67 protein-coding genes (1 of these 67 only partly in view) are annotated in these 57,671 nt (G+C 44.0%); 1 reads left to right on the forward strand and 66 read right to left on the reverse strand.

Annotated features, from left to right (window positions below; genetic code table 11):
• From fliR to BM213_RS00550, 56 genes are all read right to left on the reverse strand, one after another.
• Positions 1-573: the 5' portion of a flagellar biosynthetic protein FliR gene (fliR, locus tag BM213_RS00275; RefSeq protein WP_091699978.1), read on the reverse strand. Its footprint begins 207 nt before the window's first position; 573 of the gene's 780 nt are visible here — the first part of the coding sequence; the start codon lies at positions 571-573; the stop codon falls past the left edge of the window.
• On the reverse strand, positions 570-839 hold the full coding sequence (gene fliQ, locus BM213_RS00280) for a flagellar biosynthesis protein FliQ (protein WP_091699979.1): 270 nt from the start codon (positions 837-839) through the stop codon (positions 570-572). Before fliQ ends, fliR begins: the two co-directional genes overlap by 4 nt.
• Before the next feature lie 14 nt (positions 840-853).
• Positions 854-1,519 carry a flagellar type III secretion system pore protein FliP gene (gene fliP, locus BM213_RS00285; protein WP_091699980.1) on the reverse strand — a complete coding sequence of 222 codons (666 nt, stop codon included), beginning with the start codon at positions 1,517-1,519 and terminating at the stop codon, positions 854-856.
• Positions 1,512-2,141, reverse strand: coding sequence for a flagella biosynthesis regulatory protein FliZ (gene fliZ / locus BM213_RS00290; RefSeq protein WP_091699981.1), 630 nt, complete (start codon positions 2,139-2,141; stop codon positions 1,512-1,514). The genes fliP and fliZ overlap by 8 nt, the downstream gene beginning before the upstream one ends.
• Before the next feature lie 12 nt (positions 2,142-2,153).
• Positions 2,154-2,513 (reverse strand): chemotaxis protein CheY, encoded by a 360-nt coding sequence (locus BM213_RS00295; protein ID WP_003394872.1) that lies wholly within the window; start codon positions 2,511-2,513, stop codon positions 2,154-2,156.
• 19 nt (positions 2,514-2,532) lie between these two features.
• The gene (gene fliY, locus BM213_RS00300) at positions 2,533-3,684 is read right to left on the reverse strand and encodes a flagellar motor switch phosphatase FliY (protein WP_091699982.1); all 1,152 of its coding nucleotides are present in this window, start codon (positions 3,682-3,684) and stop codon (positions 2,533-2,535) included.
• On the reverse strand, positions 3,674-4,672 hold the full coding sequence (gene fliM, locus BM213_RS00305; RefSeq protein WP_091699983.1) for a flagellar motor switch protein FliM: 999 nt from the start codon (positions 4,670-4,672) through the stop codon (positions 3,674-3,676). The genes fliY and fliM overlap by 11 nt, the downstream gene beginning before the upstream one ends.
• Positions 4,673-4,703: 31 nt before the next feature.
• A complete protein-coding gene (gene fliL, locus BM213_RS00310) occupies positions 4,704-5,117 on the reverse strand; it encodes a flagellar basal body-associated protein FliL (RefSeq protein WP_091699984.1) in 414 nt (137 codons plus the stop codon).
• 1 nt (position 5,118) lies between these two features.
• Entirely contained in the window at positions 5,119-5,346 is a 228-nt protein-coding gene (locus BM213_RS00315) for a flagellar FlbD family protein (protein ID WP_091699985.1), read from the reverse strand.
• A gap of 47 nt (positions 5,347-5,393) precedes the next feature.
• A complete protein-coding gene (gene flgG / locus BM213_RS00320; RefSeq protein ID WP_091699986.1) occupies positions 5,394-6,200 on the reverse strand; it encodes a flagellar basal body rod protein FlgG in 807 nt (268 codons plus the stop codon).
• A gap of 271 nt (positions 6,201-6,471) precedes the next feature.
• Entirely contained in the window at positions 6,472-6,939 is a 468-nt protein-coding gene (locus tag BM213_RS00325) for a FlgD family protein (RefSeq protein WP_091699987.1), read from the reverse strand.
• Between the two features lie 11 nt (positions 6,940-6,950).
• Positions 6,951-8,069 (reverse strand): flagellar hook-length control protein FliK, encoded by a 1,119-nt coding sequence (locus BM213_RS00330; protein ID WP_244149152.1) that lies wholly within the window; start codon positions 8,067-8,069, stop codon positions 6,951-6,953.
• 38 nt (positions 8,070-8,107) lie between these two features.
• The gene (locus BM213_RS00335; RefSeq protein WP_091699989.1) at positions 8,108-8,719 is read right to left on the reverse strand and encodes a MotE family protein; all 612 of its coding nucleotides are present in this window, start codon (positions 8,717-8,719) and stop codon (positions 8,108-8,110) included.
• Between the two features lie 6 nt (positions 8,720-8,725).
• Positions 8,726-9,169 carry a flagellar export protein FliJ gene (fliJ, locus tag BM213_RS00340; protein WP_091699990.1) on the reverse strand — a complete coding sequence of 148 codons (444 nt, stop codon included), beginning with the start codon at positions 9,167-9,169 and terminating at the stop codon, positions 8,726-8,728.
• Positions 9,170-9,176: 7 nt separating this feature from the next.
• A complete protein-coding gene (gene fliI / locus BM213_RS00345) occupies positions 9,177-10,490 on the reverse strand; it encodes a flagellar protein export ATPase FliI (RefSeq protein WP_091699991.1) in 1,314 nt (437 codons plus the stop codon).
• Complete coding sequence (gene fliH, locus BM213_RS00350; RefSeq protein WP_091699992.1) at positions 10,487-11,266, reverse strand: flagellar assembly protein FliH; 780 nt, start codon at positions 11,264-11,266, stop codon at positions 10,487-10,489. Before fliH ends, fliI begins: the two co-directional genes overlap by 4 nt.
• Positions 11,250-12,269 (reverse strand): flagellar motor switch protein FliG, encoded by a 1,020-nt coding sequence (gene fliG / locus BM213_RS00355; RefSeq protein WP_091699993.1) that lies wholly within the window; start codon positions 12,267-12,269, stop codon positions 11,250-11,252. The genes fliH and fliG overlap by 17 nt, the downstream gene beginning before the upstream one ends.
• A 13-nt stretch (positions 12,270-12,282) precedes the next feature.
• Positions 12,283-13,869 (reverse strand): flagellar basal-body MS-ring/collar protein FliF, encoded by a 1,587-nt coding sequence (gene fliF / locus BM213_RS00360; protein WP_091699994.1) that lies wholly within the window; start codon positions 13,867-13,869, stop codon positions 12,283-12,285.
• Positions 13,870-13,898: 29 nt separating this feature from the next.
• A complete protein-coding gene (gene fliE, locus BM213_RS00365) occupies positions 13,899-14,192 on the reverse strand; it encodes a flagellar hook-basal body complex protein FliE (protein ID WP_091699995.1) in 294 nt (97 codons plus the stop codon).
• A gap of 11 nt (positions 14,193-14,203) precedes the next feature.
• Positions 14,204-14,641 (reverse strand): flagellar basal body rod protein FlgC, encoded by a 438-nt coding sequence (gene flgC / locus BM213_RS00370; RefSeq protein WP_077429196.1) that lies wholly within the window; start codon positions 14,639-14,641, stop codon positions 14,204-14,206.
• 3 nt (positions 14,642-14,644) lie between these two features.
• Complete coding sequence (gene flgB / locus BM213_RS00375; protein ID WP_091699996.1) at positions 14,645-15,025, reverse strand: flagellar basal body rod protein FlgB; 381 nt, start codon at positions 15,023-15,025, stop codon at positions 14,645-14,647.
• Positions 15,026-15,193: 168 nt separating this feature from the next.
• On the reverse strand, positions 15,194-15,973 hold the full coding sequence (gene codY / locus BM213_RS00380; RefSeq protein ID WP_003394910.1) for a GTP-sensing pleiotropic transcriptional regulator CodY: 780 nt from the start codon (positions 15,971-15,973) through the stop codon (positions 15,194-15,196).
• 12 nt (positions 15,974-15,985) lie between these two features.
• Positions 15,986-17,365: an HslU--HslV peptidase ATPase subunit gene (gene hslU, locus BM213_RS00385; protein WP_091699997.1), complete on the reverse strand. Its 1,380-nt coding sequence runs from the start codon at positions 17,363-17,365 to the stop codon at positions 15,986-15,988.
• A 12-nt stretch (positions 17,366-17,377) separates the two neighbouring features.
• Entirely contained in the window at positions 17,378-17,926 is a 549-nt protein-coding gene (hslV, locus tag BM213_RS00390) for an ATP-dependent protease subunit HslV (protein WP_279625309.1), read from the reverse strand.
• A gap of 14 nt (positions 17,927-17,940) precedes the next feature.
• Entirely contained in the window at positions 17,941-18,843 is a 903-nt protein-coding gene (gene xerC, locus BM213_RS00395) for a tyrosine recombinase XerC (RefSeq protein ID WP_091699999.1), read from the reverse strand.
• 60 nt (positions 18,844-18,903) lie between these two features.
• The gene (gene trmFO / locus BM213_RS00400) at positions 18,904-20,202 is read right to left on the reverse strand and encodes an FADH(2)-oxidizing methylenetetrahydrofolate--tRNA-(uracil(54)-C(5))-methyltransferase TrmFO (protein WP_091700000.1); all 1,299 of its coding nucleotides are present in this window, start codon (positions 20,200-20,202) and stop codon (positions 18,904-18,906) included.
• A gap of 47 nt (positions 20,203-20,249) precedes the next feature.
• Positions 20,250-22,319 (reverse strand): type I DNA topoisomerase, encoded by a 2,070-nt coding sequence (gene topA / locus BM213_RS00405; protein WP_091700001.1) that lies wholly within the window; start codon positions 22,317-22,319, stop codon positions 20,250-20,252.
• A gap of 115 nt (positions 22,320-22,434) precedes the next feature.
• Entirely contained in the window at positions 22,435-23,322 is an 888-nt protein-coding gene (gene dprA, locus BM213_RS00410; RefSeq protein WP_091700002.1) for a DNA-processing protein DprA, read from the reverse strand.
• Between the two features lie 61 nt (positions 23,323-23,383).
• Entirely contained in the window at positions 23,384-24,286 is a 903-nt protein-coding gene (gene sucD, locus BM213_RS00415; RefSeq protein WP_077429205.1) for a succinate--CoA ligase subunit alpha, read from the reverse strand.
• Between the two features lie 19 nt (positions 24,287-24,305).
• The gene (gene sucC, locus BM213_RS00420) at positions 24,306-25,466 is read right to left on the reverse strand and encodes an ADP-forming succinate--CoA ligase subunit beta (protein ID WP_004891085.1); all 1,161 of its coding nucleotides are present in this window, start codon (positions 25,464-25,466) and stop codon (positions 24,306-24,308) included.
• 118 nt (positions 25,467-25,584) lie between these two features.
• Positions 25,585-25,848 (reverse strand): EscU/YscU/HrcU family type III secretion system export apparatus switch protein, encoded by a 264-nt coding sequence (locus BM213_RS00425; RefSeq protein WP_091700003.1) that lies wholly within the window; start codon positions 25,846-25,848, stop codon positions 25,585-25,587.
• The gene (locus tag BM213_RS00430; protein WP_091700004.1) at positions 25,845-27,014 is read right to left on the reverse strand and encodes a hypothetical protein; all 1,170 of its coding nucleotides are present in this window, start codon (positions 27,012-27,014) and stop codon (positions 25,845-25,847) included. The genes BM213_RS00425 and BM213_RS00430 overlap by 4 nt, the downstream gene beginning before the upstream one ends.
• A gap of 1 nt (position 27,015) precedes the next feature.
• Positions 27,016-27,786: a ribonuclease HII gene (locus BM213_RS00435; RefSeq protein WP_091700005.1), complete on the reverse strand. Its 771-nt coding sequence runs from the start codon at positions 27,784-27,786 to the stop codon at positions 27,016-27,018.
• 67 nt (positions 27,787-27,853) lie between these two features.
• Positions 27,854-28,708, reverse strand: a complete 855-nt coding sequence (gene ylqF / locus BM213_RS00440; protein ID WP_208601843.1) for a ribosome biogenesis GTPase YlqF — start codon at positions 28,706-28,708, stop codon at positions 27,854-27,856.
• 15 nt (positions 28,709-28,723) lie between these two features.
• Positions 28,724-29,275: a signal peptidase I gene (lepB, locus tag BM213_RS00445; RefSeq protein WP_091700007.1), complete on the reverse strand. Its 552-nt coding sequence runs from the start codon at positions 29,273-29,275 to the stop codon at positions 28,724-28,726.
• A 72-nt stretch (positions 29,276-29,347) separates the two neighbouring features.
• Positions 29,348-29,692, reverse strand: a complete 345-nt coding sequence (rplS, locus tag BM213_RS00450) for a 50S ribosomal protein L19 (protein WP_003394943.1) — start codon at positions 29,690-29,692, stop codon at positions 29,348-29,350.
• Between the two features lie 118 nt (positions 29,693-29,810).
• Positions 29,811-30,548 (reverse strand): tRNA (guanosine(37)-N1)-methyltransferase TrmD, encoded by a 738-nt coding sequence (trmD, locus tag BM213_RS00455; protein ID WP_003394945.1) that lies wholly within the window; start codon positions 30,546-30,548, stop codon positions 29,811-29,813.
• Positions 30,545-31,066 carry a ribosome maturation factor RimM gene (gene rimM, locus BM213_RS00460; protein WP_279625310.1) on the reverse strand — a complete coding sequence of 174 codons (522 nt, stop codon included), beginning with the start codon at positions 31,064-31,066 and terminating at the stop codon, positions 30,545-30,547. Before rimM ends, trmD begins: the two co-directional genes overlap by 4 nt.
• Positions 31,066-31,449 (reverse strand): YlqD family protein, encoded by a 384-nt coding sequence (locus BM213_RS00465; protein WP_091700009.1) that lies wholly within the window; start codon positions 31,447-31,449, stop codon positions 31,066-31,068. Before BM213_RS00465 ends, rimM begins: the two co-directional genes overlap by 1 nt.
• 48 nt (positions 31,450-31,497) lie before the next feature.
• Positions 31,498-31,725 (reverse strand): KH domain-containing protein, encoded by a 228-nt coding sequence (locus BM213_RS00470; RefSeq protein ID WP_091700010.1) that lies wholly within the window; start codon positions 31,723-31,725, stop codon positions 31,498-31,500.
• Positions 31,726-31,728: 3 nt separating this feature from the next.
• Positions 31,729-32,001: a 30S ribosomal protein S16 gene (gene rpsP, locus BM213_RS00475; RefSeq protein ID WP_003394954.1), complete on the reverse strand. Its 273-nt coding sequence runs from the start codon at positions 31,999-32,001 to the stop codon at positions 31,729-31,731.
• Between the two features lie 95 nt (positions 32,002-32,096).
• Positions 32,097-33,437, reverse strand: coding sequence for a signal recognition particle protein (gene ffh, locus BM213_RS00480; RefSeq protein WP_091700011.1), 1,341 nt, complete (start codon positions 33,435-33,437; stop codon positions 32,097-32,099).
• 12 nt (positions 33,438-33,449) lie between these two features.
• Entirely contained in the window at positions 33,450-33,782 is a 333-nt protein-coding gene (locus BM213_RS00485) for a putative DNA-binding protein (protein WP_091700012.1), read from the reverse strand.
• 71 nt (positions 33,783-33,853) lie between these two features.
• The gene (gene ftsY, locus BM213_RS00490) at positions 33,854-34,852 is read right to left on the reverse strand and encodes a signal recognition particle-docking protein FtsY (protein WP_091700013.1); all 999 of its coding nucleotides are present in this window, start codon (positions 34,850-34,852) and stop codon (positions 33,854-33,856) included.
• A gap of 6 nt (positions 34,853-34,858) precedes the next feature.
• On the reverse strand, positions 34,859-38,419 hold the full coding sequence (gene smc / locus BM213_RS00495; RefSeq protein WP_091700014.1) for a chromosome segregation protein SMC: 3,561 nt from the start codon (positions 38,417-38,419) through the stop codon (positions 34,859-34,861).
• 59 nt (positions 38,420-38,478) lie between these two features.
• A complete protein-coding gene (rnc, locus tag BM213_RS00500) occupies positions 38,479-39,195 on the reverse strand; it encodes a ribonuclease III (protein ID WP_091700015.1) in 717 nt (238 codons plus the stop codon).
• Between the two features lie 69 nt (positions 39,196-39,264).
• The gene (gene acpP, locus BM213_RS00505) at positions 39,265-39,501 is read right to left on the reverse strand and encodes an acyl carrier protein (RefSeq protein WP_003394967.1); all 237 of its coding nucleotides are present in this window, start codon (positions 39,499-39,501) and stop codon (positions 39,265-39,267) included.
• Positions 39,502-39,559: 58 nt separating this feature from the next.
• Complete coding sequence (gene fabG / locus BM213_RS00510; RefSeq protein WP_003394969.1) at positions 39,560-40,303, reverse strand: 3-oxoacyl-[acyl-carrier-protein] reductase; 744 nt, start codon at positions 40,301-40,303, stop codon at positions 39,560-39,562.
• Positions 40,300-41,241: an ACP S-malonyltransferase gene (gene fabD, locus BM213_RS00515; RefSeq protein WP_091700016.1), complete on the reverse strand. Its 942-nt coding sequence runs from the start codon at positions 41,239-41,241 to the stop codon at positions 40,300-40,302. Before fabD ends, fabG begins: the two co-directional genes overlap by 4 nt.
• 11 nt (positions 41,242-41,252) lie before the next feature.
• Positions 41,253-42,242, reverse strand: coding sequence for a phosphate acyltransferase PlsX (gene plsX, locus BM213_RS00520; RefSeq protein WP_091700051.1), 990 nt, complete (start codon positions 42,240-42,242; stop codon positions 41,253-41,255).
• The gene (fapR, locus tag BM213_RS00525) at positions 42,226-42,822 is read right to left on the reverse strand and encodes a transcription factor FapR (protein ID WP_091700017.1); all 597 of its coding nucleotides are present in this window, start codon (positions 42,820-42,822) and stop codon (positions 42,226-42,228) included. The genes plsX and fapR overlap by 17 nt, the downstream gene beginning before the upstream one ends.
• A gap of 75 nt (positions 42,823-42,897) precedes the next feature.
• Positions 42,898-44,946 (reverse strand): ATP-dependent DNA helicase RecG, encoded by a 2,049-nt coding sequence (gene recG / locus BM213_RS00530; RefSeq protein WP_091700052.1) that lies wholly within the window; start codon positions 44,944-44,946, stop codon positions 42,898-42,900.
• Entirely contained in the window at positions 44,939-45,529 is a 591-nt protein-coding gene (locus BM213_RS00535; protein WP_091700018.1) for an L-serine ammonia-lyase, iron-sulfur-dependent, subunit alpha, read from the reverse strand. The genes recG and BM213_RS00535 overlap by 8 nt, the downstream gene beginning before the upstream one ends.
• A gap of 23 nt (positions 45,530-45,552) precedes the next feature.
• A complete protein-coding gene (gene sdaAB / locus BM213_RS00540; protein WP_091700019.1) occupies positions 45,553-46,215 on the reverse strand; it encodes an L-serine ammonia-lyase, iron-sulfur-dependent subunit beta in 663 nt (220 codons plus the stop codon).
• A gap of 54 nt (positions 46,216-46,269) precedes the next feature.
• On the reverse strand, positions 46,270-47,928 hold the full coding sequence (locus BM213_RS00545) for a DAK2 domain-containing protein (protein WP_091700020.1): 1,659 nt from the start codon (positions 47,926-47,928) through the stop codon (positions 46,270-46,272).
• A 17-nt stretch (positions 47,929-47,945) separates the two neighbouring features.
• On the reverse strand, positions 47,946-48,308 hold the full coding sequence (locus tag BM213_RS00550) for an Asp23/Gls24 family envelope stress response protein (protein WP_003394986.1): 363 nt from the start codon (positions 48,306-48,308) through the stop codon (positions 47,946-47,948).
• A 220-nt stretch (positions 48,309-48,528) separates the two neighbouring features.
• Here BM213_RS00550 and rpmB point away from each other — a divergent pair, with 220 nt between their 5' ends.
• Positions 48,529-48,714, forward strand: a complete 186-nt coding sequence (gene rpmB / locus BM213_RS00555) for a 50S ribosomal protein L28 (protein WP_003394988.1) — start codon at positions 48,529-48,531, stop codon at positions 48,712-48,714.
• Between the two features lie 30 nt (positions 48,715-48,744).
• Here rpmB and spoVM read toward each other — a convergent pair whose 3' ends face one another.
• The 10 genes from spoVM to def form a co-directional block, all read right to left on the reverse strand.
• Positions 48,745-48,825, reverse strand: a complete 81-nt coding sequence (gene spoVM / locus BM213_RS00560) for a stage V sporulation protein SpoVM (protein WP_003394991.1) — start codon at positions 48,823-48,825, stop codon at positions 48,745-48,747.
• A 73-nt stretch (positions 48,826-48,898) separates the two neighbouring features.
• Positions 48,899-49,537, reverse strand: a complete 639-nt coding sequence (locus tag BM213_RS00565) for a thiamine diphosphokinase (protein WP_003394993.1) — start codon at positions 49,535-49,537, stop codon at positions 48,899-48,901.
• Between the two features lie 33 nt (positions 49,538-49,570).
• Entirely contained in the window at positions 49,571-50,227 is a 657-nt protein-coding gene (rpe, locus tag BM213_RS00570; protein ID WP_091700021.1) for a ribulose-phosphate 3-epimerase, read from the reverse strand.
• Between the two features lie 2 nt (positions 50,228-50,229).
• Positions 50,230-51,111 (reverse strand): ribosome small subunit-dependent GTPase A, encoded by an 882-nt coding sequence (gene rsgA, locus BM213_RS00575; protein ID WP_091700022.1) that lies wholly within the window; start codon positions 51,109-51,111, stop codon positions 50,230-50,232.
• A gap of 13 nt (positions 51,112-51,124) precedes the next feature.
• Positions 51,125-53,056: a Stk1 family PASTA domain-containing Ser/Thr kinase gene (gene pknB / locus BM213_RS00580; RefSeq protein ID WP_091700023.1), complete on the reverse strand. Its 1,932-nt coding sequence runs from the start codon at positions 53,054-53,056 to the stop codon at positions 51,125-51,127.
• Positions 53,057-53,062: 6 nt separating this feature from the next.
• Positions 53,063-53,812, reverse strand: a complete 750-nt coding sequence (locus BM213_RS00585) for a Stp1/IreP family PP2C-type Ser/Thr phosphatase (protein WP_091700024.1) — start codon at positions 53,810-53,812, stop codon at positions 53,063-53,065.
• A gap of 55 nt (positions 53,813-53,867) precedes the next feature.
• The gene (rlmN, locus tag BM213_RS00590) at positions 53,868-54,917 is read right to left on the reverse strand and encodes a dual-specificity RNA methyltransferase RlmN (RefSeq protein ID WP_003395004.1); all 1,050 of its coding nucleotides are present in this window, start codon (positions 54,915-54,917) and stop codon (positions 53,868-53,870) included.
• A 1-nt stretch (position 54,918) separates the two neighbouring features.
• Positions 54,919-56,259 (reverse strand): 16S rRNA (cytosine(967)-C(5))-methyltransferase RsmB, encoded by a 1,341-nt coding sequence (gene rsmB / locus BM213_RS00595; RefSeq protein WP_091700025.1) that lies wholly within the window; start codon positions 56,257-56,259, stop codon positions 54,919-54,921.
• On the reverse strand, positions 56,252-57,196 hold the full coding sequence (gene fmt, locus BM213_RS00600; protein ID WP_091700026.1) for a methionyl-tRNA formyltransferase: 945 nt from the start codon (positions 57,194-57,196) through the stop codon (positions 56,252-56,254). The genes rsmB and fmt overlap by 8 nt, the downstream gene beginning before the upstream one ends.
• Complete coding sequence (gene def / locus BM213_RS00605) at positions 57,193-57,666, reverse strand: peptide deformylase (protein WP_091700027.1); 474 nt, start codon at positions 57,664-57,666, stop codon at positions 57,193-57,195. The genes fmt and def overlap by 4 nt, the downstream gene beginning before the upstream one ends.
• Between the last annotated feature and the right edge of the window lie 5 nt (positions 57,667-57,671).

Here is a 57,671-nt window from a genome sequence, read left to right on the forward strand (position 1 = left end):
ACACCCGACAATCGGAATAGCCATTTGCAACGCAATGACAAACATCGCTTGAAATAAACGGACAACTTGTTCTGCAACGGCTCCATTCCCAAAAGGGACGAGGTGGTCAACCGGAATGAATCGATAGCTATAAAAAATACCGTCTAACAACAAATGATGTCCATTGACGGCTAACAAAAAAAATAATGCGATCGTATATAAATATTGCCCCATCAATGGGCTTTGGGCACCTGTTTGCGGATCAATGACGTTTGCAATAGCAAAACCCATTTGGAAATCAATGAGTCCACCTGCAATTTGAATCGCCGACATGATCATAAAAGCAACGAGACCGATAAGCAATCCGACAAGCACTTCTTTAATGAGCAGCATCATATACGTTCCGTCAATACTTAATGGCTCTGGATCAAGCGAAAAAAACATGAGCCAACTAATGAAAAAAGCAAAACCGATTTTATGAACATTCGGTATATTCCGATACGAAAATAGTGGCATCGTAACAAAGAAGGAAGCGACGCGCGCAAAAATAAGTAAAAAAGTCGGTATATACGTATATAGCTCCATACGTTTCATCCTACAAATTTACTTAAGTTACTAAAAATGTTGTATGCATATGAAATCATGCGTGAAAGCATCCACGGGCCGAAGAAAACAAGACCGAGCAACACAGCGACAATTTTCGGAATAAATGCTAATGTCTGTTCTTGAATTTGCGTCGTCGCTTGCAAAATGCTGACAAGTAATCCTACCGCCAACGCAAGCAACATGAGCGGTCCACATACAATCAGCACCATATACACGCCGCGTTGGGCAACTTGAATGACAAAATCGGGACTCATGTTTCCCACCTACTTTAAAAGCTTTCTAGTAACGATTTAACAACTAAATACCATCCGTCCACGAGAACAAATAATAAAATTTTAAACGGCAATGAAATCATGACCGGCGGTAACATCATCATTCCCATCGACATAAGCACACTAGCAACAATCATATCGATTACTAAAAATGGAATGAATAACATAAAACCAATTTGAAAAGCGGTTTTTAATTCGCTAATCGCAAAAGCAGGAACGAGCGCTGACATCGGAATATCTTGCACCGTTTTCGGCTGTTCAACCCCTGCATAGCTTAAAAATAACGCTAAATCTTTTTGGCGCGTATGTTTGCTCATAAACTCTTTCAGCGGTACTTCTGCCCGCTCATATGCTTCTTCTAAGTTTATTTGTTCGTCGAATAACGGCTGCAACGCCTCGCGATTAATTTGTTGAAATGTCGGTGCCATAATGAAAAATGTTAAAAATAGTGATAGCCCAATTAACACTTGGTTTGGCGGCATTTGTTGCGTTCCGAGCGCTGTTCTGACAAACGATAAGACGATCACGATGCGCGTAAACGACGTCACCATAATTAAAATGCCTGGCGCAATCGATAAGACCGTCAGCAACAATAACAGCTTCACAGATGTCGCTACATTTTCGGGCGCACTATTGTTAAAAAACTGCATCACTTCATTCATGTTGATCCCTTTCTTTTTCCAACGAGCTCATTGCTTTTTTTCGCTCATGAGCTAGCTGTTGTAGCTCTTGATTGAACAGCTGACGAAAGCGAGGTTCGCTCGTTTTTCGCTGCAAAAGCGACTGCAGCAATTTCCATACGCCCGCCGCATCAAGCATAGAGTCGAGGCGCGCTTCATGTTGCTTAAGCAGCTCTTCAATTTCTTGCTCATCGGTAATTTCCTTTAATAAGTGGATCGATTCGCCTACACCGACAACAAACACACGCCGACCAACTTTCACAATTTGAATCGTTCGATTCGTTCCTAAACTTGTCCCACCTAAATGTTGAATGAGCCCTTTTCGCTCATAAAATCGGTTTTGTTTATTTAACCATCTTAAAAGGGAATATAGTAAAAAGATAACAAAAGCCGTCGCGGCAATAAGTTTGACAAAGTCCCAAACGGCAACAGGAGACGGTTGGGCAATCGTTTCATTTGGCGCATCATTGTTCGTTTGTTGTTCCTTACATGCTTCTGGATGCTCTAAACATTCTTTCACGCTATTCGTTTGTTCTGCAAAAGCAGGGGACACTGCTTGCAGAACAACGAACGCGCACAATATGATCATGCGTATATAGCGCAATGAATTCCACCTCTAACCGAGCGTTTTGTTGATTGCTTCAATGACGCGATCTGCCTGGAACGGCTTAACGATAAAATCTTTTGCTCCTGCTTGAATCGCATCGATGACCATCGCTTGTTGCCCCATTGCAGAGCACATAATAACTTTCGCGTTGCTATCAATTTTTTTAATTTCTTTCAATGCTGTAATGCCATCCATTTCTGGCATCGTAATATCCATCGTCACTAAGTCCGGGCGAAACTCTTTATATTTTTCTACCGCCTGCGCCCCATCAGCTGCTTCCGCTACGACTTCGTGTCCGTTTTTCGTTAAAATATCTTTAATCATCATTCTCATAAATGCTGCATCATCAACAATTAAAATTCTTGCCATTCTCCGAAAACCTCCCGAATTATCGTAAATTGTTTAACCGATCGCTCTGGCTAATAATGCTTGTTACACGCACCCCGAAATTTTCATCGATAACTACCACTTCACCTTTGGCAATTAGTTTATTGTTTACTAAAATGTCAACAGGCTCACCAGCTAGTTTGTCGAGCTCAATAATCGATCCTGACGATAAGCTTAAAATATCTTGCACTGATCGCTTCGTGCGTCCAAGTTCTACCGTCACTTGCAACGGAATGTCGAGCAACATATCGAGATTGCGCGGCTCCGCTTCCGGTAGTGTTGCAGGTTCGAAGCTTGCAAAAGCAACAGGCTGGACGTTGACAGGCTGCTGCACAGCTCCTGTTCCGAAATGTTGAGGAGCCTCTTTTTGCGTTTGTTGAGCCGATGAAGGCGCTGGCTGCGTTGGTGCGGATGGCGCGGTTTGGCGTGGCTCATTCGTATTTATTGTAGCTGATGTTTGCGTATTTGTACTAGACGGATTTAATAAATTTTCAACTAATTCTTTCGCAAAATGAATCGGAAGTAACTGCATAATGTTTGAATCAATTGAGTTCCCTACTTTTAAACGGAACGATACTTTCACGAGCACATCGTCTGGCGGTAAATATTCAAACCCTTCGCCTTCTGATAAATCAAGCAAGTGCAAAGTCGGGGGAGAAATGTCAACTTTTTTACTAAAAATCGTCGACATCGATGTCGCCGCCGATCCCATCATTTGATTCATCGCTTCCTGTACAGCACTCAATTGAATTTCGTCCATAAAATCGGGTGGATTTGTGCCATCTCCCCCCATCATTAAATCTGCGATAATCGCAGCGTCAGATTGTTTAATGACAAGTAAATTTGTTCCTAAAAATCCTTCCCTATAGCTCACTTGAATCGCAACGTACGGATGCGGGAATTCTTCTGCTACACGCGCACGTTCGATGAGTGAAACGCTCGGCGTTGTAATTTCAACTTTTTGATTTAATAGCATCGATAACGCTGTCGCTGAACTACCAAACGAAATATTTCCAATTTCACCAAGTGCATCTTGCTCGATTGGTGTCAACACGTCATCAATTGACATTGTGCTAGACGGCATCGGATCTTCATCAATCCCACGCAACAACGCATCAATCTCGTCTTGAGATAACATATCGTCACTCATCATCGCCGTCTTCCCCCTTTATAACATCTAAAATTTGTACCGCTAATCGTTTGTTCATTTTTCCTGGCTGTCCGATAAACTTCGGCACATCTCCTACTTTAATCACGAGTGGATCACGTACCGTTTGATCGAGTTGAATGACATCGCCAACAGAGAGTTGCAAAAACTCTTGTACAGAAATGGTCGATGTTCCGAGCTGTGCAATCATCGGTACTTTCGTTTGTTTTAGCCGTTTTTGCAACGTTGCGACTTCTTCCGGTTCGCGCTCTTTTTTTTGCGTCTGCATCCAATAATGGACGGATAATTTCGGGATGATTGGTTCTAGCACGACGTGCGGAATACAAATATTAATCATTCCACTAATGTCGCCAATTTGCGTATTTAATGAAATGACGACAACCGTTTCATTCGGCGATACCATTTGTAAAAATTGTGGATTTACTTCGAAGTCAGTAAGCATCGGTTCCATATCAGCGACCGATTCCCACGCTTCGCGCAAGTTGCTAAACGCTTTTTCAAACAAGTTCGACATAATTTTCGTTTCGATTTCTGTTAAATTTTCAATTTTATTTAAGCTCATTCCTCTGCCACCCAATACACGATCAAGCATCGCATAAGCGATATTTGGGTTCACTTCTAACAGCACGCGCCCATCAAGTGGTGGAATTTCAAATATTGTTAAAATTGTCATTTTCGGAATGGAGCGAATAAATTCCTCATACGGCAATTGATCAGCGGATGCGACTGAAATTTGCACGTATGTGCGCAATTGAGCGGAAAAAAATGTCGTCAGCAAACGAGCGAAGTTTTCATGTATGCGCGTCAAACTGCGAATTTGATCTTTCGAAAACCGCAACGCTCGTTTAAAGTCATACACTTTCACTTTCTTCTCTGCTTCTTCCTTTTTCAATTCATCAGCGCTCATCTCTCCAGCAGATAGCGCTGCCAGCAGGGCATCAATTTCATTTTGCGACAAAACTTCCCCTGACACCGTTCTCACCTCCTACTCCTATTTATATCGTTTACTGGAGAATGAAGGAGGTTATGTAAATTTTTTCGACTTTTCCTTCTTGCATGAGTTCATTCATACGCTCCTGTAATTTTTTTTCTAAAAGCAATTTGCCTTGCTTCCCTTTAAACTGCTCTGCTGTCATTTCTGAAAGTTCCTCAATAATAATATGTTTAATCTGAAAGTCTCGCTTTTCTGCCTCTTCTTTCGCTTTCTTGCTGTCTGTTTGAACTTTAAACGCGATTTTTATAAAACTACCATCCGATAAGTTCGTCATCATTTCAGGAACATCAAACGAACTCGCGATAATTTGATCAACCGTCGGCTCCTTCGGTTCGTTATTCCCTATAAACTTCATAACAACAACAAGCGCAACGACGCTAACGAGCGTAATGACCCCCATGATGATAAACATCACTTTTAACATCTTATTGTCTTTCAACGTCGGATCCCTCCGCCTCTCTCCTTAACCCGAGCACAGAAATGTTACGATAAAACGTTTCTACTAATGACATAACATCTTCTACAGACTCCCGCACGACAAACTTTTTGCCATTCGTTAACGTAATGGTCGTGTCTGGAAACGCTTCAACTTGCTCTATGTAGATGGCGTTTAACGTGAAAGGCTTTCCATTTAGTCGCGTTAATCGAATCATTATGTATCGGGGGCAACTGCCCCCGTCCCCCCTTTATTCATTATTCATTATCTTTTCAAATTGACAAGCTCTTGTAAAATTTCATCCGACGTTGTAATAATGCGTGTATTCGCTTGGAATCCGCGTTGTGCGACAATCATTTCCGTGAATTCCTCCGCTAAGTCAACATTTGACATTTCTAACGTACCTGGGACTAGTATTCCTGCTCCGTTCTGTCCCGGAGAGGTATTAACCGCTGCACCAGAGTTTGTTGTTGGTCGATAAAGATTTTGCCCTACTTTCTCTAGTCCCTCATTGTTGTTAAATTTTGCTAAACGTATTTGCCCAGCAGTCACCAAGTTCCCTGAAGCATCCACATAACTAACTGTTCCATCTGCACCGATGCTAAAACTTTTAGCGTTTGTAGGAATGTTAATTTTTCCAACTTGTCCTATCAAATACAAGCCATCAGCATTGACAATATCCCCATTTTCATCCAAATAAAAATTTCCCGCTCTTGTATATACTGGATTAGTAACATTATTATTATTATCTACGTTTGCAAGTACAAAAAATCCATCTCCAGAAATAGCTAAGTCTAAAGCGCGACCCGTTGTCTGCAAACTACCTTGAGTATGTACTGTATCAATAGCTGATAATTGAGAACCTAGACCCACTTGTTTTGGATTAACTCCACCTTTCCCTCCTGACGCACCACTTGCTCCTGAAATTTGTTGGCTAACTAAGTCTTTAAAAATAGTACGTCCCTTTTTAAAACCATATGTGTTTACGTTGGCAATGTTATTTCCGATTACATCTAATTTTACTTGGAAATTTTTCATTCCTCCGATTCCAGAGTACATAGAACGTAGCATAAAACCTCTCCCTTTCTTAACGATTTTAAATAAAAGGCTTCAATTATTCTGCGCGCTTTTGAACCTCTGAAAAGATTCAACCTTATATAATAGCATCATTAATAATATACAATATATCGTTCTTGTAAAGCTGTTGGGCATACTTGCTTATTTTTAACCAAAAAAGCACATGTCGGAACGATTGATACCTTGTTAAAGCTACTGCACGTTGTTTTTCAGCAAGATAAGCAGAGTGTGTAAAAAATTGAATGCGATTCATTTCCTTGCTTACTTATTGCGACACTTTTGTGACGCGAGAGGCTAACACCGTTTCTCCTTGCTCGAGTTCTAACCATATATCCGTTCCTTTTTGAACGACCGCTTGAACAACACCGCTTTTTTCATCCCATGTTACCGTCTTGCCGATCCATTCACTATATTGAGCAAGCGACGGTGTAGATTGTTGTTGCATAAGCTTTTGCAACGCATCTAGCGTGTTGACAAGCTTTTCCGATGTACTTGTTTGCGATTCAATAAACTTGCCCATCATATTCGACATATTTATCATTTGCTCAAGCGATGAGAAGTTTGCCATTTGTGAAATAAATTCCCGGTCTTCCATCGGATTGAGCGGATCTTGGTGTTGCAATTGCGCAATTAAAATTTTTAAAAAATCATCTTTTCCTAGCGAACTTTTTCCTGTTTCACGTTGTTTTACTTGTTGTTGCGATAAAAGTAAACTCGGATCGATCGCTGTCACAACTATCACCTCTACACGTCGAAATGAAACAACTCTTTTAACCATTCATCAAACGATTGGTCAGGCTGCTTTTTTTCTTCTTTTTGCTGTTGTTGCTGCTGTTGCTGTTTTTGTTGGTGGAATGCATGGTCGCGAAACTTCGCTTCATTAAATACATCAAATTGCTCGACTGTAACCCGATCCGCAATGTGCGAAAGCTGATGAATGTGCTGTTCCACTAACTGTTTCGCCGCTTCCGTAGACGTAATCATTTTTGCCGTTAACTTTCCTTTTTGTTGAATGAGCTTAATTGTTATATATCCTAAATGTTCAGGATGAAGGCGAATAAGCATTTGTGCATTGCCGTTTTTCCATCGCGTGAATTGACTTGAACGAACAATTCGCTCAAACTGTGCGACAAACGGTGTTTCATTCGTCGTATCAATCGTTGGTCGGTCAAACGGTACATGTTTATCATTTGATTGTTGAACAGCGTGTACCAAATGAGACAACTGACTCGTCCATTGTTTGCGTTCTTGTGGCAATTGTACAACTTGCTTCTGTACAGAATCAGAGAAAAGTGATTTCCATGTTTCATCATGTTGTATGTTTTCATTCGTTTCCCATCGTTTTTGGCTGTCTATCATCGTTTGAATCATCGCTGTAATTGTTCCACTTCGCTCATCATGTGCCCCAAACAAATGGCGTAACGTTGCACGTGCCTGTTCAATTATTGGTTCTGGAATCGTCCGTTGCTTTTGTTCTAGTTGAAATAAAGCAATGACGAGCATCAGTTCATCTTTTTCATCATGATCATCGGACGCTGAAAACATCGTTTCAAACGGTGGCTCAGCTGAAAATCGTTGAACAATTTGCTCTTTCGTTTCTTCTGGTAAAAGAGAAAGAAACGATTGGATCATTTCAGTTGATAATATGTGCTTATCTGCATACCCATCGTGCGTTGGCAGCAGTTGAAACCATTGCTGCAACTGTTCCCAATCGACTTGTTGTGCCACATTTTGTTCATTTTGTTGTTCGGACAATGGTTGTAACGATTGTGACGTTTGGCGCAACGATAAAAGCAATTGAGAAAATGCATCCCCATCACCCGTTTGAACGGTTGCTTGCTGATGAGATCCAAATGGAGCCATGAAAGAAACCCCAGCGATATTCATTTCTTCATCTCCTTTCAATTGTCCGCTTTTTTCGCAAGCAAACTCGTATATTTCGCTGCATTTTGTGCATCCATTTTTTCTAAAATGGCCGCCACTTTATCTGTTTTCAGCTTCGACAATAAATTGACTGCCTCTTGATCTGACATTTGTGGAATAATTTCTGCCGCTTTGCGCGGAGACATCGTTTCATACATTTTGACAACATCGACACGCGGCGTACTTGTTTGCTCAGCTGGCGGAGTTGTTGTCGGCTCTTGCACTTGCTCCTTTTCCGCTTGCAAGCGGGCAATTTCTTGCTGAAGCGCATCAATTTCCGCTTCTTTTTCTTTGATTGCATCGTTTGCCTCTTTTAGTTGTTTCTCTTTTTCAACGATCGTTGCTTTTAGCTCGACGAGTTGTTCTTGCAGTTTCTTTTTTTCGTTTGCTTCCGTTCCTTCTACCCACTGAGAAATAAAAGGTAATTGAGCTGCATATTTTTTTCCTTGTTCAAATACGTTAATGCCAGAAAACGTTAAAACGAGCAAAACAATTGAAATTGTAAATAAAAGCGGAATAAAAACGACAAAGAGAAACCATTGCAACTTGCTTGTTTTTTTCGTTTCTTCATCTTTTCCAAACTGTTCCATTGACGCTCACCTTGTTTCTCGATAGCAATATTGCTGAATTGAAAGATCGTCCATCTGCTTTTGTTCCATCATGCGCATGTGCTGAGCCATCATTTCATCATATTTTTCTTTCATTTTTTCATATTTTTTCACTTCTACGTTCAGCTCGACTAATTTTAGCTGTTTCAACTCCATGTGCTGACGGGCTTGCATGACGAGATGTTGATAATGATCGATAATGCGTTGCAAATTGACCATAAATTGTTGAAAGGAGCGAATATGTTGAATAGCTAACCCCAATTGCAACTGATGTTTATGCTGTTCTTCATACTCTTCTTTTTGCTTTAAAAAATGGTACAGTTTTTCCGCCACTTCTTCAAATCGGCTGCGCGCCTCTTCATATTCGTGCAACGCCTTTTGTTTTTCGTACTCTTTTAAGTTTAAAATTTTCGTTAGCTTAAATGGTGTCATTATTTATTCACCCTTGTTCAATAAGTTGAAACAACTGTTGAATGCTTTCGTCTATTGTGAATGATTCATGAACATCTTGCTTTAAAAATGGAATGATTTTCGGATAGTAACGAATAGCTTCGTCAATTTCCCGCGATGATCCTCGCTTATAAGCTCCTATTTGAATTAAGTCTTCCGATTGAACGTATGTCGCAAGCAGCTCGCGCAATTTTTCTGCCACTTTTCGATGTTCTTGCGTCACAATATAGTTCATGACACGGCTGACGCTTTTTAATACGTTAATTGCTGGATATTGTCCTTTATTTGCTAGTTGGCGCTCCAAAACAAAGTGGCCATCTAAAATGCCGCGAACGGTATCAGCAATCGGCTCGTTCATATCATCTCCATCAACGAGCACCGTATAAAAGGCAGTAATTGTACCATGCTCATTCGTCCCTGTCCGCTCAAGCAATTTCGGCAATATCGCAAAGACAGACGGCGTATATCCTTTCGTCGTCGGCGGTTCTCCGATCGCCAGTCCAATTTCACGTTGCGCCATCGCGACACGCGTGACAGAGTCCATCATCAGCATAACGTTAAGTCCTTGATCGCGAAAATATTCCGCAATCGCTGTCGCTGCATATGCTCCCTTCATACGCATTAAAGCTGGTTGATCTGACGTAGCGACAACGACGATGGAGCGCTTTAATCCTTCGGGACCAAGGTCACGTTCAATAAACTCACGCACTTCGCGTCCGCGTTCGCCAATTAAAGCAATAACGTTTAAATCGGCATTTGTGTTTCGAGCAATCATTCCCATTAACGTACTTTTTCCAACACCAGAGCCAGCAAAAATTCCAACGCGTTGTCCTTTACCGACCGTCAGTAAGCTGTCGATGATTTTTACGCCGACCTCGATTGGCTCCGAAATGGGCGGACGCGTCATCGGATTTGGCGGCTGGCGATCGATCGGAACAGCCGTTAGCCCTTTCGGAAGCGGCTGACCGTTGAGCGGAGCGCCTAGCGCATCAATGACACGTCCGACAAGCGCTGAACCTACTTTAATTTCTAATGGAGAGCCCGTTGCCTCTACAATGCAACCTGGGGCGATGTCTTGAACGGTTGCATACGGCATTAAAAGCACATATTCATCACGAAAGCCGACGACTTCCGCTTGAATTTTCTTCTTTTTTTTATGGCCAATATGAATATAGCAAACATCTCCGATCGAGCTTTCCGGCCCTTTTGCTTCAATCATTAAGCCGATCACACGCGTCACTTTACCAAATCGTTTGTACGGGTCGAGCAGATCGATTTCATTGACGAGCGCTTGCCAATTCATTCATTTTCCCCCTCGATTCGCTCGAGCAATTGAAGTTTTAACTGCTCCAGCTGTGTGTCGACACTCGCATCAATGCGACCGAACGGCGACTCGACAATGCAACTTGTCTCCGCCAATGTTTCATCCGGGTAAATAAACAAATGAACGTCTTGGCTAAATAGAGCTTTTAGCTCCTCTTTTTGACGAACGACAACGTCATAATAAGCCGGATGAACGTATATTTTCACTTCTTCATGTTCACGAACTTCTTTAATCACTTGTTTTACAAGTCCGAGAAAATGTTCTTTATTTTCGGCGAGACGTTCGCCGATGATGCGCTCTGCTACTTTGCATGCGACGAGTAAAATCGTTTCATCAGCCGACTGCAACATATGATAAAATTGTTCATTTGCTGATTGGACGATTTGTTTTGCCTCACGAATGGCTTCCGTATATTGTTGAAAGCCGTCATGCCGTCCTTGTTCTAAACCGACGGCATAGCCCTCTTGTCGTGCTTGCTCAATCCATCGGCTTCGTTCTTCTTCCCATTGCCTTTGTTCCTCGGCAATTTGTTGTTGAACCGATGCATAGTATATGTCTGCTTCTTGACGAATGCTTACTGCCTGTTGTTCCGCTTGTTCAATGAGCATTTGAGCATGTTCTACCGCTGCTTCATGATGATGCTCGTTCGTTTCCGGTTGCATATCAGTCAACATTTTTTTTACTTGAATGAACGCTCGTTGCTCCGTACACGTCCGAGCAAACGGAGCTTTAATGACTTTAGACAATAATATCATCCCCTCCGCCACGAGCAACGATAATTTCACCAGCTTCTTCAAGACGGCGAATGACAGCAACAATGCGCGATTGTGCTTCTTCTACGTCGCGAAGACGAACTGGTCCCATAAATTCCATTTCTTCTTTAAACGTTTCCGCCATGCGCGATGACATATTGCGGAATACGATTTCTTTCACTTCATCGCTAGACACTTTTAATGCAAGCAACAAGTCTGTGTTATCCACTTCACGAATGACGCGTTGAATCGCGCGGTTATCAAGCGTAACGATATCTTCAAATACAAACATGCGCTTTTTAATTTCTTCTGCTAACTCCGGATCTTGAATTTCAAGGGTATCTAAAATCGTGCGTTCAGTAGCCCGGTCGACACCGTTCAACACTTCAACAACCGCCTCGATGCCACCTGTTTGCGTGTAATCTTGCACAACTGTCGTTGACAGCTTCCGCTCAAGCACTTGTTCTACCTCATTAATCATTTCCGGCGATGTGCGGTCCATAAGGGCAATGCGGCGAGCGATATCAGCTTGCATTTCTTGTGGAAGCGCAGATAAAATTTGGCCGGCTTGAGCAGGGTCTAAATACGAAAGTACGAGCGCAATCGTTTGTGGATGTTCGTTTTGTAAAAAGTTTAAAATTTGCGCCGGATCGGCTTTCCGTGCAAAATCAAACGGACGCACTTGCAAGGCAGACGTTAAACGATTAATGATGTTCATCGCTTGCTCTGGACCGAGCGCTTTTTCAAGCACTTGTTTCGCATAAGCAATTCCACCTTGTGAAATGTAATCTTGTGCTAAGGCGATTTGATGAAACTCTTCTAAAATCGTTTCTTTTTTCTCAGCATCAACTTGACGAACGTTAGAAATTTCAAGCGTTAGCTTTTCAATTTCTTCTTCAGATAAATGTTTATATACGGATGCTGACACGTCGGGACCTAACGAAATGAGGAGGATGGCCGCTTTTTGTTTTCCTGTTAGTTCACCTTTTTGATCACGCTTTGCCATGTAATCCCCTCCCTTATTCTTCTGCAAGCCATGTTCTTAACAGTTTTGCAAATTCTTCTGGTTTTTCTTTTGCAAGCTTTTCAAGCTGCTTGCGGCGCAACGTTGCTTCTGTTTCGACTTCTTCGTTTACATCTGGAATATGCACTGCCACTTGCTCTTCTTGTAGCGGTAGTTCGTAAATTTCCTCTTTTTTCCGCTTGCGCAACCATAAAAAGACGAGCAATGCAATGATGAAAGCGAGCAGTCCGCCACCAACAAGGTAAGCCCACGTTGGGATAGCTGTAGCTTGTTCGTCAAACTGCACTTTTCCGTTAAACGGTTGTACAGAAACGACGACGCGGTTTTGTAAGTCTGCATCGGTCCATTGACCTGCGATCTCTTTATCAACCGATGTACGCACGATCGTCCCTAAAATTTTTGTAATGTCGTCAACCGTTTGGGCCGAAAGTGAGTTCGGATCGCTTGGTGTCGGCGGTTCTACCATTACTTGAATACCTAAATCTTTTACTTTATAAGGACTTGCAACAATTTCCTTTTTTATTCTATTAACCTCGTTGTTAATTGTTTCCTCGATTCGCTCATAATCACCGTTTGTCTCGCCATTTGCTCCTTCATACCCTGGCACCTCGTTTTCTCCTACGCCCGCTATACCACCAGGTTGCGCTCCTTTTCCTGAAAACGTCTCAGTAATACGTTGCACACTCACAGCGATGCCTTCTACATTTTCTTTATCTACTGGCTCAACAAGCTCTTCTTGACGGTTTTCTTGCGTGAAATCTACATCGGCAGTCACGGACACGACAACCTTATCTTGTCCGATCATCGTTCCTAACATTTGCTGAACGCGCCGTTGAATGTCACGTTCAATTTGTTGTTTTACTTCATACTGTTCAGTAAATGTTTTACCCGACGAAAAATTTTCTTTATTTTTTAAGTCAAAGTACTCAAAATATTGATTCATAATGACGATATTTTCAGTAGGAAGGTTCGGCACGCTTTTGGAAACAAGATGGTATAACGATTGAATTTGCTGTTCATTAAATTTATATCCTGCCTTTGTTTTCAAAACGATAGATGCCGATGCTTCTTCCTGTTGATCGCCAACAAAGATGGTCGGCTGGGGTAGATTAATCATCACTTTCGCATCTTCTACCCCGTCGATGCTTTTTATTAATCTAGCGAGCTCTGTTTGCATCGCCTCAATTTTTAACACGTTAAATTCGTTATCTGTCATCCCGAAACCGGAGTTTTTCCCGAAAAATGAATAATCAATACTACCGCTTTCCGGGATGCCTTCTGCAGCTAATTGTATTTTTAACGTGTTCACAAGCTGCTCTGGTACTAAAATCGTCGTGCCGTTATCAGCAACTTGTGACTTAATGCCACGTTGATCAAGCGTCGCTTTAATTTGTCCTGCTTCCTGCGGCGATAAATTGCTGTAGAGAGGAGCGAAATTCGTCCGCGTCGCAAAAAAAGCAGTGAGCGACACGGCGATGACTAACAAACCAACGAGTCCGAAAGCCATTATTTTCTGTTGCTTCGTTCTCCCACTCCAAAACAATTTGAATCGTTCTATCGCTTGTTTTAATTGCTCGTTCATATGCTTCCTCCGCTATCTCATGAGGTCAATTATACTTGCATTCTCATCACTTCTTGATACGCTTCAACGACTTTATTGCGCACTTCAATCGCTAGTTGAAGCGACACGCTTGCTTTTTGCGAAGCGATCATAACATTGTGTAAATCAACGTTTTCCCCTCTTGCTAACTTCATCGTCAGTTGATCTGATTGAATTTGCCGCTTGTTCACTTCTTGAATCGCCTCTTTTAAAAATTGCGAAAACGCCCGTTGCGCCTCGGCTGGTTTTATTGTTTGCTGCTGCACAGCTGGTGATAAAGCTGCACGTTGAATGCGATCAATCATCGTTTATCCCCCTACTTTCCGATTTCTAACGCCTTCATTAACATTCCTTTCGTCGCGTTTAACACCGTCACATTCGCTTCATATGAGCGAGTCGCGCTCATTAAATCGACCATTTCTTTTAACGGATCAACATTTGGAAGTTGTACATATCCGTTTTCATCTGCATCAGGATGAGATGGGTCATACACAAGTTTGAACGGCGTTTCGTCTTCAATAATTTTCGTCACTTTCACTCCACCTGCCGACCGTTCGTTCATGGCCTGACTTAAAAAAGAAGAAAACGATTCGTTCGGCTGCATGACAACCATTTTCCGACGATACGGCTGCCATTTTCCGTCTACCATTTTCGCCCGCGTCGTATCGACGTTCGCCATGTTGGCTGAAATGACGTCCATGCGCAACCGTTGTGCCGTTAAAGCGGAAGCGGACACATTGAAACTTTGAAACATATATTATTTTCCTCCTTTAATGACCGTTTTTAAGGAGTTAAACTTCCCGTTTAACCGCTCGACTAACGCGTTGTAATAAATTTGGTTTTGCGCTAAATCCGACATTTCTCTATCCAAATCGACATTGTTCTTATTATGATTGTAAACGAGATCATTTTTCGTTGTCACGAAAAATTTGTTTGTGCTCCCTTTAAACTCAAAATGGCGCGGATCCGTACGATACGCTTGCAAAGCCTGATGAAATTCATTTCGAAACTGAACGTCTTTCGCTTGAAAATTCGGTGTATCGACATTCGCAATGTTGTTTGCGATCACTTTTTGCTTCAATGATGAGTAATTTAATCCTTGTTCTAATATTTGAAACGTATGTGAAAACAATTTCACGACATATTCCTCCTTGTAAAGACACCGTTCGATACCTTTATTGTAAAAAATTATTTCCAATATGTACATAGGGAACATTGTACTATTTTTCACATACTTTAACAAACAAAAGAGGCATCTTTGCGAGAAAGATGCCTGCTTTATTTAAAGATTAAGAAGCTTTTCTTATTAATGATGTTTTAATTTTTCAAGCTCTGTTAAAAACTTATCGTTTAACACTTTAATGTACGTTCCTTTCATCCCGAGGGAACGAGATTCAATCACTCCAGCGCTTTCTAGTTTGCGCAATGCATTAACAATAACCGAACGCGTAATGCCAACTCGATCGGCAATTTTACTTGCAACAAGCAAACCTTCTGTCCCATTTAATTCTTCAAAAATATGTTCAATTGCTTCTAATTCACTATATGAAAGCGAGCTAATCGCCATTTGAACGACCGCTTTGCTGCGCGCTTCCTCTTCAATTTCTTCCGCTTTTTCACGCAAAATTTCCATTCCGACAACCGTTGCACCGTATTCAGCTAAAATTAAGTCATCATCGTGAAATTCTTTATCTAAACGGGATAAAATAAGCGTTCCTAAACGCTCGCCCCCACCAATAATCGGGACGATCGTCGTTAGCCCGTTTTTAAATAAATCTTTATTTTCCACCGGAAACGCCGTATACTCACTATCAATATCAAGGTTTGGTGATGTTTCTGTAATGTTAAATAAATTTTTTGTATATTCTTCTGGGAATTGACGGTCAGCCAACATTTTTTTCATTCGCTCGTTTTCAATCGTTTGTTTAATCGCAAATCCGAGTAATTTGCCCCGACGACTAACAACGAAAACGTTTGCTTCGATTACTTCGCAAAGCGTCTCTGCCATTTCTTTAAAGTTTACTGGTTTTCCAGCCGCATTTTGCAGCATCGCATTAATTTTTCTCGTTTTTTCAAGTAAATTCATCTCGCATCCTCCTTATAAAATAAACTGACTTAAATCTTTGTTTCGCACAATATTTCCGAGTTTTTTCTCCACATACTGCGGGGTGATAACAATTTTTTCAAGATGCACATCTGGTGCTTCGTACAATAAATCTTCTAACAACTTTTCCATAATCGTATGAAGGCGGCGTGCGCCAATGTTATCTGTTTGTTGATTCACTTCAAACGCCACTTCCGCAATTTTACGAATAGCATCGTCAGAAAATTCAAGTTGTATACCTTCTGTCGCAAGTAAAGCGACATATTGTTTTAACAGCGCATTGTTTGGTTCTACTAATATTTTTACGAAATCATCTACCGTCAGCTTCGTCAGCTCGACGCGAATCGGAAAACGCCCTTGCAGTTCCGGAATTAAATCGGACGGTTTCGCCATGTGGAATGCGCCGGCCGCAATAAACAAAATATAGTCCGTTTTCACTGGCCCGTATTTCGTCATAACGGTTGACCCTTCCACAATCGGCAAAATGTCGCGCTGCACCCCTTCACGCGAAACGTCAGCCGATGAGCCAGTCTGTCCTTTTCGCGCAATTTTATCGATTTCATCAATAAAAATAATACCTGACTGTTCAGCTAACCGAATAGCTTCTTGCGTCACTTCGTCCATGTCGATCAGCTTTTGCGCTTCTTCGTTCACGAGTACATGGCGCGCTTCTTTCACTTTTAATTTTCGTTTTTTTCGTTTTTTCGGCATAAAGCTACTTAACATATCTTGCATATTGACGCCCATTTGCTCGATGCCAGCACCTTGAAATAAGTCAAACATAAGCGGTTGTTGTTCTTCTACTTCAATCGTCACAAACTCATCTTCTAGCTCTCCGTTTGCAAGCTTCCAAGCAATTTGTCGCCGTTTTTCAACAATGTGTTGCTCATCGCTTTCTGTCTCCGGCTGCTCTTGTGCGCCGCCAAACAAAAGTTCGAACGGATTTTTCATCGGCTGCTTCGCTTTTCCAGGCACGAGCAATTCAACAAGACGCTTATTCGCCAACTCTTGCGCGCGATCTTTTACTTCGTTCATTTTTCTCTCTTTGACAATGCGTACGGACGTTTCGACGAGATCGCGTACCATCGATTCGACATCTCGACCGACATACCCGACTTCAGTAAATTTCGTCGCCTCTACTTTTACGAACGGAGCGCCAACAAGTTTCGCTAACCGTCGTGCAATTTCCGTTTTTCCTACGCCTGTCGGTCCAATCATTAAAATGTTTTTCGGCACGACTTCATCGCGCAACTTCTCGTCTAATAAGCTGCGACGATAACGATTTCTTAACGCGATCGCCACCGCCTTTTTCGCTTCATGCTGACCGACGATAAACTGATCAAGCTTTTCAACAATTTGTTTTGGCGTTAACATGCCACTCCCCCCTTACAGCTCTTCGACAATAATGCAATCGTTTGTGTACACGCAAATATCACTCGCTACTTTTAATGCCGCTTCCGCAATTTGCTTCGCTGTTAAATGCTCACCCGCATACGCCTTTAACGCTCTCCCTGCCGCTAGCGCATAGTTGCCCCCTGAGCCGATCGCTAATATACCATCATCCGGTTCGATCACTTCTCCCGTTCCGGAAATGAGGAGTAAATGGGTGTCGTCCATGACGATTAACATCGCCTCTAACCGACGCAACACTTTATCGCTCCGCCATTCTTTCGCTAGCTCAACTGCAGCGCGCTGTAAATTTCCGTTGTATTCTTCTAGCTTTCCTTCAAACATTTCAAACAACGTGAACGCATCGGCTACCGCTCCCGCAAAGCCAGCTAACACTTTGCCATGAAAAAGTTTACGAATTTTTCGTGCGGTATGTTTCATCACGACAGCATTGCCGAACGTTACTTGACCATCACCTGCCATCGCCCCTTTTCCTTGGTGGCGAATCGCAAAAATCGTCGTCGCATGAAATTGGCTCATAAACATCCTCCTTATTTTCGTTATGCGCGTGGGTGGGAATGTAAATAAATGTGGCGCAAATGATCTTTCGTTACATGTGTATACACTTGCGTCGATGAAAGATGCGCATGCCCTAACAATTCTTGTACAGAACGTAAATCAGCACCTTCGTTTAACAAATGGGTCGCAAATGTATGCCGAAACATATGGGGGCTTACTTTTAGCGAAAGAGCAGCGCGTTCGACGATGTCGTTTAAAATATGACGCACCCCTCTTGGCGTTAACGCGCCACCGCGCGCATTTAAAAAAAGCACATCCGTCGGCGCTTTTGCTTTACTTATCAGTTGCTGACGTCCGTCCTGTATATATCGTTCAAGCGCTTCTTTGGCGTACGTACCGAACGGGACATATCGCTGTTTATTTCCCTTTCCGTAAATTAAAATGGTACATACCGAAAAATCAATGTGTGATAAGCGAATGTTACAACATTCACTTACCCGTACACCCGTTGCGTACAACAGCTCGATAATGGCTTGGTTTCGTTGACCGATCGCTGTATTTAAATCATTGACAGCAAACAGCTGTTCTAATTCGTCTTGGTACAAAAAATGTGGAATTTTCTGTTCTTTCTTCGGCAACGAAGCAAGGGCAAACGGATTTTCAAAAACGATTTTTTCACGCACTAAAAATTTATAAAAACTGCGCAAACTCGACATTTTTCGGGCAATCGAACGGCTAGATTGCTTCCGCTTATGAAGCTCCGTTAAAAACAGGCGAACGTCGCTGTAAGAGACGTCTTGCAATCGTTTGACTTGTTCGCGCTCCATAAATTCAAAAAATTCGCCAATATCATGCTTATAACAAGCAATTGTATATTCTGAATAATTTTTTTCTATTTGTAAATATTCAATAAACAAATGTAACGTAAAATTCACATTTTCCATCCGATCACCTCACAAGAGCTACTAAATAGTATCATAATTTAGCAGCTCTTGCAATGAATTTCACAACTTTTTTAAAAAATTCTGAATTGTTTCTAACGCCCGTTCTGCATACCGTTCATTTTTTTTCTTTTTATCTTTAATCGGCTCATCAAGCGGGGCAAATAAGCCGAAATTGGCATTCATCGGCTGAAAATGTTTTGGGTTCGCTGACGTAATGTAATGCGCCATGCTGCCGATTGCTGTTTCCTGTGGAAATACGACAAGTTCTTTTCCGAGCACGTAATGTGCGGCGTTGATCCCCGCCACAAGTCCTGAGGCTGCTGACTCAACATATCCTTCAACACCGGTCATTTGTCCTGCGAAAAATAAGTCTTCTCTCTCTTTATATTGATACGTCGGCTTTAGCAACTTTGGAGAGTTCAAAAACGTATTGCGATGCATGACACCGTATCGTACAATTTCTGCTTGTTCAAGCCCCGGAATGAGACGAATGACTTCTTTTTGCGCTCCCCATTTTAAATGCGTTTGGAAACCGACAATGTTGTATAACGTCCCTGCCGCATCGTCTTGACGAAGTTGTACAACAGCATAAGGACGTTTCCCTGTACGTGGGTCTTCTAAACCGACGGGCTTCATCGGACCAAACAGCAACGTCTTTTTCCCGCGTCGTGCCATAACTTCAATTGGCATGCATCCTTCAAAATAAATTTCTTTTTCAAATTCTTTTAAAGGAACTGTTTCAGCAGAAATGAGCGCATCATAAAATCGCTCGAACTGCTCTTCTGTCATCGGGCAGTTAATGTACGCCGCTTCCCCTTTATCATAGCGAGATTTCACATACACTTTCTCCATGTTAATGCTTTCTTTTTCAATAATCGGTGCTGCCGCATCGTAAAAGTATAAATATTGTTCCCCTGTCAACGCTTGAAGTTGTTCTGAAAGCGACTGCGATGTTAGCGGGCCGGTCGCAATGATGGTCGGACCGGCTGGAATCGCTGTTACTTCTTCACGAATGACCGTAACGTTCGGATGATTCGTAACCATTTCCGTCACTCTTGCCGCAAATTCGTGACGATCGACAGCTAAAGCACCGCCGGCTGGCACTGCACAAGCATCTGCTGCTTTTATAATAACGGAGTCTAAACGACGCATTTCTTCTTTTAACACACCGACCGCATTCGTTAATGTGTTCGCACGAAGAGAATTGCTACATACAAGTTCTGCAAATTTGTCGGTATGATGCGCGGGGGTTTGTTTAACCGGACGCATTTCGTACAATCGAACACGAATGCCGCGCTTCGCTAGCTGCCACGCCGCTTCACTTCCTGCTAGTCCTGCTCCGATAACTGTTACTTCCATATACATATTCCCTCCTCGATAAAATGGGTGAGGGTATTCGCCTCACCTTACTGTTGTTCGTGATATTCGCACTGCGTACATTGAATGTGCATACTCTTTTTCCCTTTTTTCTCAACAAGCATGCCACCGCACTTCGGGCACGGGCGATTGATCGGTTTATCCCATGACACGAAATCGCACGCTGGAAAACGATCACAACCGTAAAACATACGCTTCTTTTTACTTTTTCGTTCAACGATGTTCCCTTCATGACAACGTGGGCATTTCACGCCAATATCTTTGACGATCGCTTTTGTATTTCGACATTGTGGAAAATTGGAGCAAGCGATAAACTTCCCGAAGCGCCCCATTTTGTACACCATCGGGCTTCCACATACTTCGCAATCGACATCTGCTGATTCATCAGCTATTTCAACTTTTTCCATTTCAACTTCCGCAATTTTTAACCGTTTTTCAAACTCGCGATAAAACTCATCAATGATGCGTACCCATTCGACTTTTCCATCTTCAATGTCATCTAAATTTTTTTCCATTTTCGCTGTAAATTCAACGTCTAAAATTTCCGGGAAAAATTGCATCATTAAATCTAGTACAATTTCACCAAGCTCTGTTGGAACGAAACGTTTGTTTTCGAGCGTGACGTAATTTCGTTTTTGAATCGTATCAAGCGTTGGAGCGTACGTCGATGGGCGACCGATGCCGAGCTCTTCCAACGTTTTTACGAGCCGAGCTTCCGTGTAACGTGGTGGAGGCTGCGTGAAATGTTGCTTTCCTTCAATATCTTTACTAAATACGCGCTCTCCTTCAACAAAGTCTGGCAGCAACCGTTGTTGCTCATCTTTCGGATCGTCCGTTCCTTCCACATACACTTTCATAAAACCTGGAAACTTAACCGTCGAACCGGTCGCACGGAAGATGACAGTTCCGTTTGATAGTTCCACTGCTACTGTGTCGAGCACAGCTGGCGTCATTTGGCTTGCGATAAAGCGCTCCCAAATGAGTTTGTACAGCTGATATTGATCGCGCGTCACGTACGGTTTAATCACTTTTGGATGGCGCCAGACGGACGTTGGACGAATCGCTTCGTGCGCATCTTGGGCGTTCGTTTTTTGTTTTTCTTTTCTTTTTTCTGTCGCTACATATGATGTGCCGAACGTCTGTTCAATATACTGAATCGCCTCTTGTTGAGCGCTTTCGGATACGCGCGTCGAGTCTGTACGCATATATGTAATTAAACCGACCGTCCCTTCACTTCCAAGGTCGATCCCTTCGTATAGCTGTTGGGCAACCATCATCGTTTTTTTCGTGCGGAAGTTTAATTTCCGCGCTGCCTCTTGTTGCAATGACGATGTAATAAACGGTGCAACAGGATTGCGTTTTCGCTCTTTTTTCGTTACCGATGTGACGACAAATTCGTTTCCTTGAATATGGCTTAATACATGTTGCACATCTTGCTCCGTTTTTACGTCGAACGTTTCACCGTTCAAGCGATAAAATTGCGCCTCAAATACATCATTGTCTTTTACAAACGTTCCTTGAATCGTCCAATACTCTTCTGGTTGGAATGATTGAATTTCTTTTTCCCGATCGATAATTAAGCGAAGCGCAACAGATTGCACGCGTCCTGCGCTTAACCCTTTTTTTACTTTTTTCCAAAGCAACGGGCTAATGTTGTAGCCGACGAGACGATCGAGCACACGCCGCGCTTGCTGGGCATGAACTAAATGCATATTGATGGCACGCGGATGTTCAAATGACTGTTTAATCGCATCTTTCGTAATTTCGTTAAATACGACGCGACATGGTGAATCAATGTTTAAATCAAGGAGATGGGCTAGATGCCAAGCAATCGCTTCCCCTTCGCGATCCGGGTCGGCTGCAAGAAATACTTTTTTTGCTTTTTTCGCCGCTGTTTTCAATTCTTTAATAACCGAGCCTTTTCCGCGAATCGTAATATACTTCGGTTCATAATCATTTTGTATGTCAACGCCCATTTGACTTTTTGGCAAATCGCGCACGTGGCCCATTGATGCTTTTACTTTATACTTTTTTCCTAAATATCTTTCAATCGTTTTCGCCTTGGCTGGCGACTCTACAATGACTAAGTAGTCTGACATTATTTTGTCCTCCCTTAAGAGGTAATTCGTAAAGTAAAATCCTCATTATTATTAATGATGATTCGTTCATTTGTCAAACATCATTTTTCGATTTTCTCTTTCATTCATGTAACATTCATGTAAAAAGATGTCGAAATTCCTCCTCAATATCTTCACTTGACAATATTAATTTTGCTCCTTGTTGAATCAACCGATTAGTCCCGAGCGCCTCTTTTGTTGTGATGTCACCGGGAATCGCAAACACTTCTCTTCCTTGCTGGAGCGCAAAATGAGCGGTAATGAGCGAGCCGCTTCGCTCTTTTGCTTGTACAACAAGCGTACCGAGCGACAAACCGCTAATGATGCGATTGCGCATCGGAAAATGCCACGTCTGTGGGCGAACGAATGGTGGATATTCTGAAATAATTAATTGCGTTGTCACTAATTGTCGAAATAATGATTCATTTTCAGGTGGGTATATGTAATGCAATCCGCCCGCAATGACCGCAATTGTTTCACCATGATGCCGTAAACATAAACGATGTGCTTCAGCATCAATACCTTTTGCTAGTCCGCTAACAACGACCCAGCCGTTTTGAATGAGGGGCGGAAGGACGATATGCATCGCTGCGATTCCTTGACGAGTGGGCGTCCGTGTCCCTACGACGCTAATTATTTTTTTTCGCTTAAGCAACGCTACGTTTCCTTTCGCATATAGTACCCACGGTGGATCATATATATGTTTCAGCCACTCCGGATAACCATCATCTTTTATTGTTACAATATGAATGTTTTGTTCCTCATATGTTTTTATCATACGTTTCAATTTGTGACAATGCAAATCATGGAAAAAAGCAGTGAAATGTTTTTGGGGGATCGGAAGTAGTCGTTGAAGTTGTTGTGACGAAAGATGAAAAATGGATGCTAGCGATGGGTCTGCATGAAGCAAGCGTGCGATACTTTTCCACCCGATGCCACGACAATGATGCAAATGGATGAGCCGTTCGCGAGTTGTATCGTACATGATATCCCTCCTATTTATAAAAATCGTCCTAAGGTTTGTGCCTTAGGACGATTCGCGATTATTAATGTGTTTTACACTTTTCGTATAAGCCGCGTTCTTTTAATACAGAGATGAGCGTTTCGCCAATGACTGCTGGCGTTTCTGCGACTTTAATGCCGCATGCTGTCATCGTTTTAATTTTTTCTTCCGCCGTTCCTTTTCCGCCAGAAATGATCGCACCAGCATGTCCCATGCGCTTTCCTGGAGGTGCTGTTTGTCCGCCGATAAAGCCGACAACCGGTTTTGTCATGTTTGCTTTTACCCATTCTGCCGCTTCTTCTTCCGCCGTTCCGCCAATCTCACCGATCATAATGACCGCGTACGTGTCTTCATCTTCGTTAAACGCTTTTAATACGTCGATGAAGTTTGTGCCGTTGACTGGGTCACCGCCAATACCGACCGCCGTTGATTGACCGATTCCCGCTTGTGTTAATTGATGAACAGCTTCGTACGTTAACGTACCGGAGCGGGAAACGATACCGACATGGCCTTTTTTATGAATATAGCCCGGCATAATGCCGATTTTGCATTCTTCTGGTGTAATGATACCAGGGCAGTTTGGCCCGATTAAGCGCGTTTTCTTTCCTTCCATATAGCGCTTCACTTTTACCATGTCTAGTACCGGAATGCCTTCTGTAATACAAACAACTAAATCGATTTCCGCATCGACAGCTTCCATAATCGCATCGGCAGCAAATGCTGGCGGAACGTAAATGACAGAGGCGTTCGCACCTGTTTTTTCAACCGCTTCAGAAACCGTATCAAACACAGGTACCCCTTCAACTTCCGTGCCACCTTTTCCTGGTGTTACCCCACCAACAATGTTTGTGCCGTACTCAATCATTTGTTTCGTATGGAACAACCCTTGTGAACCTGTAATTCCTTGTACAATGACTTTCGTATCTTTATTAACAAAAACGCTCACGTTTCTCCCATCCCTTCTATTAGCTTACTAGCGAAACGATTTTTTGCGCGCCGTCTGCCATCGATTCAGCGGCTGTAATATTTAATCCGGACTCTTCTAAAATCTTTTTCCCTAATTCAACGTTCGTTCCTTCTAAACGAACGACAAGCGGAAGATTTAAACCGACTTGTTTCGTTGCCTCAACAATTCCGTTAGCGATGACGTCACATTTCATAATGCCGCCAAAAATGTTAACGAAAATGCCTTTGACGTTCGGGTCGGATAAAATGATTTTAAACGCTTCTGTTACTTTTTCTGTCGTCGCACCGCCACCAACATCTAAAAAGTTTGCTGGCTCGCCACCGTAATATTTAATGATGTCCATCGTCGCCATCGCTAAGCCTGCACCGTTAACCATGCAACCAATGTTTCCGTCAAGCGAAATGTAGTTTAAATCGTATTTTGATGCTTCAATTTCTTTTGGATCTTCTTCGTCTAAATCGCGATATTCTAAAATGTCTTTATGGCGATATAACGCGTTTGAATCAAAGTTAAGCTTCGCATCAAGCGCCATTACTTTTCCATCACCCGTTACGACAAGCGGGTTAATTTCAGCGATTGAGCAATCTTTTTCAACGAACACTTGATATAAGCCTAACATAAATTTTACAGCTTGATTGACAAGCTCTTTCGGAATATTGATGTTAAATGCCATACGGCGCGCTTGGAACGCTTGTAGACCGACAGCTGGGTCGATATACTCTTTAAAAATTTTCTCTGGCGTTTTTGCAGCCACTTCTTCAATTTCTGTTCCGCCTTCTTCTGATCCCATTAATACTACGCGGGACGTCGCACGGTCAACAACAAGCCCGATGTAATATTCCTTTTTAATGTCGCATCCTTCTTCGATCAACAGGCGCTTCACTTCTTTTCCTTCTGGACCTGTTTGATGTGTGACAAGCACTTTCCCTAACAGCTCACTCGCATATGTACGAACTTCTTCTAGGCTTTTTGCGACTTTTACACCCCCTGCTTTTCCGCGACCGCCGGCATGAATTTGCGCTTTCACGACACAAACGCTACTGCCGAGCTCTTTCGCCGCCTCAACCGCTTCTTCAACCGTAAACGCCACACGACCGTTCGGCACGCTTACTCCGTAGCTTCTGAGGATCTCTTTTCCTTGATACTCATGAATATTCATACCCCATCCTCCTATGTATAAAAATAAAAGTACTAGCGCTTTCATTGTATAATGATACTTTGTCAGTTGTCTACCATTTAGACAGAAAATTCTTTAATGAAAGAAAGAAGGAGCATGATCATCGCTCCTCCACCTTTTTTTCGACTTGATAAATAAATGCAAATACTTCGGCGACAACTTTGTACAGCTCTTCTGGAATCGTTTCGTTTAGCTGTAATTGGCCGAGCATCACCGCAAGCGTTTCATCTTCGTAAACGGGGACGTCGTATTGTTTCGCTTTTTCAATGATGCGCTCAGCCACAGCTCCTTCTCCTTTTGCAACAACGATAGGGGCAACATGTTGCTCATCGTACGACAAAGCAATAGCACGTTTTCGTGTCATATGCGATAATCCACCCCTTTGTATGAAAATGGTTCGACGAGCAATCGTTTCTTTGTCGGTGCGCGCTCTGGCACTTTGACGTGAACGGTCGAAAGCGTATAACCATGCTCAGCAAGCTGTTTTTTTAACGACGGCTCAAGCGCTGAGACGTACGAAGATAAATGCGGCGTGTCATTGATGACGGAAATATGGACAATGCGTTGTTGAATGTGAACATCGACGAGCGTTTCTTTTAACGTCGCCATCGTTAAGTAAAATAACATACGACAATAATCTGTATCGATTTTTCCGTTTTCACGTTGTTTCCCGCGCCATTGAATCGTCACGTCTGTGGCGTGCGTTCCAATGAGAAGGGGAAATTGGGTAAAAAGATGGCGAAGCGGTGCGTCATTTGTCGATAATAGTTGCTGTGCCTTCATGCGCTCGAATAGAGATACGATTTCTTCTTTCAATTCACCGGTCGCTTCAGCCGCTGCTGATCGCAATAAAGAAAATGATTCATCTTGTTGCTTGATCACCTGTTTGAACAGTTGATAAACCCGTTCTGGTGAAAATGAGGAAAGCTCCGGCATATCGCGCAAAAATGAGGCAAGTTTCGTTAACGTTTCATTCGGTGGCAACCGTTCAATCATTTGCGCGAGCATCATCCGTTGCTCGTACAACGGCTTATCATGCTGCAAAGCGACGAGCGAACGAAATACATCGTCTTGAAGCGGCAAATCGCGCATAAGAATCCATTTAATCGCTTGAGCTTCCTTTTCCCCTCCTGTTTGCATCCATTGCCGAAGCGACGCCATATCATTCGTTTTAAATGAAAAAGATTGGTCGATCATCCACCGCACAAGCGCCTTCGTTTGTTCGTTTGTCGGCAACCGAAAGTGACGAATGACGCTTTCTTCATCTGCCATTTTTGCCGTTTGCGGCAACATTTTTAGCAGCAGCGGGGAGGCTTGTTGCACTTGAAACGTATATGCCCCACCTTCTTTAGCTGGCGATTGCAAATGAGCGGTAAGCATATGCGTTCCGATTCGAACGAGCGCTGTACGATCTTCATTTATTTTTTCGATTTTCCCATGTATGATATCTCCTATGTGAAACGTTGGTGCTTTCGGTAGGCGGTTCGTTTGCGCCTCATCAAATAACGTGCGCAACCATTGAACGTTCATTTCATTCCCCTCGCTTTAGTCGCTCGCGAATTGGTGCAAATGAGCGGCGATGTTCCTCAATCACTCCATATTGTTCAATGGCTTGCAAATGCTCTTTCGTTCCATATCCCATATGCCGCTCAAATCCGTATTGTGGATATTTCTCACCTAACCGCTTCATCATGCGATCGCGCGTCACTTTCGCTATAATGGAACTTGCTGCAATGGAGACGCTATGCGCATCCCCTTTAATGATCGATGTTTGTGGAATAGATAGTGGAATGTGCATGGCATCAATGAGCAAATGCTCGGGAGCGATCGCAAGCGCGTGGACAGCTTGCATCATCGCTTTTTTCGTCGCTTCGTAAATGTTTAGCTCATCAATTTCGCGTGCGCTAACGATGCCAATACCGATCGCAAGCGCCGTTTGTTGAATGATAGAAAACAACTGCTCTCGCTTCATTTCCGATAGTTTTTTTGAATCGTCTACATGAGGGAGATACACATCTTTTGGTAAAATCACTGCTGCGGCAACAACCGGACCAGCTAGCGGCCCTCGTCCTACTTCATCTACCCCCGCGATGTAGCGGATTCCTTTGTCGTATAGCGCCTGTTCATATCGCAACATATGCAAAAAACGTTCGCGTTCCCGTTTTTCTTCTTCTTTTTGCTTATACCATTGTTGAACGAGGCGTTGGACGCCTTTTCGTTCATCGAGCAATAGTTGTTGAAACCATTCGTCTGTTTCATCGTGAATCGTTTGTAGTCGTTGCTTAATCTCTTGTATGTTCACGCGCAATCACTCCTTACATTTTATATCGGCTCATTCATAAAAAAATAAAGGCTCGCATATGCGAACCTTACAGGCGATCGAAACTAAGCCGTCCTAGTTTTTCTGTGCGAATATCGCGCAATACGAGCTCGGCTACTTTATCGTAATCGACGACGCCGCCAGAAGCGAGGCAACCTCGTCTTTTACCGATTTCGTCGAATAGTTGGACGATGTCCTCCGGAATATGAGAAAAAGCGTACCGTTCTTTTAAACGATCAGGGTAATGCGCCGTTAAAAAGCGCAACGCATATACGGCAACGTCTTGCAAATTTAAAATCGTATCTTTAATCGCCCCTGTCGTTGCAAGTTTGTATCCAACTTCTTCATCTTCAAATTTCGGCCATAAAATTCCTGGCGTATCAAGCAATTCAAGTTCCTTGCCGACTTTAATCCACTGTTGTGCTTTCGTCACTCCTGGTTTATCGCCCGTCTTTGCGATATGCTTTCCTGCTAACCGATTAATGAGTGTTGACTTTCCTACATTCGGAATGCCGACAATTAATGCGCGCATCGCACGTGGGCGTTTTATCCCTTTCGCTTCCATCTTTTCGAATTTTGGACGCAACCGCTCCTTCGCGGCTGCAACAATTTGTTTCATACCCGTTCCGCTTTGAGCATCGATCGCAATAGCCTCGATTTGTTGCGTAGCGAAAAAGGCAATCCACTGTTTTGTGACGTCTGGATCAGCCATATCTGCCTTATTGAGCAACATGATGCGCGGCTTATTAGCAACAATTTCATCAATTAACGGGTTGCGTGAAGAAAGGGGAATGCGGGCATCAACAAGCTCAAATACAATATCAATCAGTTTTAATTTTTCTGTTACTTCCCGCTTTGCTTTCGCCATATGACCGGGAAACCATTGAATCGTCATCGCTGCCACCTACTTTGTATGATGTTATTCAACAATGCGAGCATCCGAAAGAGGCCAATAGACGACGGACGTTTTGCCTACCACTTTTTCCATCGGAATGAACCCGATATGGCGGCTATCTTTACTATACCGACGATTATCTCCGAGCACGAATAAATGGCCTTCTGGAACTGTTTTTTCCCCCCATAGCTCTTCAAGAGTAAACGACTCTGTTAGCGGACCGTCAAATAGTCGTTTTTTCTCTTCATCTAAGTACGGCTCTTTATACGGCTTTCCATTGACATATAGCGTATCGTTTTTATATTCGATCTGGTCGCCTGGAAGCCCAATGACGCGCTTAATATAATCTTTGCCTTCCTCCGCACGAAAAACAATAATATCAAACCGTTTCGGTTCGCCAATTTTATATGCAACTTTATTGACGATCATCCGATCTTGATTATGTAACGTCGGCATCATCGATTCCCCTTCGACAATAATCGGGGCAAAAATGAAGTAGCGAATGCCACCTGCTAACGCCACTGCAATAAGAATTGCTTTCACCCATTCAAACCATTCGTTTTTTTGTTTTTCCATCCTTCTCCCACCTATATGATACATGTTGAAAAAGGAGCTTGATGATCAAGCTCCTCGCAATCATTTCTTTTGTTAGATGATTTCTTTGATGCGTGCTGCTTTACCGCGGAGTTGACGCAAGTAGTACAATTTCGCACGACGAACTTTACCGCGACGAACAACTTCTAATTTTGCAATCTTCGGCGTGTGTAATGGGAATGTACGCTCAACACCTACACCGTAAGATACTTTACGAACTGTAAATGTTTCGCTAATTCCACCACCACGACGCTTGATTACAACGCCCTCAAATACTTGGATACGTTCACGGTTTCCTTCAACAACTTTAACGTGAACGCGCACAGTGTCACCAGGACGGAATTCAGGAAGATCGTTACGTAGTTGTTCTTTTGTAATTTCTTGAATTAAATGATGCATCATATTCATCTCCTTCCAACAGATGCTCATGCTTCTCGTTCATAGCAGCGGAACATCGTTTTCATGCGACGTAAGTCACAACGTTTATACTAGCATAAAGATGTATCGGATGCAAGGGTTACCGCTCATTTTTTTCCCATTGTTCGATCCATTTTTTTTGTTGTTCCGTTAGTTCATACGTCTCAAGTAAATCTGGGCGGCGCAACCATGTGCGACGCAACGACTCTTTTTGGCGCCATTCTTCAATTAAGCGATGATTGCCGGAAAGAAGAACGTCTGGCACCTTCATGCCGCGGAAATTTGCGGGGCGCGTATAATGTGGATGTTCGAGCAAACCGGAGCTATACGAGTCAAGTACAGGCGAATGTTCATTGCCGAGCACGCCAGGAAGTAAGCGAACAACACTATCGATAACGACCATAGCCGCGAGTTCTCCACCGGTTAGAACGTAATCTCCAATAGAAATTTCGTCCGTTACTACATGCTCTCGAATGCGCTCGTCATATCCTTCATAATGTCCGCAAATGAAAATGATATGTTGTTCTTTCGCCAGCTCTTCCGCTTTTTTTTGCGTATATCGTTCCCCTTGTGGGCAAAGTAAAATGATGCGCGGACGATGTTCGCTTTGCTTCGTTAAATGATCGACCGCATCAAAAATCGGCTGCGGCTTTAATACCATGCCTGCACCACCGCCATAAGGATAATCATCTACTGTTTGATGTTTATTATCGGCAAACTCGCGAAAGTTAACGAGCCGAAATGTGACAGCCCCTTTCTCTTGCGCCCGCTTTAAAATGGACTCGTTCAGCACGCCGGTAAACATCGTTGGAAATAAAGTGAGCACATCGATTTTCATTCGTCAAGCAACCCTTCCATCACATGAATCGTAATCATCTTATTTTTCACATCGACCCGTTTAACAACATCTTCAATATATGGAATGAGCACATCGCTGCCTTTTTTCCGCTTAACAACCCATACGTCATTCGCCCCTGGCGTTAAAATTTCTTTTACTTCACCAATCGTTTCACCATCTTCCGTGACAACGACAGAGCCGATAATTTCGTGAAAATAATACTCTCCTTCAGCAAGTGGCTGAAGCTGGCTTTCAGGCACTTTAATGATTGCTCCTTTAAACTTTTCAACTAAGTTAATGTTGTCATATCCTTCAAATGTTAACAAATCAAATGACTTATGCACACGATGGTTTGCCACTTTTACTTCGACTGGCGGCTCGTTTTCCATAAAAATGTATAATACATTTCCTTTTTTATATCGTTCTTCAGCAAAATCGGTGCGTGAAATGACGCGCACTTCACCGCGAATGCCGTGCGTATTCACAATTTTTCCGACATGAAACCATTTCACAACGATCACCCCTCACGTATGTCGACAACGATTCCATCTTCAATGACAATCGTTTTCGAAGATTCCCATCGCATCCCTATTTGGACGTCGATGATCGCCTCGACATCTCTTTCTTTTATTTCACTTCCTATCGGTAATATGCGCAATTGCTCAAGAAGGAAATCAAGCTCTTCTATTTTTTGACGACGAACGTTCATTTCGCGTTCAAACTTGTCTTTTATTTGCTTTGGTGAAAACGAAGTGTGCTTTTCCATTCGCTTTTGTTCAAAGATGAGTTGCGCACATTGTTGTTCCAGTTGTTGTTTTTGTTGCATAAATTGTTGAATGAGTTGCTGCTTACTGTTCTCAGTTAATCGTTGTCTAACTTCCACTTTTTGTATAATTTTCACGGTGCACCGCCTTTCTGAACGAAAAAAGGGGAGGTATGTCCCTCTCCCTTACTCTTCGATGCGTACGTCTATTCGCTTTTTCGACTCGTTAGCTGCTTGAACTACAGTGCGAATCGCTTGAATGATTCGCCCGTTCTTCCCGATCACTTTCCCTACATCTTCTTTATGAAGGGAAATCGAATACGTGATCGATTGTTGTTGTTCCGTTTCGCGAACGACGACGCATTCCGGATGATCGACAAGTGACCGAACGATCGTCTCAAGCAACGTTTTCATACATTACTTTCCGTACTTTAAGTTGTGGAATTTTTCTAAAATTCCTTGTTTTGAAAGCAAGTTGCGTACCGTGTCAGATGGTTTCGCACCGTTTTGCAACCATTTTAATGCAAGCTCTTCGTTAATTTTTACTTCTGCAGGCTCTGTTAACGGATTGTATGTGCCGATTGTTTCGATGAAACGACCGTCACGTGGAGAACGAGAATCTGCAACAACGATACGATAAAATGGTGATTTTTTTGCACCCATACGTTTTAAACGAATTTTTACTGCCATAATTGTAGCACCTCCGAAAATATTTCACACAAGATAGTATATTAGCAATAAACGTTTTGTTTGTAAAGTGTTTTTTCTTAACACTGTTATTTTGTTTACATAAACGGGAAACGGAACCCTTTCTTTTTCCCTTTTGGCATCGTCGTCATCATTTTCATCATCTTTTTCATCTCATCAAATTGTTTAAGCAAGCGGTTGACGTCTTGTACTGTCGTTCCGCTCCCTTTCGCAATTCGCTTTTTGCGGCTAGAGTTGATGATGTCTGGGTTCATTTTTTCTTCTTTCGTCATCGAGCGAATAATTGCTTCTACCCGACTAATTTGCTTTTCATCGATGTGTATATTGTTAAGACCTTTCACCTTATTCGCGCCTGGCAACATCTTTAAAATTTCATCGAGCGGACCGAGCTTACGCACTTGTCCTAGTTGCTCTAAAAAGTCGTCAAGTGTAAATGATGCCGTGCGCATTTTTTGCTCCAGCTCTTTTGCTTTTTCTTCATCGACGGCCGCTTGCGCTTTTTCGATTAGCGTCAATACGTCGCCCATGCCTAAAATGCGTGACGCCATTCGCTCGGGATGAAACGGCTCAAGCGCATCGAGCTTTTCGCCCATTCCGACAAATTTAATCGGCGTATTCGTGACCGCTTTAATGGACAATGCTGCTCCACCGCGCGTATCACCATCGAGTTTCGTCAAAATGACGCCCGTCAGCCCAAGCTGTTCGTTGAAGCTTTGGGCGACGTTGACCGCATCTTGCCCTGTCATCGCATCGACGACGAGGAAAATTTCATCCGGCTTCGCCACTTCTTTTATTTGCTTTAATTCGTCCATGAGCGCTTCGTCAATGTGAAGCCGACCGGCTGTATCAATTAAGACGTAATCATGATGTTCTTCTTTTGCTTTCGCAATCGCTTGTTTCGCGATTTCAACAGGACTCACTTGATCGCCGAGAGAAAAAACAGGAATGTTAAGCTGTTTCCCTAACGTTTCAAGCTGTTTAATTGCTGCCGGCCGATAAATGTCGGCTGCGACGAGCAACGGTTTGCGATTATGTTTTTTGCGCAATACATTCGCTAGCTTCCCCGTTGTCGTCGTTTTTCCTGCCCCTTGTAATCCGACCATCATGACGACAGTTGGCGGGCGGCTCGCTACAGCGATTTTGCTATTTTCTCCCCCCATCAGCTCCGTCAATTCTTCTTTCACGACTTTGACGACTTGCTGTCCTGGGGTTAAGCTTTTCATCACTTCTTGTCCGACAGCCCGTTCGCTCACTTTTTTTACGAAGTCTTTGACGACTTTAAAATTGACGTCAGCTTCTAATAGCGCTAGCCGCACTTCACGCATCATTTCTTTTACATCGGCTTCCGTGACTTTGCCTTTGCCACGAATTTTATTCATGACATGTTGCAGACGGTCGGCCAATCCTTCAAATGCCATCGTTACCGCCCCCTACTCTAATTTCTCCAACTCCACAACGAGCCTCATCAGTTCTTCATCGTTCGGATAGCGCTCGGCAATGTGCGCTTTTAATACATGTAGCAGTTTTTGCCGCTGCTGAAACTTTTGAAAGAGCAACAATTTTTGCTCATAGTCTTCTAGCATAGCTTCCGTCCGTTTAATGTTATCGTACACCGCTTGACGACTCACTTCGTACTCTTCGGCAATTTCACCGAGGGAGTAATCGTCTAAATAATAAAGGGACATATAGTTTCGTTGCTTCGGTGTTAACAACGATTGGTAAAAATCGTATAAATAGTTCATTCTCGTTGTTTTCTCTAGCATGAAACTCCCCCCTGTTAAGTGAAACGCCTTTACACGACTTTAGTTTATATGTTTTGTGCGATGCTGTCAAGTTATTCTCCTTGCACTTCCTCACGTTCCATAAACGATGCAAATAACCCATAAACGAATTGTTCTGCGTTAAATGGCTCTAGATCGTCCACTTTTTCCCCTAAACCGACAAACTTCACCGGAATGTTTAACTCGTGGCGAATCGCCAATACGATACCACCTTTAGCCGTGCCGTCCAGTTTCGTCAGTACAATGCCCGTCACGTTTGTCGCTTCTTTAAACGTTTTCGCTTGGCTCATTGCATTTTGTCCTGTCGTTGCATCCAATACGAGCAATACTTCATGCGGTGCACCCGGCACTTCACGTTCAATGACGCGTCTCACTTTTTCAAGCTCTTTCATTAAGTTAACTTTATTTTGTAAACGGCCGGCTGTGTCGCATAATAAAACGTCGACGTTGCGCGATTTAGCCGCTTGAATCGCATCGTACATCACCGCCGCTGGATCAGAGCCAGCAGACTGTTTAATGACTTCCACGCCGACTCGCTCGCCCCATACTTCAAGCTGTTCAATTGCACCTGCCCGGAACGTGTCGCCAGCTGCCAACATGACTGTTTTCCCTTCGTTCTTTAATTTGTGCGCAAGCTTTCCGATCGTCGTCGTTTTTCCGACGCCGTTTACACCGACAAATAAAATGACCGTTAAGCCGCTTGGTTGGATATTTAGTTCTATTTTTTCATCGCCGCCCGCTTGGTATATATCGATGAGTTTTTCGGAAATGACGCTATACATGTCTTTCGGGTCTTGAATGTTGCGACGCTTTACTTCCATTTTCAGCTCGTCAATGAATTCCATCACAGTAGCAACCCCGACGTCAGATGCGATTAAAATTTCTTCTAGTTCTTCAAAAAACTCTTCGTCCACTTTGCGATAGCGGGCGATTAAATCGTTCACTTTTCCCGCGAACGAATCACGCGTTTTTTCTAAACCTCGCTTAAACTTTTCCGTTACTGTATCTGCTTGTTTTGCGATTTTTTCTTTTAACTTTTTAAAAAAGCTCACCGTTTCTCATCCTTTCTTTCCAGCTGCTTCTTCCAATCGAACAGAAACAAGTTTCGATACACCTGATTGTTGCATCGTGACCCCGTACAATACATCGGCTTCTTCCATCGTTCCTTTGCGATGAGTAATGACGATAAATTGCGTTTCGTTGCTAAATTTCTTTAAATATTTTGCATATCGTTGCACGTTCGCTTCATCGAGGGCAGCTTCTACTTCGTCGAGCACGCAAAACGGAACAGGGCGAACGTTTAAAATCGCAAATAAAAGCGCGATGGCTGTTAATGCCCGTTCTCCGCCTGATAGTAAACTTAAATGTTGCAGTTTTTTTCCCGGCGGTTGTGCGACAATATCGACACCTGTATGAAGTAAGTCGTTCGGATCCGTAAGCTGTAAATCTGCCTTTCCTCCTCCGAACAGTTCGACAAACACGCGCGCAAATTGCGTGCGAATGAGTTCAAACGTCGTCGCAAATCGTCGCTTCATTTCATCATCCATTTCATCAATCACTTGGTAAAGCGTATCTTTTGCCCGCTGTAAATCTTCTTTCTGTTCCGTTAAAAAGCGATGGCGTTCTGATACACGTTCATATTCTTCAATAGCACCAAGGTTGACCGTTCCGAGCTCATCAATAGCAAGTTGAATGAGTTTTACTTTTTTCCGCGCTTCTTGCGCTGGAATGTGGAGCGGGAACGATTGTTTCGCTGCTTCAAACGACAGTTTGTATTCTTCACGAAGACGGTTTAACAAATGGTCTAATTCCATATCTAAACGAGCCAGTTTCACTTCTTCGTCTTTTAACGTATCGGTTAGTTGTTTATGTTGACGTTTCCATTCTTTTATTTCTTTTTCGAGCTGTTCAAGTTTCGTTTGGTAATGTAGCCGCTGCTCACGCCGCGTAGCAATAAGCTGCGTTGTTTCTTCTTTTTGTCTCGTTTTTTCTTCACATATTCGTTCAAGTTGTTGTTCATCTTCCGTTTGCTCGTTCATATGATGGACAAGCTCATTGCGCTCACGTTCTAGTTGCTCGCGAGCTCGTTTCGTTTCTTCCTGCTCTTCAATCAGCCGAAGCACGTGTTGTTGTTCGTTTCTGACGTGCTCTTGCTTTTCTGCCAGCGCGACTTTCAAAGCGGTAAGCTGTTCTTGCATTTGTTCTTTTGATTGTTGTTCTTGCTGTTTTTTTTCAGTCCATTGCTTCACTTGTTCATCAATGGAAGCGATGTTTTTTTGAAGCGTTTCAAGCGATTGTACGACGTGATGAAGGCGAGTCGTTAGCTCTTCTTTTTCTTCTTCAAGCGTTTGCCGCTCATAGCGGTATACAGCTAACCGTTCATCGAAATGCTTTTTACGAAGATCGAGCTCCGTCCATGCACTTTTTTCTTCTTGCAACGTCGTGCGACGAGCTTCTAGTTCGGCATAAAGCGCTTCCCGACGCTGTTCTGCCTGCGCAATCGCTTCTTTTTCGCGCTGCACGAGCTGTTCAAGTTCCACCGTTTTTCGCTCAACATCGCGCCAATTAGCTGTTACTTCTTCTAACTCACGGGCACGGCTGAATAAGGAACTCGTCTGTTTATTTACCGTTCCTCCCGTCATCGCCCCACCCGGATTTACAACATCTCCTTCAAGCGTAACGAGACGATAACGATATTGCAGTTGACGGGCGAGTTCGTTTGCTCCTTTTAAGTCGCGCGTAATAATGACTGTGCCGAGCAAATTTGTCATCACTTGCTCGTACGTCGCGCTATAAGAAATTAACTGCGAAGCAACGCCAACGTAAGCTGGGTGTTTGGCGATTTCCGCTAGAACAGATGAAGGGAGCGACTTGCGCTGAATGACGTTGAGCGGCAAAAATGTCGCCCTTCCTGCTGCGTGATGTTTTAAAAATTGAATCGCCTCACGGGCACTTTGTTCGTTTTCGACGACGATATGTTGCGCCGCCCCACCGAGCGCCACCTCGATCGCTGTTTCTAATTCCGATGGCACGGTCATAAGCTCAACAACCGCCCCATGAATACCTTTAAGACGATGCTTTGCTTTTAATACTTCTTTCACGCCTTGGAAAAATCCAGCGTACTCTTGTTGCATCGCTTCCAGCATTTCTTTCCTCGATTTTAGCTTTTGAACGTATTGATACGCCTCATATAGCGTCGCTTCCTTTTTACGATATCGCTCTTTTCGCAACGTTAATTGTTGCTCTTCGCTTTGAATGACTTCTTCTTGTTTAGCGATGCGCTCTTGCAGTTCGTCAATGCGTTGTCGTTTCTCCTCCCATTCGTCAACGATACGTTCGTACGCTTGAATATGTTCATCGTTCGCTGCAATGAGCTGCCGTTGTTTATGCTCATTTTTTTGCAGCTGCGCTTCTATATGCGTCCGTTCATTTTTTAACGTCGCTTGCTCATGAACGAGATCAATATATTCGCTCTTTAGCCGTTCAATTTCCGCTTCCGCTTTCGGACCATAAGCTAACAGCACGTCATTTTTTTCTTTTAGCTCCGCTTGGAGCGTTTGTACCTCTTTTTGAAGTTGTTGAAGCTGTTTCTTTTTTTCAGCAATCATCGCTTCAAGCGAACGCTCGCGTTCAGCGAGCTGCGCCATCGTTTGTTCCATTTGTTGTTGCTGTTTATGCGCATGGCTTTTCCGTTCCTTTAATAATTGTTTTTTCCCTTCCGTTTTTTCGAGCTCTTCGCTTACAAGCAACAACACTTGCTGCAAACCATCAATCGACTCGTCGAGCGCCGCCAATTCATGGCGCAGCTCAGCAATGTGCGCCTCTTCTTTTTGTAACGTCGTCGCTAGTTCCATCTCGTTTTGTTCATGCAACGCGAGCTGTGCTTTTAACGACTCCCACGTTTTATGCAGCTGTTCGATTTCATAGACGATTAAGCCAACTTCGTACGTCTGTAATTGTTCTTTTTTTTCGATATATTCTTTAGCAATCGACGCTTGTTGTTTTAGAGGCTCAAGCTGCTGGTTTAATTCGTGTAAAATGTCTTGCACACGTTGTAAATGATCTTCTGTCTCACTTAATTTATGTTCAGCCTTTTTTTTCCTCATTTTATATTTTAACACGCCAGCCGCATCTTCAAAAATCATGCGTCGGTCTTCTGGTTTGCTGCTTAAAATTTCTTCTACTTTTCCTTGGCTAATGATTGAAAAAGCTTCACGGCCAACGCCTGAATCCATAAATAAATCGACGATATCTTTTAAACGGCACGGCTGTTTGTTAATGAAAAATTCGCTATCTCCCGAGCGATATACGCGCCGTGTTACGCTCACTTCTTCGTACTCAAGTGGCAAAAACTGATCGCTATTATCTAGCGTTAATGTGACTTCCGCTACGTTCAGCGGCTTACGCGATTCGCTTCCAGAGAAGATGACATCTTCCATTTTTGCCCCGCGAAGCGACTTGACAGATTGTTCTCCAAGCACCCAACGAATCGCATCTGTAATGTTGCTTTTCCCACTTCCGTTCGGACCGACGATGGCCGTCATCCCCGGGACAAAATCGATCGAAATGCGGTCAGCAAATGATTTAAATCCGATAGCTTCTAAACGCTTGAGGAACACATACATCCCCCTTTATTCAAAAGATATGACAACAAACAAGGCTGTCCTTTCGCACCGGATCAGCCTTGTTGTGATTGTTTTAGCTTGGCTAATGCCATTTGCGCGGCGCGCTGCTCTGCTTCTTTTTTCGAGCGTCCAACGCCAACGCCAAGCTCCTCACCGTTTAACGATACGCGCGATACGAACTCTTTATTATGTGCAGGACCTTTTTCTTGCAAAATTTTATATTCTAAAACTCCGCTGCCATCGCGTTGCACGAGCTCTTGTAGTTGGCTTTTATAATCCATCACATGAGAAAAAGCACCTTCGCGAATTTTTGGGAACATCGTTTTCCCTAAAAATTGGACGACCGCTTCCATGCCTTGATCTAAATAGAGCGCCCCAATAAACGCTTCAAACACGTCAGCTAGCAATGATGGACGTGTTCTTCCACCTGTCAGTTCCTCTCCTTTACCGAGTAAAACGAGCTCGCCAAACGATAGCGCATGGGCAAACATGACAAGCGATGGTTCACAAACGATCGCCGCCCGCAGCTTCGTCAGCTCCCCTTCGCTCATTTGTGGAAATTGTTCAAATAAATATTGCGAAACGGTCAATTCAAGGACAGCATCTCCTAAAAATTCAAGGCGCTCGTTGTCTTCATGTAGCCGCTTTCGATGCTCATTCACATATGATGAATGGGTAAATGCTTGCATAAGCAATTTTTCATCGCGAAAAAAAATACCAATTTGCTCTTGAAACTGTTTAAATTTCATGTACGGTCGTTGCTTCGACATGCATATGAACCCCCAACTATAAACGTAAAAAGCATAGAAAGCCCCGCTTACAAAACGGGACTTTGCATATTATGATAGACGGCTTTTTATGTAGTTAACTGCATCACCTACAGTAACGATTTTCTCCGCCTCTTCATCTGAAATTTCCATATCAAACTCATCTTCTAATTCCATAACAAGCTCAACAACATCAAGAGAGTCTGCTCCTAAATCTTCTTTAAATGAAGATTCGAGCGTCACTTGCGACTCTTCTACGCCAAGGCGATCTACGATAATTTTCGTTACACGCTCTAATACGTCTGCCATTTTATTCACCTCCCCTCAAGTCATTATACTGAATTATAGCAGAAAATAAAACGAATTTTTACATGACCATGCCGCCGTCGACGTGAATCGTTTGCCCCGTCATATAGCTTGCCCCATCTGAAACGAGAAAAGCCACGACGTGCGCAATATCTTCTGGATTTCCAAAGCGTGCAAGCGGAATTTGTTGCAACATCGCTTGGCGAACATCTTCGCTTAATTGATCCGTCATATCTGTCGTAATAAATCCGGGTGCGACAGCATTTACTGTAATGTTTCGGCTTGCGAGTTCTTTGGCCGCCGTTTTCGTCAACCCGATCACGCCTGCTTTCGCCGCAACATAGTTCGCTTGTCCAGGATTGCCGCTTACACCGACGATGGACGCTACGTTTACAATTCGACCGTACCGTTGTTTCATCATTTGGCGCGTGACCGCTTTCGTACATAAAAAGACGCCTTTTAAGTTCGTGTTTATGACGGCATCCCATTCTTCTTCCTTCATGCGCATAAGCAAGTTATCGCGCGTAATACCTGCATTGTTCACTAAAATATCTACCCGTCCCCATCGCTCAAGCACTTCTTTTACCATGCGGTCAACGGCCTCGCTGTTGGCGACATCAGCTTGCACAGCAAACGCCTCGCCACCGTGTTCTACAATTTGCGCGACAACTTCGTTTGCTTTCGCCTCGCTTCCTGCATAGTTGACCGCTACTTTTGCACCAAGCCGAGCCAAATGTAAAGCAATTTCGCGCCCGATGCCTCGCGACGCCCCTGTAACAATCGCTACTTTCCCTTCCATTTTCATTCCCCTTTCACCGCAGCTACCGTCGCTGTGAACGATGCTTCATCAAAAATAGAATAGACGTTGACATGACGGTTTATTTTTTTCACAAGACCGCTTAACACTTTTCCAGGACCAATTTCGATAAACGTATTTACGCCGAGATCGATCATCGTTTGAACCGATTGTTCCCAACGAACAGGCGAATATAGCTGTTCGACAAGGCGCCGTTTTATTTCTGCTGGATCTGTCATCGGTTGGGCCGTAACGTTTGAAATGACTGGTACATCGCTTGCTTGAAACGACAACGTGTCGAGCACGGACGAAAACTGCTCTGCCGCTCGTTTCATTAAAATGGAGTGAAACGGCCCGCTCACTTCGAGCGGAATGACCCGCTTAGCCCCTTTTTCTTTCGCGAGCTGCGCCGCACGCTCAACTGCCCCTTTCGCACCTGAAATGACAATTTGTCCCGGACAGTTTAAGTTCGCCAATTGGACAGGTGATGATTCCGTTGCTGCTTCATCGACAACTTGTTGCAATAAAGCTTCATCCATCCCGAGCACCGCCGCCATCGTTCCTTGTCCTGACGGCACCGCCTGTTCCATCAACTCTCCGCGCTTGCGCACCGCATATACACCATCAGTGAACGAAAGCACAGACGCTGCAACAAGCGCACTATATTCTCCAAGACTATGTCCAGCTACGTAATGTGGACGAATGCCCGCTTCTTTTACTTTTTGTAAGTATGCGATGCTCGTTGTTAACAATGCCGGTTGGGCATTTTCTGTTTTTGTTAGTACGTCTTGCGGCCCTTCAAAAATGAGTTGTGACAAAGACATTTGCAACCGTTCATCTGCTAGGCGAAAGATCGCAGCTACCGCCTCGTCTTTTTCTGCCCATTCTTTCCCCATGCCGACCGTTTGTGAACCTTGTCCTGGAAAAATAAATGCAATTTTCCCCATCATGCCACCTCTTATTGTTTAATTTCCGCTATCGATTGCTTTACCGTTTGTACTACTTCGTTTGCAACCATTTCTCGCGCCTGACGCACGGCGTGAAACATCGCGTGAGCATCAGATGAACCGTGCGCTTTAATGACAGGTGCGCGCAAGCCAAAGAGCGCTGCCCCACCATATTCGGCATAATCCATCTTTTGCTTCAGTTGTAGAAGTTGCGGCTTTAAAGCGAGCGCTGCCATTTTGCTGACAAATCCGCTTGTCAGCGCCGATTTTAGCATAGAAAACATGGCGATGGCCGTTCCTTCAATCGTTTTTAACGCAACGTTGCCAGTGAACCCGTCAGTGACGACGACGTCGGCTACTCCTTCTAGCAAATCGCGCGCTTCCACGTTGCCGACAAAATTTAACGATGTATGTCGCATGAGTTGAAACGCTTTTTTAGCTAGCTCATTGCCTTTTTGGTCTTCTACCCCTACGTTTAGCAGCCCGACGCGCGGTCGTTCAACCCCGCGTACTTTTTCGGCGTATGCTGCACCCATAAACGCATATTGCAATATATGTTCTGGACGGGCGTCTACGTTAGCACCAACATCTAGCAGTACAAAGCCTTTTCCATCAATCGTTGGGAGCGTCGGCGCAAGCGCTGGACGGTCAATTCCATCTATACGGCCAACAATAAACAGCCCCGCCGCCATTAAAGCACCTGTATTCCCAGCTGAAATGCACGCATCGGCACGCCCTTCACTGACTTCATTTGCCATTAACACCATGGACGCCTCTTTTTTGCGGCGAACGGCACGAACGGGCTCATCTGTTGCTTCAATGACTTGTTCCGTATGAATGATCGATAGTCGTTCATCATTTGTTATGTACGGGCGAATGAGCGATTCGTTCCCAACAAGCGTAATTTCGATATCGTTGAAATGCTCAATCGCCTTTTGTGCACCGATCACGACTTCCTTTGGTGCGTGATCTCCTCCCATGGCATCAATTGCGATTTTCATCATTTTCTCCATCCTTTTTAACAACGTTTGAGCGGTACATATGAAATTCTCCTTGAAAAACAAGCTCTTGACCTACGTAACTATTCACTTCGACGATCGTGCGACCGTTTTCGTTTAAATTTTTTACTTTTGCTTTGGCAACGACTCGCTCCCCTTCTTTTACCGGGCGCATAAAGCGAATGTTTGCTTTGGCGGTCAATGCTAATTCATCGTTAATGACCGCGACTGCGAGCGAGTTCGCTTGCGCAAATACGTGATGCCCTCGCGCAATTCGATTTCGTTTAAATACATGTTCTTTTTTTACATCGAAAATGGAAATCGCACTTTCGTCCAATTGCATATCGATAATTTCTCCGATCACTTCTTCAATAGGCAACGACTTCACTTCATCAGCAAATGTGCGCTCAGCGACATGTTTAATGCGCTCGCGCAATTCCGGAATCGACAGTTCAAGGCGATCGAGGCGGATCGTTTGAATGCTGACTGAAAATTTTTCGGCAAGCTGTTCATCCGTAATAAATGGATTTTCTTCAATCGTTGCTTGCAATAGACGTTGCCGTTCTCGCTTATTTCTTCTCATCTTCGATCCACCATCCGAATTATTACTAGATACTAATAGTAGTATATAACACCCACACTTACATTTCAACAACTTTTAATCTAATTTTTCGCCGTTTAAAATGCCTGATTGTTGTAAATAGTCGCGAAGAAAGGCGTATTTATCTTCATGCCAAAAAGCTTGCGAATCAACGAGGCGAGCAGCGTCTTGACGGGCAACTTCTAAAATGCGATAGTCGTGAACGATGTCGCCGAGACGAAATTCAGGCATGCCGCTTTGTTTCGTGCCGAAAAAATCGCCCGGTCCGCGCAGCTCTAAATCTTTTTCCGACAGCACAAAGCCGTCGTTCGTTTCCGTCATAATGCGCATGCGTTCTTTTCCCGTTTCTGACTTCGGATCAGCGACTAAAATACAGTACGATTGAGCTTGTCCACGGCCAACTCGTCCGCGCAGTTGATGAAGTTGGGCAAGACCGAACCGATCCGCATCGTAAATAACCATAACGGTTGCGTTCGGGACGTTTACACCGACTTCGACAACGGTTGTAGATACTAAAATATGAATGTCATTGGCGCTAAACGCTCGCATCACCTCTTCTTTTTCTTCTGAAGATAAGCGACCGTGCATTAATCCGATGCGATATCGTCCTTTATAGTAATGAGTAAGCATCGCATGGACATCGATTGCATTTTGAACATCGAGCTTTTCTGATTCTTCAATGAGCGGACAAATGACGTATGCTTGATGTCCTGCATCAACTTGTTTAGCGATAAATTGAAATACGCGCTCAAGCATGTCGTGCTTCACCCAGTACGTCTCGATCTTTTTTCTCCCTTTTGGCATTTCATCAATGATGGAAACGTCCATTTCTCCAAATGCTGTAATGGCCAGCGTGCGCGGAATGGGCGTTGCTGTCATAAACAACACATCAGGCGATTGCCCTTTTTCACGCAAAATGCGGCGCTGTTCCACCCCAAAACGATGTTGTTCGTCCGTAATGACCGCTCCGAGTTTCGCAAAATTCACGTCATCTTGAATGAGCGCGTGCGTACCAACAACGACATGTACTTCACCAGCTGCAAGTTGCTCAAGCAGCTGCTTTCGCCTTTTTCCTTTCACCGAGCTCGTCAACAGTCGGACGTCAATTCCCATCGGCTCAAGCAGCGCACGAAGCGATTCAGCATGCTGTTCGGCTAAAATTTCTGTCGGCACCATTAACGCCCCTTGATATCCTGACAAATGGACAGCATATAATGCGATGGCGGCGACAACTGTTTTCCCAGAACCGACGTCCCCTTGAAGCAATCGATTCATACGATATGGAGATGTTAAATCTTGTACAATTTCGCGCACAACGCGCTGCTGAGCATTCGTTAACGGGAACGGAAGCGATTGAATAAAAGTTTGAAGCTGTTCATTAGAAAAACAATGCGCGATGCCTGGCGACTGTTCGCGACGGTATTTTTTCAACGCTTGCATTTTCAATTGGAAAAGTAAAAATTCCTCATAAACGAGCCGGCGGCGCGCTTGCTTAAGTTGTTCGTGCGAAAGCGGCATATGAATCGCTCGAATGGCGTCACGTTTTGAAATAAGTCGATACGCTTGCAGCAACTCGCTCGGTAATGGGTCGACGATTGCATCTCCGTATTGTTGTAGCGCGAGCGCAATCAATCGACGCATCCCTTTCACCGTCACATTCCCGCGTGTAGAATAGATCGGTTCAATTTCTTTTTGTTGTTTCATTTCACCGACATGTAAATGTTGTACAGTAATCGTTTGTCGATGTTTATCCCATTTTCCTGTCATCGTCACCGTCTCATGCAAAGCAAGTTTCTTTTTCAAATACGGCTGGTTAAAGCAGACGGCTGTCACTAAAAACCGATCAACGAGCACGCGAAACGTCAACCGCGACTTTTTTCTACTATAGTATGTGAGCACTGGCTCACTATACACTTTGCCGACAATCGTCACTTTTTCATCGTGTTTTGCTTCTTCTAACGGACATATACGATAATCTTCATAACGAAAAGGGAAATGATACAACAGTTGTTCAATTGTATCAATTCCCATTTCATGAAGTGTAGCTGCCGTTTCTTCACCAATTCCTTTGACCGCTGTGACTGCTTGTTGTAGTATGTCACTCACGTTTTTCATTCGGCTTGCCGAAAATGCTCGCTTCAAATCGACGAGCAGTCGGCGTCGCCGCTAACCCTCCTTGTGCTGTTTCTTTTAAGGCGACTGGCATCGTTTGACCGATGCGGAACATCGCCTCAATGACTTCATCGCACGGAATGCGACTTTGTATGCCGGCAAGCGCCATATCGGCAGCGATCATCGCATTCGCCGCTCCGATGGCATTTCGCTTCACGCACGGCACTTCCACTAAACCTGCTACCGGATCACAGACGAGGCCGAGCATATTTTTTAAAGCAATCGCCATCGCCTTGCTGACGGCATCTAAAATCGTCTCTCCCGATAAAAATTGACCGCGTACAATGTATTGTTGCAAACGAGTAGCGTCGCCGCCCGTTAATCCTGTATGCGAGCGGACGCCCGCTAATCCGCGCAGCACTGCTTGCTCCATCACTTGTAAGTTTTTCTCCATTTGAGCGACAATGTCCTCCCGGCTTCGCTCTGTCACTTCCATCTCTTGTCGAATCATCACTTCTGCAATTTTGATTTGTTCCCGTTCTGCCCGTTCAACAAGTTCTGCTACATTTCGAAACATCGTCGTCTCCCCTTTGCGCCGCATTACTCTACAATTTTTGTTACATCAATAATATGTGGCAACATTTTTAATTGCTCTACAATCCCATCGTCAATATTTTGATCCACTTCAATCGTCATGAGCGCTTGTTTTCCTTTTTCTTTGCGCGACACTTCCATATGGCCGATATTGATCGCATATTTTGCCAATATGTTGGCCACGCCTGCGATCGCTCCGTAACGATCGTTATGCATAATTAAAAGCGCAGGATGATGGCCGGACAGCTTCAACTCAAATCCATTGAGTTCAATAATTTCGATTTTACCGCCGCCGATGGAAATGCCGACAAGTTCCAGCTCACCTTGTTCATCGCCGAGGCGAATTTTTGCTGTGTTTGGATGAGGCGGAATCGCTTCCTCTTCATGAAACGTAATACGAATGCCCTCTTGTTTGGCGATATGCAACGACGTTTTCATCCGTTCATCAAACGTATCGAAGTTTAACAAGCCGCCAACGATCGCCACATCTGTTCCATGCCCTTTATACGTTTCAGCAAACGAGCCGTAAAAGAAAATATCGGCCCAAGCTGGCTTTCTCCCAAATAAACTGCGCGCCACTTTTCCAATGCGAACTGCTCCAGCCGTATGAGAGCTCGACGGCCCGATCATAATGGGACCTATAATATCAAATACGCTCCGATATTTCATTCTCCATTCTCCCCTTTGTCATCTTCATGAAAAAGAAGGGGACGTTTTCCCCTTCTACTCAATTGCAAAAATAAATGGATATAACGGCTGACCACCACGATGTGTTTCTACTTCAACGTGTGGGAATTGTCGTTCGATAAATTGAACAACGTGCGCGATTTGTTCATCGTTCGCATCTTCACCGAAAAGAACCGTTACAATTTCATCTTCTTCGCCAATCATATTGATAAGCAACGTCTCAACAACGTAAGCAAGCTCTTTATGAGATACGACAATTTCCCCATCGGCAATTCCCATATAATCATCTTTATTGATTTCGACACCATCAATATTCGTATCGCGCACAGCGAACGTCACTTGTCCCGTTTTGACACGGGCAAGCGCCCCAGTCATCGCTTTTTCGTTTTCTTCTTTCGATGCGGAAGGGTTAAACGAAAGTAAGGCTGTCATCCCTTGTGGAACAGTTTTCGATGGAATGACGACAACGTGACATGAAGCGACAGAAGCGGCTTGTTGAGCTGCTAAAATAATATTTTTATTGTTCGGCAACACAAATACCGTTTCCGCATTTACTTCTTCAATCGCTTTCACAATGTCTTCTATGCTCGGGTTCATCGTTTGTCCGCCTTCGATCACAGCATGGGCACCGATGCTTTGAAACAGTTCAGCAATGCCATCCCCCATCGCTACCGCAACAATGCCGTACGGAATGCGCTCTTGTTTTTTCGGCGGCTGCACTTCTTGCTGAACAATATTCGCATGCTGTTGGCGCATGTTTTCAATTTTTATGTTAATTAAGCTTCCGTAACGTTGCGCGTATGTGAGCACTTCGCCCGGTTGTTCTGCGTGAATATGCACTTTCACTACTTCATCATCTGCAATGACAAGTAGTGAATCGCCGAAGCGGCTCAAATCTTGACGGAACGTCTCTTCACGAAATGGATGTTTCGCTACTTTGTCTTGCTCAAATTTCACCATAAATTCCGTACAATAACCAAATTCAATGTCCTCGGCGCTTATATGGCTTTGAACGCTACGATGATGTTCGGTACGAACAAGTTGCTCCATCGATACCGTTTCCGCCTGCGCGACCGTCTCGCCTTTTAATGCGGCCAAAAACCCTTCGTACACAAAGACAAGCCCTTGTCCACCGCTATCAACGACGCCTACTTTTTTTAGCACAGGAAGCAAATCTGGCGTACGTTTAAGCGATGCTTTCGCTTCTTTTAACGTTTCCTCCATCACAGTAACGATGTTTGTTTCTTTTTTGGCAACGTCAACTGCCCGTTTCGCTGCGTCTTTCGCAACCGTTAAAATCGTGCCTTCGACCGGTTTCATGACCGCTTTGTATGCTGTTTGTACACCTGCTTCAAGCGCTGCCGCAAACTCTTTGCTGTTAATTTCACTTTTTTGTTCAATCGCTTTCGCAAATCCACGAAATAGTTGTGATAAAATAACGCCCGAGTTGCCGCGCGCTCCCATTAGCAATCCTTTCGCTAATGCGCCCGCCACTTTTCCGATATGATCAGATACGTGGTTTTTTACTTCTTTCGCACCGGATGTCATCGACAAATTCATATTCGTTCCTGTATCCCCATCCGGAACGGGAAAAACGTTTAATGCGTCAACTGTTTTTGCATTGTTTGCTAAATGTGTCGCGCCTTGCAATACCATTTGTGCAAAGCGTTTCCCATCTAATGTTGTCATTGCCACAGACTAGTTCCTCCTCACTACGGATTCGTGACACGAACCCCTTGAACGTAAATGTTGATCGATTGAACAGATAAGCCTAACGTTTTATCTAGCGTATATTTCACTTTCGTTTGGACGTTGTGCGCTACTTCGGAAATTTTCGTGCCGTAGCTAACGATAACGTATAAATCAATATGCACTTCATCGTTTTCTTGCCGTACAACAATTCCTTTCGCGAAGTTTTCGCGACGTAACATTTCAGCAATTCCGTCTTTCAGTTGGTTTTTTGATGCCATGCCAACAATACCGTAACAATCTACTGCCGCTCCCCCGGCAATCGCTGCAATGACATCGTTGCTAATTTCAACACGACCATATTTCGTTTGTAATTCAATGGACATCGCTCAAGTCCCCTTTCTTGTTAGGTAGCTAACGCCATTGTACTATACTCGGCTTATTTTTAAAAGCTTCTACCCATAGTATATTTACCCGAAATAGAAAACGGATGTCAAGGTTATTTTCTTGAAACAGTTGATCGGAAGTATTGCAATCCGTTTTTATGTATGATAAATTATAGTAGTGTTTTGAGCACGTAGTTTGGCAAGTGAGGAGGGAAACAAAATGGCAAAATGCTTTGTGACTGGTAAGAAAAAATCATTCGGAAACGCTCGTTCTCACGCAATGAATGCGAGCCGCCGCACATGGAAAGCAAACCTTCAAAAAGTTCGCATTTTAGTTGACGGAAAGCCAAAGCGCGTTTGGGTTTCTGCTCGCGCATTAAAATCCGGAAAAGTAGAACGTGTGTAATAGAAAAAAGCACCAATCATTTGGTGCTTTTTATCCTTTTTTGAACGAGTTTAACATCGCCCGTACAATCCCACCTAAAAACTTCGGCAACTTAATTGTATAAAATTTCATCATCATTCCCTCCCCTACTTTGCACACTCTTCCACCATTATATTCATCTCCGCACAAATCGTACCTCGAAGCGTTATTTTTCATCCTTGCTTCTTATCATCATTAATATGCCTTCAGTAAATGAAAAAGTACCAAAATGATGGATAAGTTCGTTGCTGACGCATAATGTCGATCCGAGCGGCACATCGTGCGCATCGAGAGGGTATTTAAACCCACGAAGCGTCAACGCGCGAATCGGGGTCAACGGAATAAATGAAACATATCGGTACTCATCTTTTTTAGCAACGACATGTTTCCCGTTGCGATGAAGCGTAACGATATTTTGACGATCAATTAACTCAATTTGTCCGTCTTCTCCCTTAAATAATAGTTGAACGTTACCGAATAAATGATCGAGCCTTCCCCCTGTCGCTCCAAACAATCGAATTTTTTCCGCTTCTTGTTCAAGCGCCCACTCAAGTGCAATGTCTGTATCCGTTTGATCTTTTTCAGACGGCCATATGTCGATGTGCGGCAATTGCGTTTGTAATTGTTGCAACTCTTGCTCGCTTATCGAGTCAAAATCGCCAAACGCCCTTTTCGGTACGATCCCTTCAGCTAGCAACGTCAAGACGCCGCGATCAACCCCTATCCAGTATACATCTTCGTTATCATATGCAGACAAATGCGGCAATACATTCGTTGGTCCACCCGCAACAATATGAACAATCAATTTTCATCGCCCCTCCTAATAAAGAAGGATGTGTCAAGATGACACACCCTCACGAATTGTACGAATCGCCTGTGCGCGATCGGCTTGGTTATAAATAGCTGATCCCGCAACGAGAACGTTCGCACCTGCTTCCACGCAAAGCTTAGCCGTTTCGGCGTGAATGCCACCGTCTACTTCAATTTCAACAGAAAGCCCCCGTTCGCGGACGAGTGTTGAGAATGCGTGAATTTTTGGAAGCACTGCTGGAATAAACGATTGTCCGCCAAAACCAGGGTTGACCGTCATAAATAAAACGAGGTCGAGGTCTTCAATCACATGTTCAATCATCGAAATCGGCGTATGCGGATTTAACGCTACTCCTGCTTTCACACCATGTTCTTTAATAAGATGGATCGTGCGATGTAAATGCGGACACGCTTCAACATGTACCGTCAAATAATCTGCTCCTGCTTTTGCAAACGTCGGAATATAGCGATCTGGCTGCTCAATCATTAAATGAACGTCAAGCGGCAATTTCGTCACAGGGCGGATCGCTTCAACGATAAGCGGCCCAATTGTCATGTTTGGGACGAAATGACCGTCCATCACATCGACATGAATGTAATCGGCTCCTCCGCGCTCGACGTCTACAATTTCCTCACCAAGCTTAGCAAAGTCGGCAGATAAAATAGATGGTGCAATTTTAATCATATTTAATACCTCGGCTTTCGTTCCTTAATTTCTTCAATAAAGCTAACATAATGTTCGTAGCGGTAAGAAGGAATGTCTCCTGATGCGAGCGCTTCTTTTACCGCACATTTCGGCTCAGCTGTATGCGTGCAACCGCGAAACTTGCAATCGCCGCTTCTCGCAACAAACTCTGGAAAGCAAAGCGGCAATTGTTCGAGTTCTATCTCATCAAATTCTAGCGCGCTAAACCCTGGTGTATCTGCAACGAAACCACCGCCGATTTCGATTAACTCGACATGCCTTGTCGTATGTTTTCCGCGTCCGAGGTGATGGGAAATATCGCCCGTTTTCAACTGCAATTCCGGGCGCAATGCATTTAATAAAGACGACTTCCCAACACCTGACTGCCCAGCAAACACAGATACTTTCCCTTCAAAATATGGCAACAACGCTTCAACAGTTTCGCGCGTTTGAACAGACACTTGTAATACATCGTATCCAATTTGGCGATAGTCACGAATATACTGCTCCAGACGCGGCTTCGTTTCATCATCCACTAAATCCATTTTGCTTACGACTATAATCGGACGAATGCCTTTAGACTCAATTAATACGAGAAAGCGATCCAACAACCCTGGGCTAAAATCTGGCTCAACGGCCGAGAACACTAAAATAGCTTGATCGATATTGGCAATCGGAGGGCGGACAAGCTCATTTTTCCGCTCAAACACATCTAATATGTAGCCCTCTCGCTCATTTTCTGCCTGAAAAACGACATAATCGCCGACAAGCGGGGTTACTTTCCGCTTGCGAAACACCCCGCGCCCTCGGCATTGATACACTTGGCCGTCACTTAATACGTAGTAAAAGCCGCTAAGTGCTTTAATAATTTTTCCTTCTGCCATAACTCCCCTCCTTTTACGGTGTTGTCGGATACGGTACAATGCCTTCGCGAACGACCGTATCGTTAACGACGACGCGATAACGTCCTTGCGTTCCTTGTTGAATAACGAACTCGACGCGCTCTTTCATCGTTTTCGTTAGTCGATATCGTTTGTACGGTTCAGAAAATTGGCGATTAGCATCTTCAATGTACAATTCGGCAATGACAGCCTCCCCGTCTTCGCTCGCTGTAGGCTCGTATGGAATCTCGATTTCTTGGACGACTTTTTTTGTCGTCACCGGTTCCTTTCCGAGCGAAATGACAACGGTAACGGTCGCTCCTTTCTCTAATCTCGCATTCGCTTGTGGCGTTTGGGAAATAACAAGCCCTTTTTCGACCGTGTCGGAATATTGCTGCTTGACGATGACGTACAGCTGTTGATCTGCCGCATAATCGCGCACGCTTTTTTCCGTGTACCCTGTTAAATCTTTTAAAATAATTTTTTCTGGTCCAAGGCTAACTGTAAAGCGTACTTCTGTTTCTTCCGGTACAACTTTTTCATTTGGAAGCGGAAATTGATCGATAATCGTTCCTGCCGGTTCGTCGCTATACACTTCTTTTTTACTAATAAATAAATACTTTTCAGCGCGCAGTTGCGGTTCAACGTCGCTTATTTGCTCACCGATATAATTTTTGAACTCGACCTTTTTCTTTCCTATGCTTTTGTACACTGTTATCGCTGTACCTACTTTGACTACTTTTCCAGCTGATGGGTTGGTGCGAATGACGCGCCCTGCTTCGATGTCATCATGCTCTTCTTCGATCGTTTCTTCGATTTTTAATCCTATCTCCGTCAATTCCGCGATCGCTTCGTCGTAATCTTTGTCTGTCACATCTGGAACGGTGACATCTTTCGGAAAAAACACGTTCGGAATCCATGTGACCGCGCTCACTCCGATACCGATGAGCAAAAGAAGAAAAACAGTTAAGGCGATCATCCATTTTTTTTGTCGCTTTTCTTTTTGAATGGACACGTTTTCCTTTTTTTCTGATGCGGGAGATAGCGGCGGTTTCACGACCGGAATGACTTTCGTCTCTTCATCGTCATCTTCCGTCGGCAAAGAAAATTTTTCTTCGTTCATCCGCTCCGGCAAGAGAGCAGTGCGAATATGTTGCTGCATGTCTAGTGCACTGTTGTAGCGATGCAACGGATTTTTTGCTGTCGCTTTCAACACAATGTTTTCTACGCTTTGCGGAACGTTCGGGTTCCACCGCCGAACAGACGGCGTCTCAGTTTGTAAATGTTTTAATACGATCGCCACAGCGGATTCACCAGAAAACGGCAAATGACCTGTCAACAGCTCAAACATGACAATGCCGAGTGAGTAAATATCCGACTTTTCTGTCGCCATGCCGCCTTTTGCTTGTTCAGGCGATAAATAATGGACAGAACCGAGCACAGAATTCGTCTGCGTAATCGTCGTCGAGCTTAACGCAACAGCGATGCCAAAATCCGTTACTTTAATTGTTCCGTCTTCTGCCACTAAAATGTTTTGTGGCTTAATGTCGCGATGAATAACCCCGTTTTGATGAGCGTGAGCAATCGCTCCTGTTAATTCATCCATAATGCGCAACGCTTCGTGAACAGAAAGGGGAGCGTGTTGTTGAATGTATTGTTTCAACGTGCAACCACGCACATATTCCATTACCATGTAATAAATGCCGTCATCTTCCCCAACGTCATAAATGGTCACAATGTTTTCATGGTTTAAGCTTGTCGCCGCTTGCGCTTCACGACGAAAACGTTTAATAAATAAATGATCGTTAACAAAATCTAAGCGCAACACTTTCACTGCAACGTCGCGGTCTAAAATCATGTCTCTCGCTAAGTAAACGTTCGCCATCCCGCCGCCGCCAATCAATTGCAACACTTTATACCGATCGTTCAATCGTTTACCGATGAGCACGGGCGATCACCTACTTTCACTCACATCTAAAAATTGCACGATCGCTAACGTAATGTTATCTTCACCACCATGCTCGTTTGCCACATCGATGAGCGCTTGCGCTTTTTCTTCGAGCGAGCGATCGGACGTAAGTAAGTCGACCATCGTCTGTTCAGTCACTTTGTTTGACAGCCCGTCAGAACAAAGCAACAACATATCTCCTTCTTCAACAGAAACCGTTTTTACGTCCAATTGAATCGTTTGCTCTGTTCCGAGTGCGCGCAATAAGACGTGTTTTCGCGGATGATATTCCGCGTCTTCTTTCGATAGTTGCCCGCTTTTGACGAGCTCATTGACAAGAGAATGATCTTCCGTCATTTGTTGAAACCCGTTCGCATTCAATACGTAGCACCGGCTATCTCCAATATGCCCGATCGTTGCAAATTGTTTCGTGCAAATAGCTGCCACAATCGTTGTGCCCATGCCTTGGCAATGATCGTTCGTTTGAGAATGGTGAAAGAGCGATTCGTTTACTTTCATGACGTGTTCTTTTAACCACGCTTCCGCTTGTTGAGGGGATGCGATCGCTTCTGTTTCTTCCCAAAACTGTTTTAATTGCGTCATCGTCATTTCACTCGCTACATCGCCAGCACGGTGACCGCCCATCCCATCGGCGACAACAGCTAAATACTCACCCGCTCGATTAATAAACACACCGCCGTTATCTTCGTTATGCGACCTAATTTTACCGACATCCGTCTGAAAAACCGCCTTCATACATGCACGACACTCGCACGAGTATCGCTTCCTCCCTTCTGTATGTGTATCCCGTTTACGCTTTCGTTTCTTCTTTCCGCTCCTTCGCTCTTAGCTGTCCGCATGCCGCATCGATGTCATGCCCTTGTTCACGACGAATCGTGACGTTAATGCCATGCTTTTTCAACGTCTTTTCAAACGCAAAAATTTGTTCGCGCGGCGTTCGAACGTAATTGCGTTCAGGGACGTAGTTCACCGGAATTAAATTCACATGGCATTTCAATCCTTTAATTAGCTTCGCTAGCTCTTCTGCATGTTCAATTTGGTCGTTTACCCCACCAAATAAACCGTATTCAAATGTGACGCGACGCCCTGTTTTTTCGATGTAATAACGTACCGCTTCCATTAATTCTGGCAATTTGTAAGCGCGGTTAATCGGCATAAGCTTCGTGCGCAATTCTGTATTTGGCGCATGCAATGAAATCGCAAAGTTAATTTGCATATTTTCATCGGCAAATTGATAAATTTTCGGAATAATGCCGCTCGTCGATACAGTAATGTGACGCGCGCCGATATGCAGCCCTTTCGGATGGTTGACAATTTTTAAAAACTTCATCAGTTCATCATAGTTATCGAACGGCTCGCCAATACCCATCACGACGATGCTGCTTACTCGTTCATTCGTTTCATCAAGCGCTTTTTGTACTTTGACGACTTGCGCAACAATTTCACCTGCTTGTAAATTTCGTTTTAATCCGCCTAATGTCGAAGCACAAAACGTACAACCGATTCGGCAACCAACTTGGGTCGTGACACAAATGGAATTCCCGTAGTCATGGCGCATAAGCACCGTTTCAATCGAATAGCCGTCGTGAAGTTCAAATAAAAACTTCATCGTGCCATCTTTTGACGTTTGCTGCACGAGCGTGTTTAGCGTCGTGATGACAAAATGCTCATTTAGCCGTTCGCGTAACGTTTTTGGAATGTTCGTCATCTCGTCAAATGACGCAACTCGTTTTTGGTATAGCCATTCAAATATTTGCGTGGCGCGAAACGGCTTTTCTCCTTGCTGTTCCACCCAACTTTGCAAGTCTTCTAAACGCATCGAGTAAATGGATGGTTTCATATCATTTCACCTTTCTTTTCAATGTTGCGATAAAAAATCCGTCGCTACATACGTAATGTGGAAGCAATTGCAACATGCCGTCATGCACATATGGCGCAACCGATGACGGGAGACGGGAAGCGAGCGTTTCGTCGCGCTCATATTGAGGATGCTCATGTAAAAACTTAGCGATCACCTGTTCATTTTCTTCCCGGTCGACTGTGCATGTGCTATATACAAGCGTTCCGCCACGTTTTAATAGCGGAGCAACCGCCCGTAAAATGTCTAATTGAATGTCGGCTAGTTGCGCGACATCTGTTTCGTTTTTTGCATATTTAATTTCCGGCTTTCGACGAATGACGCCAAGCCCTGAGCACGGGGCATCAACTAATATGCGATCAAACGTTTCGTCATGAAATTGCGTATAGGCTTGTCGACTATCGAGTTGTTTCGCTTCAATATTCGACAAATGCAGCCGTTTTGCCTGCTGTTCAATGAGATTTACTTTATGGTCGTGAATGTCTAACGCAACGACGCGCCCGCGACCATTCATTCGTTCAGCAATATGCGTCGTTTTTCCACCCGGCGCGGCGCAACAATCTAAAACGACGTCCGTCTCATTTGGAGAAAGAGCATAAGCGACGAGCATCGAACTTTCGTCTTGAATCGTAATGAGCCCTTCGTGAAACACGTTCGTTTTCGCAGCGTTTCCGTTTGTCATTTTTATCCCTTCCGGCACGACAGAAGAAGGGACAGCGTCAATGTCTTCTTGTTTTAAGCGGGCGATCACTTCTTCAACTGTCGCGCGCGTCGTGTTGACGCGCGCGGTTTGTTCAGGCGGTAAGTTGTTCGTTTCACACATTCGTTTCGTCTCATCCCAACCAAACTGTTCGACCCATCGGCGCACGAGCCAAAGTGGATGGCTCGTGGCAACGGCGAGGCGTTCGAGATCATCTTTTACTTCATCGAATGAACGCACCCCTTGGCGCTGAATGGAGCGCAATACGCCGTTCACGAGCGAGGCGATGCCGCGATGTCCTCTCCGTTTAGCTATTTCTACCGCTTCAAACAACACGGCGCGATCAGGAATACGATCTAAATATATCATTTGATAAAGCGACATCCGCAGCAACATGCGCACCCAATGTTCAATTTTCCCTTTAATAAACGGTTGTAAATAGTAATCAAGCGTATCGCGACGTTGTATTGTTCCGTACACTAATTCTGTTAAAAGCGCGACGTCTTGGGGAGATAATTTGTTCGTTTCAATCGTATAATGTAATGATAAATGGCTATATGCCCGTTTTTTTTCAATATCTACTAGCACATCTAATGCTAAGTTTCGCACGTTTTTTTTACTCATTCGCCCCTCCTAATACTTTCCCAATTTCAATCGTCGTGCCGCGCAAAAAGTCGGTCGCACTCATTTTTCGCTTTCCGGCTGGTTGCAGCTCGGTTATTTTTATCGCTGTTCCGTTTCCTGTCGCAATGATGATGCCATCTTTCTCAACGGCGATCATCGTGCCCGGTTTTGCTGGAGAAGGAGCTGGCACTTTTTCTCCCCACCAAATTTTCCAACGTTCACCACCATATGTCGTATAGGCGACAGGCCACGGATTCATGCCGCGAATATGGTTGTAAATGTCTTCCCCATCTTTTTCCCAATCAATTCGTTCTTGTTCTGGTTTAATGTTGTACGCAAACGTCGCTTTGGCGTCGTCTTGCTTGATCGGTGTAATGTCACCGCGAAGCAGTTTCGGAATCGTCTCAGAAAGCAGTTTCGCCCCAGCTTCGCTCAGCTTATCGTGCAACGTCCCGACCGTATCGCGTTCGTCGATCGGCACTTCCACTTGCGTCAATATGTCGCCTGCATCTAGTTTTTCAACCATGTACATAATCGTAATGCCCGTTTTTTCTTTCCCTTGCAAAATCGCATAATGAATTGGTGCCCCTCCGCGCAACTCCGGCAAAAGCGACGCATGAACGTTAATGCAGCCGTACTTTGGCGCGTCAAGGAGCGGCTTCGGTAAAATTTGTCCAAATGCCGCCGTTACGATAAGATCCGGTTGCAAAGCGAGCACTTGCTCGTATTGCTCTCGTTCGCGAATTTTTGTCGGCTGCAACACAGGAATGCCGTATGACTGTGCTGTCACTTTCACAGGAGGTGGCGTCAACTGTTGTTTTCTCCCTTTCGGCTTGTCAGGCTGCGTCACGACACCAACGACGTTGTATCCATCTTTCACGAGCTGTTCTAAAATCGGCACGGCAAAATCAGGCGTGCCCATAAATACGATGTTCATCCGTCCATCTCTCCTTCTTCATAATAGCGAATAACTTTTGACGTAAATAAGATGCCGTGCAAATGGTCAATTTCATGTTGTAATGCACGCGCTAAAAAACCGGTTGCTTCAATTTCAAACGGGCGCCCCCGACGGTTTTGCGCACGTACTTTTACGTATTGAAAACGCTTCACTTCCCCAAATAGTCCTGGAAAACTTAAACATCCTTCTGGCCCGATTTGTTCGCCGCTCTGTGCAACGATGATAGGATTGATTAATTCGATGCGCCCATGACGGTCACCGATGTCAACGATCGCAATTTGTTGATCGATGCCGATTTGCGGAGCAGCTAAGCCGACCCCATCCGCCGCCATCATCGTATCGTACATGTCGTTTAATAGCTTAGTTAGCTTTCGGTCAAATACGGTGACCGGCTGACAAACGGTTTCTAAAATAGGTGCAGGATAGGTCACAATCGGTAAAATGGCCAAAACAG

It is taken from the genome of Anoxybacillus pushchinoensis (genome assembly GCF_900111795.1).
Taxonomy (GTDB): domain Bacteria; phylum Bacillota; class Bacilli; order Bacillales; family Anoxybacillaceae; genus Anoxybacillus; species Anoxybacillus pushchinoensis.

Coding starts and splice junctions, on each gene's coding strand:
- fliJ (WP_091699990.1), bottom strand. CDS start 9,169: ATGACACCATTTAAGCTAACGAAAATTTTAAACTTAAAAGAGTACGAA.
- fapR (WP_091700017.1), bottom strand. CDS start 42,822: ATGAGAAGAAATAAGCGAGAACGGCAACGTCTATTGCAAGCAACGATT.
- ffh (WP_091700011.1), bottom strand. CDS start 33,437: ATGGCATTTGAAGGATTGGCCGACCGTCTGCAACATGTCATGAATAAA.
- acpP (WP_003394967.1), bottom strand. CDS start 39,501: ATGGCAGACGTATTAGAGCGTGTAACGAAAATTATCGTAGATCGCCTT.
- rlmN (WP_003395004.1), bottom strand. CDS start 54,917: ATGAAACCATCCATTTACTCGATGCGTTTAGAAGACTTGCAAAGTTGG.
- BM213_RS00485 (WP_091700012.1), bottom strand. CDS start 33,782: ATGCTAGAGAAAACAACGAGAATGAACTATTTATACGATTTTTACCAA.
- BM213_RS00315 (WP_091699985.1), bottom strand. CDS start 5,346: ATGATTCGATTAACGCGACTAAATGGAAAGCCTTTCACGTTAAACGCC.
- fliP (WP_091699980.1), bottom strand. CDS start 1,519: ATGAATGAAGTGATGCAGTTTTTTAACAATAGTGCGCCCGAAAATGTA.
- trmFO (WP_091700000.1), bottom strand. CDS start 20,202: ATGGAAGTAACAGTTATCGGAGCAGGACTAGCAGGAAGTGAAGCGGCG.
- rplS (WP_003394943.1), bottom strand. CDS start 29,692: ATGCATCATTTAATTCAAGAAATTACAAAAGAACAACTACGTAACGAT.
- dprA (WP_091700002.1), bottom strand. CDS start 23,322: ATGTACGATACAACTCGCGAACGGCTCATCCATTTGCATCATTGTCGT.
- hslU (WP_091699997.1), bottom strand. CDS start 17,365: ATGTTAACGCCAAAACAAATTGTTGAAAAGCTTGATCAGTTTATCGTC.
- fliQ (WP_091699979.1), bottom strand. CDS start 839: ATGAGTCCCGATTTTGTCATTCAAGTTGCCCAACGCGGCGTGTATATG.
- hslV (WP_279625309.1), bottom strand. CDS start 17,926: ATGTTTATGAGCCAATTTCATGCGACGACGATTTTTGCGATTCGCCAC.
- BM213_RS00425 (WP_091700003.1), bottom strand. CDS start 25,848: ATGACACGAAAACGTGCTATTGCTTTGTCGTACGATGAGCAACATGTT.
- rpsP (WP_003394954.1), bottom strand. CDS start 32,001: ATGGCAGTAAAAATTCGTTTAAAACGTATGGGTGCAAAAAAATCACCA.
- fliG (WP_091699993.1), bottom strand. CDS start 12,269: ATGGCAAAGCGTGATCAAAAAGGTGAACTAACAGGAAAACAAAAAGCG.
- fliY (WP_091699982.1), bottom strand. CDS start 3,684: ATGATGAGTGACGATATGTTATCTCAAGACGAGATTGATGCGTTGTTG.
- sucC (WP_004891085.1), bottom strand. CDS start 25,466: ATGAATATTCATGAGTATCAAGGAAAAGAGATCCTCAGAAGCTACGGA.
- fliL (WP_091699984.1), bottom strand. CDS start 5,117: ATGTTAAAAGTGATGTTTATCATCATGGGGGTCATTACGCTCGTTAGC.
- rpmB (WP_003394988.1), top strand. CDS start 48,529: ATGGCAAAATGCTTTGTGACTGGTAAGAAAAAATCATTCGGAAACGCT.
- xerC (WP_091699999.1), bottom strand. CDS start 18,843: ATGGAAAATGTGAATTTTACGTTACATTTGTTTATTGAATATTTACAA.
- fliE (WP_091699995.1), bottom strand. CDS start 14,192: ATGATTGATCGCATTCAACGTGCAGCTTTATCACCAGCTGTGCAGCAG.
- flgC (WP_077429196.1), bottom strand. CDS start 14,641: ATGTTTCAAAGTTTCAATGTGTCCGCTTCCGCTTTAACGGCACAACGG.
- fliI (WP_091699991.1), bottom strand. CDS start 10,490: ATGAATTGGCAAGCGCTCGTCAATGAAATCGATCTGCTCGACCCGTAC.
- BM213_RS00470 (WP_091700010.1), bottom strand. CDS start 31,725: ATGAAAACGTTGCTTGAGACGATCGTTCGGTCACTTGTCGATCATCCG.
- BM213_RS00295 (WP_003394872.1), bottom strand. CDS start 2,513: ATGGCAAGAATTTTAATTGTTGATGATGCAGCATTTATGAGAATGATG.
- sdaAB (WP_091700019.1), bottom strand. CDS start 46,215: ATGAAATATCGGAGCGTATTTGATATTATAGGTCCCATTATGATCGGG.
- rsgA (WP_091700022.1), bottom strand. CDS start 51,111: ATGGCAGAAGGAAAAATTATTAAAGCACTTAGCGGCTTTTACTACGTA.
- fmt (WP_091700026.1), bottom strand. CDS start 57,196: ATGAACATCGTATTTATGGGCACGCCTGATTTTGCCGTGCCGATTTTA.
- BM213_RS00430 (WP_091700004.1), bottom strand. CDS start 27,014: ATGAACGTTCAATGGTTGCGCACGTTATTTGATGAGGCGCAAACGAAC.
- fabG (WP_003394969.1), bottom strand. CDS start 40,303: ATGAAAATGGAAGGGAAAGTAGCGATTGTTACAGGGGCGTCGCGAGGC.
- fliF (WP_091699994.1), bottom strand. CDS start 13,869: ATGAACGAGCAATTAAAACAAGCGATAGAACGATTCAAATTGTTTTGG.
- BM213_RS00335 (WP_091699989.1), bottom strand. CDS start 8,719: ATGGAACAGTTTGGAAAAGATGAAGAAACGAAAAAAACAAGCAAGTTG.
- topA (WP_091700001.1), bottom strand. CDS start 22,319: ATGTCAGACTACTTAGTCATTGTAGAGTCGCCAGCCAAGGCGAAAACG.
- BM213_RS00550 (WP_003394986.1), bottom strand. CDS start 48,308: ATGTCCATTGAATTACAAACGAAATATGGTCGTGTTGAAATTAGCAAC.
- lepB (WP_091700007.1), bottom strand. CDS start 29,275: ATGGAAAAACAAAAAAACGAATGGTTTGAATGGGTGAAAGCAATTCTT.
- fliH (WP_091699992.1), bottom strand. CDS start 11,266: ATGATATTATTGTCTAAAGTCATTAAAGCTCCGTTTGCTCGGACGTGT.
- codY (WP_003394910.1), bottom strand. CDS start 15,973: ATGAATTTACTTGAAAAAACGAGAAAAATTAATGCGATGCTGCAAAAT.
- spoVM (WP_003394991.1), bottom strand. CDS start 48,825: ATGAAATTTTATACAATTAAGTTGCCGAAGTTTTTAGGTGGGATTGTA.
- plsX (WP_091700051.1), bottom strand. CDS start 42,242: ATGAAAATCGCAATTGATGCCATGGGAGGAGATCACGCACCAAAGGAA.
- BM213_RS00535 (WP_091700018.1), bottom strand. CDS start 45,529: ATGTTTCGAAATGTAGCAGAACTTGTTGAACGGGCAGAACGGGAACAA.
- BM213_RS00330 (WP_244149152.1), bottom strand. CDS start 8,069: ATGGCTCCATTTGGATCTCATCAGCAAGCAACCGTTCAAACGGGTGAT.
- rnc (WP_091700015.1), bottom strand. CDS start 39,195: ATGTCGAAGCAACGACCGTACATGAAATTTAAACAGTTTCAAGAGCAA.
- BM213_RS00585 (WP_091700024.1), bottom strand. CDS start 53,812: ATGAAGGCGGTTTTTCAGACGGATGTCGGTAAAATTAGGTCGCATAAC.
- rpe (WP_091700021.1), bottom strand. CDS start 50,227: ATGATTAAAATTGCACCATCTATTTTATCTGCCGACTTTGCTAAGCTT.
- trmD (WP_003394945.1), bottom strand. CDS start 30,548: ATGAAAATCGATGTGCTCACTTTATTTCCAACGATGTTTACCGGCGTG.
- rsmB (WP_091700025.1), bottom strand. CDS start 56,259: ATGAGTAAAAAAAACGTGCGAAACTTAGCATTAGATGTGCTAGTAGAT.
- fabD (WP_091700016.1), bottom strand. CDS start 41,241: ATGGGGAAAATTGCATTTATTTTTCCAGGACAAGGTTCACAAACGGTC.
- flgG (WP_091699986.1), bottom strand. CDS start 6,200: ATGCTACGTTCTATGTACTCTGGAATCGGAGGAATGAAAAATTTCCAA.